Source organism: Halorubrum lacusprofundi ATCC 49239 (assembly GCF_000022205.1).
In the GTDB taxonomy this organism is placed as follows: Archaea; Halobacteriota; Halobacteria; order Halobacteriales; family Haloferacaceae; genus Halorubrum; species Halorubrum lacusprofundi.
The window spans coordinates 346029-403699 of the sequence record NC_012030.1 but is presented as its reverse complement, the minus strand read 5'-3'; the positions used below and the strand labels follow the sequence as shown (position 1 = coordinate 403699).

At 51.0% G+C, this 57671-nt stretch carries 48 protein-coding genes and 3 pseudogenes (1 of these 51 only partly in view); 24 read left to right on the top strand and 27 right to left on the bottom strand.

Annotated elements, in window-relative coordinates; genetic code table 11:
• Nucleotides 1–2: 2 nt before the first annotated feature.
• The 3 genes from orc4 to HLAC_RS17520 all read right to left on the bottom strand — a co-directional run bounded on the left by orc4 (nucleotide 3) and on the right by HLAC_RS17520 (nucleotide 3185).
• Nucleotides 3–1235, bottom strand: a complete 1233-nt coding sequence (orc4, locus tag HLAC_RS17530; protein ID WP_012660328.1) for a DNA replication protein Orc4 — start codon at nucleotides 1233–1235, stop codon at nucleotides 3–5.
• Between the two features lie 628 nt (nucleotides 1236–1863).
• Nucleotides 1864–2187 (bottom strand): DUF6788 family protein, encoded by a 324-nt coding sequence (locus HLAC_RS17525; protein WP_012660327.1) that lies wholly within the window; start codon nucleotides 2185–2187, stop codon nucleotides 1864–1866.
• A gap of 20 nt (nucleotides 2188–2207) precedes the next feature.
• Complete coding sequence (locus tag HLAC_RS17520) at nucleotides 2208–3185, bottom strand: IS1595-like element ISHla12 family transposase (protein ID WP_012660326.1); 978 nt, start codon at nucleotides 3183–3185, stop codon at nucleotides 2208–2210.
• Nucleotides 3186–3379: 194 nt separating this feature from the next.
• Between HLAC_RS17520 and HLAC_RS17515 the strand changes: the two genes are divergently transcribed.
• The 4 genes from HLAC_RS17515 to HLAC_RS19845 all read left to right on the top strand — a co-directional run bounded on the left by HLAC_RS17515 (nucleotide 3380) and on the right by HLAC_RS19845 (nucleotide 5745).
• A complete protein-coding gene (locus HLAC_RS17515) occupies nucleotides 3380–4306 on the top strand; it encodes a MarR family transcriptional regulator (RefSeq protein WP_012660325.1) in 927 nt (308 codons plus the stop codon).
• A 30-nt stretch (nucleotides 4307–4336) separates the two neighbouring features.
• Nucleotides 4337–4462, top strand: coding sequence for a hypothetical protein (locus tag HLAC_RS19915; RefSeq protein WP_012660324.1), 126 nt, complete (start codon nucleotides 4337–4339; stop codon nucleotides 4460–4462).
• Nucleotides 4463–4732: 270 nt separating this feature from the next.
• The gene (locus HLAC_RS19850; RefSeq protein ID WP_169304943.1) at nucleotides 4733–5188 is read left to right on the top strand and encodes an IS630 family transposase; all 456 of its coding nucleotides are present in this window, start codon (nucleotides 4733–4735) and stop codon (nucleotides 5186–5188) included.
• Entirely contained in the window at nucleotides 5185–5745 is a 561-nt protein-coding gene (locus tag HLAC_RS19845) for an IS630 family transposase (RefSeq protein ID WP_012660322.1), read from the top strand. Before HLAC_RS19850 ends, HLAC_RS19845 begins: the two co-directional genes overlap by 4 nt.
• A gap of 159 nt (nucleotides 5746–5904) precedes the next feature.
• On the opposite strand, the pseudogene HLAC_RS17505 reads toward HLAC_RS19845, so the two are convergent.
• The 4 genes and pseudogenes from HLAC_RS17505 to HLAC_RS17495 form a co-directional block, all read right to left on the bottom strand.
• Nucleotides 5905–6516 (bottom strand): annotated as a pseudogene (locus tag HLAC_RS17505) (transposase); the annotation flags it as partial.
• Between the two features lie 10 nt (nucleotides 6517–6526).
• Nucleotides 6527–7078, bottom strand: coding sequence for an IS630 family transposase (locus HLAC_RS17500; protein ID WP_169304942.1), 552 nt, complete (start codon nucleotides 7076–7078; stop codon nucleotides 6527–6529).
• Nucleotides 7029–7439 (bottom strand): helix-turn-helix domain-containing protein, encoded by a 411-nt coding sequence (locus HLAC_RS20060; RefSeq protein ID WP_394296239.1) that lies wholly within the window; start codon nucleotides 7437–7439, stop codon nucleotides 7029–7031. Before HLAC_RS20060 ends, HLAC_RS17500 begins: the two co-directional genes overlap by 50 nt.
• A gap of 184 nt (nucleotides 7440–7623) precedes the next feature.
• Nucleotides 7624–8292 (bottom strand): annotated as a pseudogene (locus tag HLAC_RS17495) (IS4 family transposase); the annotation flags it as partial.
• A 724-nt stretch (nucleotides 8293–9016) separates the two neighbouring features.
• Between HLAC_RS17495 and HLAC_RS17490 the strand changes: the two are divergent.
• The 3 genes from HLAC_RS17490 to HLAC_RS17480 all read left to right on the top strand — a co-directional run bounded on the left by HLAC_RS17490 (nucleotide 9017) and on the right by HLAC_RS17480 (nucleotide 15510).
• Nucleotides 9017–10411, top strand: coding sequence for a protein adenylyltransferase SelO (locus HLAC_RS17490; protein ID WP_012660321.1), 1395 nt, complete (start codon nucleotides 9017–9019; stop codon nucleotides 10409–10411).
• Between the two features lie 180 nt (nucleotides 10412–10591).
• Nucleotides 10592–11014, top strand: a complete 423-nt coding sequence (locus tag HLAC_RS17485; protein WP_049934002.1) for a DUF5518 domain-containing protein — start codon at nucleotides 10592–10594, stop codon at nucleotides 11012–11014.
• Between the two features lie 665 nt (nucleotides 11015–11679).
• A complete protein-coding gene (locus tag HLAC_RS17480; protein ID WP_012660318.1) occupies nucleotides 11680–15510 on the top strand; it encodes a type IV secretory system conjugative DNA transfer family protein in 3831 nt (1276 codons plus the stop codon).
• A gap of 114 nt (nucleotides 15511–15624) precedes the next feature.
• Here the strand turns inward: HLAC_RS17480 and HLAC_RS17475 are convergent, their stop codons facing one another.
• Nucleotides 15625–16791, bottom strand: a complete 1167-nt coding sequence (locus HLAC_RS17475; protein WP_009486633.1) for an ISH3-like element ISHla1 family transposase — start codon at nucleotides 16789–16791, stop codon at nucleotides 15625–15627.
• A 20-nt stretch (nucleotides 16792–16811) separates the two neighbouring features.
• Nucleotides 16812–20108 (bottom strand): Eco57I restriction-modification methylase domain-containing protein, encoded by a 3297-nt coding sequence (locus HLAC_RS18605; RefSeq protein ID WP_012660317.1) that lies wholly within the window; start codon nucleotides 20106–20108, stop codon nucleotides 16812–16814.
• Nucleotides 20109–20263: 155 nt separating this feature from the next.
• Here HLAC_RS18605 and HLAC_RS17455 point away from each other — a divergent pair, with 155 nt between their 5' ends.
• On the top strand, nucleotides 20264–21223 hold the full coding sequence (locus tag HLAC_RS17455; protein ID WP_012660316.1) for a DUF8159 domain-containing protein: 960 nt from the start codon (nucleotides 20264–20266) through the stop codon (nucleotides 21221–21223).
• 228 nt (nucleotides 21224–21451) lie between these two features.
• On the opposite strand, the gene HLAC_RS19760 is transcribed toward HLAC_RS17455, so the two are convergent.
• Both HLAC_RS19760 and HLAC_RS17445 read right to left on the bottom strand, forming a co-directional pair.
• Nucleotides 21452–22948 carry a restriction endonuclease gene (locus HLAC_RS19760; RefSeq protein ID WP_012660315.1) on the bottom strand — a complete coding sequence of 499 codons (1497 nt, stop codon included), beginning with the start codon at nucleotides 22946–22948 and terminating at the stop codon, nucleotides 21452–21454.
• Nucleotides 22941–23453 (bottom strand): hypothetical protein, encoded by a 513-nt coding sequence (locus tag HLAC_RS17445; protein ID WP_012660314.1) that lies wholly within the window; start codon nucleotides 23451–23453, stop codon nucleotides 22941–22943. Before HLAC_RS17445 ends, HLAC_RS19760 begins: the two co-directional genes overlap by 8 nt.
• Before the next feature lie 187 nt (nucleotides 23454–23640).
• On the opposite strand from HLAC_RS17445, the gene HLAC_RS18595 reads away from it, so the two are divergent.
• Nucleotides 23641–23853, top strand: a complete 213-nt coding sequence (locus HLAC_RS18595; protein ID WP_079892149.1) for a winged helix-turn-helix domain-containing protein — start codon at nucleotides 23641–23643, stop codon at nucleotides 23851–23853.
• A 110-nt stretch (nucleotides 23854–23963) separates the two neighbouring features.
• On the opposite strand, the gene HLAC_RS20055 is transcribed toward HLAC_RS18595, so the two are convergent.
• Complete coding sequence (locus HLAC_RS20055; protein ID WP_394296238.1) at nucleotides 23964–24170, bottom strand: hypothetical protein; 207 nt, start codon at nucleotides 24168–24170, stop codon at nucleotides 23964–23966.
• Nucleotides 24171–24589: 419 nt separating this feature from the next.
• On the opposite strand from HLAC_RS20055, the gene HLAC_RS18585 reads away from it, so the two are divergent.
• From HLAC_RS18585 to HLAC_RS19090, 3 genes are all read left to right on the top strand, one after another.
• On the top strand, nucleotides 24590–25219 hold the full coding sequence (locus HLAC_RS18585) for a DUF7437 domain-containing protein (RefSeq protein ID WP_012660313.1): 630 nt from the start codon (nucleotides 24590–24592) through the stop codon (nucleotides 25217–25219).
• Entirely contained in the window at nucleotides 25212–25760 is a 549-nt protein-coding gene (locus HLAC_RS17435; protein ID WP_012660312.1) for a PIN domain-containing protein, read from the top strand. Before HLAC_RS18585 ends, HLAC_RS17435 begins: the two co-directional genes overlap by 8 nt.
• A 130-nt stretch (nucleotides 25761–25890) precedes the next feature.
• Nucleotides 25891–26115 carry a hypothetical protein gene (locus HLAC_RS19090; protein ID WP_089673636.1) on the top strand — a complete coding sequence of 75 codons (225 nt, stop codon included), beginning with the start codon at nucleotides 25891–25893 and terminating at the stop codon, nucleotides 26113–26115.
• Nucleotides 26116–26565: 450 nt separating this feature from the next.
• Here the strand turns inward: HLAC_RS19090 and HLAC_RS17430 are convergent, their stop codons facing one another.
• Together HLAC_RS17430 and HLAC_RS20095 are read right to left on the bottom strand one after the other, a co-directional pair.
• Nucleotides 26566–27111, bottom strand: a complete 546-nt coding sequence (locus HLAC_RS17430) for a hypothetical protein (RefSeq protein ID WP_012660311.1) — start codon at nucleotides 27109–27111, stop codon at nucleotides 26566–26568.
• Nucleotides 27112–27954: 843 nt separating this feature from the next.
• Nucleotides 27955–28149 carry a DUF7563 family protein gene (locus HLAC_RS20095; RefSeq protein WP_079892148.1) on the bottom strand — a complete coding sequence of 65 codons (195 nt, stop codon included), beginning with the start codon at nucleotides 28147–28149 and terminating at the stop codon, nucleotides 27955–27957.
• Between the two features lie 157 nt (nucleotides 28150–28306).
• On the opposite strand from HLAC_RS20095, the gene HLAC_RS18575 reads away from it, so the two are divergent.
• The 6 genes from HLAC_RS18575 to HLAC_RS17405 all read left to right on the top strand — a co-directional run bounded on the left by HLAC_RS18575 (nucleotide 28307) and on the right by HLAC_RS17405 (nucleotide 34048).
• Nucleotides 28307–28639, top strand: a complete 333-nt coding sequence (locus HLAC_RS18575) for a PadR family transcriptional regulator (protein WP_012660309.1) — start codon at nucleotides 28307–28309, stop codon at nucleotides 28637–28639.
• A 358-nt stretch (nucleotides 28640–28997) separates the two neighbouring features.
• Nucleotides 28998–29267, top strand: coding sequence for a hypothetical protein (locus HLAC_RS17420; RefSeq protein WP_012660308.1), 270 nt, complete (start codon nucleotides 28998–29000; stop codon nucleotides 29265–29267).
• A gap of 270 nt (nucleotides 29268–29537) precedes the next feature.
• The gene (locus tag HLAC_RS19910; RefSeq protein ID WP_012660307.1) at nucleotides 29538–29822 is read left to right on the top strand and encodes a winged helix-turn-helix transcriptional regulator; all 285 of its coding nucleotides are present in this window, start codon (nucleotides 29538–29540) and stop codon (nucleotides 29820–29822) included.
• A gap of 219 nt (nucleotides 29823–30041) precedes the next feature.
• Nucleotides 30042–31445 (top strand): IS701 family transposase, encoded by a 1404-nt coding sequence (locus HLAC_RS18565; protein WP_012660306.1) that lies wholly within the window; start codon nucleotides 30042–30044, stop codon nucleotides 31443–31445.
• A gap of 352 nt (nucleotides 31446–31797) precedes the next feature.
• Nucleotides 31798–32829, top strand: a complete 1032-nt coding sequence (locus HLAC_RS18560; RefSeq protein WP_169304940.1) for a methyl-accepting chemotaxis protein — start codon at nucleotides 31798–31800, stop codon at nucleotides 32827–32829.
• Between the two features lie 196 nt (nucleotides 32830–33025).
• Entirely contained in the window at nucleotides 33026–34048 is a 1023-nt protein-coding gene (locus HLAC_RS17405) for a sensor histidine kinase (protein ID WP_049933988.1), read from the top strand.
• Between the two features lie 914 nt (nucleotides 34049–34962).
• Here the strand turns inward: HLAC_RS17405 and HLAC_RS18550 are convergent.
• Entirely contained in the window at nucleotides 34963–35400 is a 438-nt protein-coding gene (locus HLAC_RS18550) for a TRAM domain-containing protein (RefSeq protein WP_079892146.1), read from the bottom strand.
• A gap of 519 nt (nucleotides 35401–35919) precedes the next feature.
• Here HLAC_RS18550 and HLAC_RS18545 point away from each other — a divergent pair.
• On the top strand, nucleotides 35920–36897 hold the full coding sequence (locus HLAC_RS18545) for a DUF7983 family protein (RefSeq protein WP_012660303.1): 978 nt from the start codon (nucleotides 35920–35922) through the stop codon (nucleotides 36895–36897).
• Between the two features lie 724 nt (nucleotides 36898–37621).
• On the opposite strand, the gene HLAC_RS17385 is transcribed toward HLAC_RS18545, so the two are convergent.
• The 8 genes and pseudogenes from HLAC_RS17385 to HLAC_RS18535 form a co-directional block, all read right to left on the bottom strand.
• Nucleotides 37622–40630: a hypothetical protein gene (locus HLAC_RS17385; RefSeq protein WP_012660301.1), complete on the bottom strand. Its 3009-nt coding sequence runs from the start codon at nucleotides 40628–40630 to the stop codon at nucleotides 37622–37624.
• 567 nt (nucleotides 40631–41197) lie between these two features.
• Nucleotides 41198–41614: a PIN domain-containing protein gene (locus HLAC_RS17380; RefSeq protein WP_012660044.1), complete on the bottom strand. Its 417-nt coding sequence runs from the start codon at nucleotides 41612–41614 to the stop codon at nucleotides 41198–41200.
• A gap of 8 nt (nucleotides 41615–41622) precedes the next feature.
• Complete coding sequence (locus HLAC_RS17375) at nucleotides 41623–41853, bottom strand: hypothetical protein (protein WP_012660043.1); 231 nt, start codon at nucleotides 41851–41853, stop codon at nucleotides 41623–41625.
• A gap of 304 nt (nucleotides 41854–42157) precedes the next feature.
• Nucleotides 42158–43879, bottom strand: a complete 1722-nt coding sequence (locus HLAC_RS17370; RefSeq protein WP_012660300.1) for a sensor histidine kinase — start codon at nucleotides 43877–43879, stop codon at nucleotides 42158–42160.
• Nucleotides 43880–43899: 20 nt separating this feature from the next.
• Nucleotides 43900–45153 (bottom strand): sensor histidine kinase, encoded by a 1254-nt coding sequence (locus tag HLAC_RS17365; protein WP_154018601.1) that lies wholly within the window; start codon nucleotides 45151–45153, stop codon nucleotides 43900–43902.
• Nucleotides 45154–45630: 477 nt separating this feature from the next.
• Nucleotides 45631–45807, bottom strand: a pseudogene (locus tag HLAC_RS19085) (ISH3 family transposase); the annotation flags it as partial.
• A gap of 290 nt (nucleotides 45808–46097) precedes the next feature.
• A complete protein-coding gene (locus HLAC_RS20140) occupies nucleotides 46098–46286 on the bottom strand; it encodes a DUF8139 family protein (protein ID WP_479686830.1) in 189 nt (62 codons plus the stop codon).
• 39 nt (nucleotides 46287–46325) lie between these two features.
• Nucleotides 46326–46541: a winged helix-turn-helix transcriptional regulator gene (locus HLAC_RS18535; RefSeq protein ID WP_079892144.1), complete on the bottom strand. Its 216-nt coding sequence runs from the start codon at nucleotides 46539–46541 to the stop codon at nucleotides 46326–46328.
• A 157-nt stretch (nucleotides 46542–46698) separates the two neighbouring features.
• Here HLAC_RS18535 and HLAC_RS17360 point away from each other — a divergent pair, with 157 nt between their 5' ends.
• A complete protein-coding gene (locus tag HLAC_RS17360) occupies nucleotides 46699–48060 on the top strand; it encodes a DNA methyltransferase (protein ID WP_012660298.1) in 1362 nt (453 codons plus the stop codon).
• On the opposite strand, the gene HLAC_RS17355 is transcribed toward HLAC_RS17360, so the two are convergent.
• Nucleotides 48057–48773 (bottom strand): MvaI/BcnI family restriction endonuclease, encoded by a 717-nt coding sequence (locus HLAC_RS17355; protein WP_012660297.1) that lies wholly within the window; start codon nucleotides 48771–48773, stop codon nucleotides 48057–48059. The genes HLAC_RS17360 and HLAC_RS17355 overlap by 4 nt on opposite strands.
• Nucleotides 48774–49554: 781 nt before the next feature.
• Between HLAC_RS17355 and HLAC_RS17350 the strand changes: the two genes are divergently transcribed.
• Nucleotides 49555–50160, top strand: coding sequence for a site-specific integrase (locus tag HLAC_RS17350; RefSeq protein ID WP_012660295.1), 606 nt, complete (start codon nucleotides 49555–49557; stop codon nucleotides 50158–50160).
• 114 nt (nucleotides 50161–50274) lie between these two features.
• Here the strand turns inward: HLAC_RS17350 and HLAC_RS17345 are convergent, their stop codons facing one another.
• Nucleotides 50275–51441, bottom strand: coding sequence for an ISH3-like element ISHla1 family transposase (locus HLAC_RS17345; protein WP_009486633.1), 1167 nt, complete (start codon nucleotides 51439–51441; stop codon nucleotides 50275–50277).
• A 1154-nt stretch (nucleotides 51442–52595) separates the two neighbouring features.
• On the opposite strand from HLAC_RS17345, the gene HLAC_RS17340 reads away from it, so the two are divergent.
• Both HLAC_RS17340 and HLAC_RS18530 read left to right on the top strand, forming a co-directional pair.
• Nucleotides 52596–54359 (top strand): PAS domain-containing protein, encoded by a 1764-nt coding sequence (locus tag HLAC_RS17340; protein WP_012660293.1) that lies wholly within the window; start codon nucleotides 52596–52598, stop codon nucleotides 54357–54359.
• A 234-nt stretch (nucleotides 54360–54593) separates the two neighbouring features.
• On the top strand, nucleotides 54594–54830 hold the full coding sequence (locus tag HLAC_RS18530) for a HalOD1 output domain-containing protein (RefSeq protein ID WP_012660292.1): 237 nt from the start codon (nucleotides 54594–54596) through the stop codon (nucleotides 54828–54830).
• Between the two features lie 241 nt (nucleotides 54831–55071).
• Here the strand turns inward: HLAC_RS18530 and HLAC_RS17335 are convergent, their stop codons facing one another.
• Both HLAC_RS17335 and HLAC_RS18525 read right to left on the bottom strand, forming a co-directional pair.
• Nucleotides 55072–56238, bottom strand: coding sequence for an ISH3-like element ISHla1 family transposase (locus HLAC_RS17335; protein ID WP_009486633.1), 1167 nt, complete (start codon nucleotides 56236–56238; stop codon nucleotides 55072–55074).
• A gap of 20 nt (nucleotides 56239–56258) precedes the next feature.
• The gene (locus tag HLAC_RS18525; protein ID WP_012660291.1) at nucleotides 56259–56789 is read right to left on the bottom strand and encodes a hypothetical protein; all 531 of its coding nucleotides are present in this window, start codon (nucleotides 56787–56789) and stop codon (nucleotides 56259–56261) included.
• Nucleotides 56790–56864: 75 nt separating this feature from the next.
• Between HLAC_RS18525 and HLAC_RS17330 the strand changes: the two genes are divergently transcribed.
• Nucleotides 56865–57671 carry the 5' portion of a glycosyltransferase gene (locus HLAC_RS17330; protein WP_012660290.1) on the top strand. Its footprint extends 192 nt past the window's final position, so the window shows 807 of its 999 coding nt (coding positions 1–807); the start codon lies at nucleotides 56865–56867; its stop codon lies beyond the right edge, outside the window.

Here is a 57671-nt window from a genome sequence, read left to right as displayed (position 1 = left end):
CACTACTCGCGAGTCCAGTCCTGCATCCGGCTGTCCTCGAGGATCGTTTCGCGGACGACCTGGGGATCTTCGATGAGTCGGTTCTGGAGGTGGATGCCGCCCGCACTCCCCTTGTTGATCTTCTCGATTTCGACAACTCCGAGGAAGCCTTGCTCTTTCAGAATGTCGCGGAACCGACGAACGGAGAGGATATCCATATCGAGATGGTTGCAGATGCGTTCGTACTGGTCGTACACCCGGCTCGTGAGGAACGCATCGTCGTTGCTGTTAACACTCAGCTCCGTGAGCGCCAGCAACGCCGCCTTCGCCTGCGTGGGTGCCCCGTTCACGAGTTCTCTGAACCGGTCCTTTTCGGCGTGCTGCTGTGCCTGGCGGACGTGTTCCTCCATCACTTGCTCTGCCCCGGCCTCGTAGGCAACCTCCCCGGCGTGACGAAGAATGTCAATCGCTTTCCGAGCATCGCCGTGTTCCTGCGCGGCGAAGGCCGCCGAGAGCGGAATCACGTCCTCGGAAAGGACGCCATCCTGAAAGCCATCCTCGCGATTGAACATGATCTCCCGGAGCTGGTTGGCGTCGTATGGCTTGAAGAACAGCTCCTTGTGCTGGAAGCTGCTTTTCACACGCTCGTTCACGTTGTCGACGTACTGGATCTTGTTGCTGATCGCGATGACACCGACGCTACAGTCGATTTTCCCCGCCTCCTCAGCGCGAGAGAGTTTCATCAGTACGCTGTCGTCGTTCATCAGATCTATCTCGTCGAGGATAATGATCACAGAATCAAATTGAGCGTCGAGCGTCTTCCAGAGGAGTTTGTAGTATTTCGACGTGCTGAGGCCGGTATAGGGGACGGAGATTCCAGTCGAAGATTCATCGTTCAGCTTCGCGGCAAGTGAGGAGATCGCCTGAGTCTCCGTGTTGTCTTCAGCACAGTCGATATACGCGGTTCCAATCTCGACGCCATCCTGAGCAGCATTTTGAGCTCGTTGACAGACGTGTTTTGAAACGAGAGATTTACCGGTCCCCGTTTTCCCGTAGATCATCACGTTTTCCGGGGAGTACCCGTGGACAGCACCGTTGAGACGTTTCGCGAGCTTCGAGATTTCCTCGTCGCGACCGACGATCCGGTCAGCCTCCGGAACGTGGCCGATTTTCAGGAGATCCTTGTTCGCGAAGATGCGATGCCCGGATTCAAAGAGTGGATCGTCGACAGAACCGTGTGAGGTGTCGGGCGTCATTGAATATCACACGGTGTGTGCGGGGGAATATAAATCTAGTGGAGAACGCCACCCCACGTTTCCGACGTTCCTCGTCCGATATCAGCGGTTAAATGCCGTAATTTGGTGGAATTGGATTGCTGACAATATAGCCACGTTTCCGACGTGAGGTAGGAAACCCGTAGACGGAAGCGTCGCCTCATTGTTGAATCCCAAACCCACACACCCCACGTTTCCGTCGTAATCACTGAACAGGTGGGGAGGGGACTCGAAGAAGACGTCCACGACGAGTTACCAGAGACGAGAGCGGCCCAGACGTCCAAAGCTGGCCGTCTATAGAAGCAGCTGGAAAGGATTGTTTCATCTGAGGGGGCGAAGTACTTCGCCTCTACTTTGGTTGAAGTACACTTAATGGTCGTTTCTTAGTTATACTACTTTAATCTATGTGTTCCAGAAGTTAGTTCATCTCAAGATTGGTTCTAGGTCAACATAATTAGTAGCTACATAGGATTATCGTAGCCTTTCCCTATGCCGTCGTGGAGAAACGACGGAAACGCGGGGGGTGTGGTCCCTTGGAAATCAGCGCCACCCCTCCACCCACATCCAGTTACGACGGAAACGTGGGGTGGGTGTCCTCTCTAATTGAGGTTCACTCGTTTGGGTTGACCGGACCCTTGTACTGAGAACGAATCTTCTCTCCCTCCCGCCACTGCCAGTAGTAGTAGCGATTATCGTTGATCTCCTTGATCGTGATCGTTGCTTTGGTCGGGACGTCATCCGGAAGATCGTCTGGTCGCTCTTCGACCTCTTCTTGATTTGCCGACTCCTCGAGACGGGCCTCTCGTTCCTTGTGCTCGGCGAGCGCTTCAGCGTACGTCGCAACGTTTTGGAGCTGCTCCGAAGACGACTCGTTGAGCGTGTTGACAATCTCTGTCGGGAGGTTCGCCGGTGGGGTCGGGGGTTCGTAGGACATCGGCTACTCTCGTGTCGCTCTTATGTAGAGCTGTGGAGTCCCCCTACAGCAAGGCAGTCGACGAGGAATTCGAACGATGCGCCGACGAGATTCACTGAGCGGACGATGCCGAAAGTATGAGCGGCCTGCTCCAAGCCGTGCTTGGAGAGGCCGCGGAACTTCCGCAGCCACGGCTTGACAAGTGAAAAGAGGCACTCAACCTGGTTGATGTGGATTCCTTCTGACGAGACGTACGTCTCGTCGTGAATCACGATCTTGTGGTCGTGTTCCATCCGGCGATAGGCTTGGAGACCGTCTGTCCAGACCTCTCCCAGCGGCTGGGAGAGGTCGGCAGTTTCCTCCATCACCGGCTCTAAATCAGTGTCGTAGGCGATTCCGAGCCTCCCACGAATTACTCTGAGCGCGTCGCGGCAGGCCGCGACGAGCGTTAATTGATCGCCGTGACGCCCCTTCCAGCGTGTCCGACCAGATCGGGACGACCCGCCGCGATGACGGCTGTCTCGCGGCGGGTCTTGGCCTTTGAACCCCGAACAGACCTTCCCAGATTCGTCGATCTGCGTTGGCCCAGAGATTGTGTGCTGGAATTGACTCCAGACGAGGGGGAAGCCACGGTGAACCGCGGCTTCCACCTCTTTGATCGCGTAGAAGACCGTCTTGTACGCTCGATCCAGCACAACGGCGATCTGTGAGATACTGAGCAAGGTATCTGCGTAGAGCATGAACGAGAGAAGCACCTCTCCTGTGGAGAGGTGTTTCTCGTGAAACGGTGTTCCGTAGGTATAGACGGGCTTAAACTGGCAACTGCGGCAGTGTATTCGGTCGGATGATTTCCAGGTGCGGATGGTTGGATTGCCGCACTGTGGACACGTCGTACTCTTCCAGAACTGCTTGAGTCGCCGCTCGATGGCCGCATCGAGCGGTTCCGTCTCTAGTTTGAGTACACCAAGATCGACGAGCTGGCGAAGCATCCGGCCGAAGGCTGGATCTGAGGAGGGCATATCACCTCATTTGCGGCCGTAGACCGTAGCTATAGGGGCTTTCCACGTTTCGACATAAGAGCGTCTCGTGTTAACCAACACAGCCCACAAATCCATAGGCTTGTTGGTTAAGAAGATGGAGACGGCTCTCGCGCCTGCTAACTGTAACATTACTCGAAACTTCTTTATATATAAGTTTCGTACTATGTTACACCATGCTCCGGCGCATCGAACTCGAGGTCCTCGCCACGGTCGACCGCGGCGACACGATCTCCGAACTCGCGACGAAGCTCGATCACAGCGAGAGCTACCTTTCCCGTGCCGTCGGTGACCTCGCCGAAAAGGGACTCATCTACACGGAACGCGACGGCCGGCGAAAAAGAGTCGTCCCGTCGGATGCTCGCGCCGTCGAACTCTACCAGGACCTCGTCCGCCAGCACTCCCATATCGACTTCCCCGACCTGCTGACCGGCAAGGCACTTGAGGTGCTGTACTACCTTGACCAGCCGCGAACTGTCTCCGAGATCGCCAACCGGAGCAACAACTACCGCAACACGGTTAACCGCGTCCTCAAGCGGTTTCGCAACCGTGGTCTCGTCGGGACAGCCCACGGCCACTACGAGTTTAACGCCGATTTCGACCGCCTCCACGAGTTCTCTCGGGAACTCGCACACCATCTGCATCGCCAGCGACTCGAAGCCGTCGCCCCGAAAGGCACGATTCTCTGGGAGGACTGCGACGAATTCCTCGCCCAGACCGAGACGGAGATCGACGCAGAAGCGTTCCACGAAACCGGCCTCGCTCGATTCGCAGCCTTCGACATCCAGTTCTTACTCACCAGCCACCGCTACTACGTCTACTCCGAAGGACTCGATGCCGTCTCACCGGCGGACCTGTGTTGTCACACCCTCTTGATCGACGATGGCAGCCGCCACCGCTCGTACTGTCTCCTCCTGCTCAGCTACGTCGACGTCGACGAGGAGAATCTCCGAGAGCAGGCGGCGAAGTATGGCTTCGAAGACGAAATCGACGCCTTGCTGCGCTACCTCGAGACGCACGGCGAGGTTGATGACGAGCGGCTCCCGGAGTGGGACAAGTTCCAGGAGTTGGCGGCTGACTACGAGGTACCACTACCACCATGAGATGAAGTCCTCCAAGCACTCGACAAACCGATGACCGTCGACGAGTTGGTTGCCAATCTCGGATTGGAGCTTGAGGCGGTTCGAGACAGGCTCACGTATCTTGAGAAATTCGACCGAGTGCGCCAAAATGGCGATACATTCTGTCCGGTGGAGTAGTTCGTCTTCCTTCTACTGTAAACGTTCGTTATTAGCACGGTTTCATAGATGTACAGCCCGACAGTGACACTTGGTTCATATGTCTTCTGTGTCGGCACCGATCGTTAACGTCTCCAGCACTGGAGGAATTTCAAGGGTTCTACGCGAGAGCAGAACATGTTAACCAACGCTAGTCATTCCTAGGTCAATTGGTCTTTCTGGGCGAGAAAGAGAGATATCCTCTGAGAGCCTACATCTAGCGTTATGACACGGCCAGTTGGAACGCAACGAGTGTTGGAAGCGCGGCGACGGCTTGCCGTCGCCTTGCTTCGGCTAGGTCACAGCGTCTCCGAGGTTGCACAAGTCGTTGATGTCTGGCCAAGCTCAGTTTATCGTTGGAAGGACGCCTATGAAGCTGATGGCGACGCTGGTCTCACCTCAAAACCAGTCAAAGGTGGACCCTCGACCAAGTTATCCGACGAACAGCTAGCAGCACTTGCGGCCCTTCTGGAAGACGGGCCACAAGCCCATGGGTTCGATACTGATCTCTGGACGCTCAAACGCATCGCAGCGGTGATTGAACAAGAATTCGGTGTTTCTGTCGCCCAAACAACCGTCTGGCGGTATCTTCAGAAAATGGGCTGGAGTTGCCAGAAGCCTGAGCGTCGCGCTCTCAAGCGCGACGCGAATGCGGTTCGTCGTTGGAAACAAGAGACGATCCCGGCAATTGAAAAAAAGCGCGAGTGAACGACCTTGCGCTCGTGTTTCTCGACGAGAGTACCGTCCGAATGCAGTCCACGGTTCGACGGACGTGGGCACCGCGTGGAAATACCCCAATCCATCGGAATTCAGGTAGTTGGCAAAGTATACGGGCGATTGCAGCCCTGACGGTCGCGCCGAAAACTGGCGCGACCGTCTTGGATTTCTGGCTCTCTGAGAAAAGCGTCGACAGCGAACAAATGGCGTTCTTGTTACGCGATTTATTCAATCAACGAGGACAAGATTGCATCCTTATCTGGGACAATCTGCCGGCACACAAACCGACAGCACGGATGATGACAACACCTGGATGGCCGATGGCTCCCGAGGTCGCCATCGACATCCAGTACCTCCCGACATACGCACCAGATTTCAACCCGGTTGAACAGGTCTGGAAGTCGGTGAAATACGACGATCTTGCGAACTACGTACCCACCGATCTCACCGCGCTGAAAGCGCGGCTCGATCAGTCGCTCCGAGCAGTGCAAGATCGACCGGAACTACTCAGGTCCTTTATCAGATGGGCTGGGTTCGAACTTGGTTAGTCATATTAGAACTGAAAAGACTAAGAGCTTCACAATCTCGGTGGCACAAATATGTTTACCAATCACTATTTTCTAATTCCCACGGGCGGATCCTCCAGTAATAGATAGCCTGCATACCTGCTGTAAGGCCAATTACAATGCAGGATCATTCGTCTTTAGTTAAGACTCACATCTCGGTTGCGTAGCGGTAGCGAGCGTCTCTTGAAGGATTGGCCGTTGCTGGTGTATCTTCTGGGCGTCTTCGATCAACCGCTCCAACAGTGGCTGTGGCGAGTATCCCAAGAACTCACCGAGTTTCGAGAGGATGAGCTGGGCGTGCGACCGGAAGGTCGCCGCCCAGCGTTCTGGTGGGAAGACGATCTCATCATCTGCTACCTCGGTGACTAACCCTAGCAGATCACGGCTCACGAGCAGTGAGAGCAACGCTGCGTACACTAGAATTTCAACAACCGCTGGGTCAGCTGTGTCGAACTCATCTAACTCGTATTGCGTCTTGAGTTCACGGAACAGCAACTCCACCTCCCATCTGCACCGATACAGCGTTGCTAGATCTGACGGGAGAAACTCTTCTCGTGGGAGATTCGTGATGTAGAGATGGTAGTCGTCGGCGTCCTCGTTGCGGACACCGACGACGCGGAATCGCTTCGTATCTAACGACCGAGTGCCGTTGTACGGTCCTCGCTTGAACTCTGCTTCGACCTCTACGTCGATGTACGTGCGGTAAAGGTCATCTACAACGTCATGAATCTGCTTTCCCTCCAAGCGAATGGCGTCGGAGTGGTCAGCGCAACTTCTGAACATCTGGCAGAAATGTCTCTATCCAGTCACTGGCAAAGCTCAACCGACGACTCAACTTGAGAAATGTCTCTGTAAGGAACGTTCTGAAGTGGTCTTTGTCCTCGAAAATCTCTGGCGAGATCTCTCGTTTGGTACTCTTCCAGAGCGGTTCAATTGCGTTGAGAGTCGGTGAGTATGGTGGGATGAAGACGAACTCGATGCCGAGTTCGTCAGCCCGTTTTTGTGTGAGTTTCGCATGATGGGATCCGTAATTATCGGCCACGAGCAGAATCCTCCCGACAGGATTCTGCTCGCGGATCTCTTCGAGTGCCTCGACGATTGTCTCCTTGACCAACCGCTTTTTGAACGAAATCACGCTCTGTCCGGTTAGTGCATAGAAGCCGATCGACCGCCACGGGAAGGTCACTAACGGCTTTTCGATTTGGACTGTTCTGTCGAACGACCACATTCGCTGAGAATTTTCGAACGGCTGCGCCCACGCCTCATCAAAAGAACCCGAAGACGAGGGGTTCATCACCACCCGTTTCGTGGCCACCTCCGCCGAGCGCCTCATTCAGGCGCTCGGCAAAGATTTCCTTCGCGTCAACTGGACGGCGAGGGTCCATTGGACGTGGTTTCGCGTATCTCATTCCTGCAGCACGTAGCTTTCGGCTCAAATGTGACGGATGATACGAGACATTGTAGCGGTCTTCGATAAGTAAGTGAATTTGCTGTGGTGTCCACGGTTGGTCAGCTTCAAGAGTATCACATAGTTCATCAAACTGTACAGAAGTGAGCTTCGGCGGCCGACCGCCGCCGAAGCGTGGTCGGAGCCCTTCAACACCTCCATCGTTCCATGCGCTAGCCCACCGACCCGTCGTTGATTTGGAGATCCCGACGCGATCGCCTGCTTCCATGCGCGTATCACCATGGTAGAGGTTCTTCACAAAACACAACCGACGGACGAGACGGGTCTCGTCCGCCTTCTGTGCGTCCTCGACTGCCTGGTCAAGTTCGGTTTCCGTCAAGTGCCTCAGCAAAAGGCCTCAAGAACTACTGTTCATCACAGTTAGTACGCTTCCAGAGGAGTCAACACTTTCGCAGACCACTCCCACGCCATTCGCGGAGTTCCTTCGTTATCACCGGATTAGCGTTCTGTTTGAGTCGGCTCACGAAGTAACCGTCATTCTCGTCGATTAACGCAAACCGGCGGTATTTGAAATACGCCAAATCGAAGAGTATGAGCCGTCCTTGCAGCCACGACCCGGTCTTGAACATAGTACTGTCGTGGGTTTTCTCGTGCGTGATCTCGAACCGTTCAATCGTCTTCTCGGTGGCATTCTGGAGCAGGTGGAGCTTCGCTCCAGCCTGCTCCTCGTACCGAGATTTGTACTTCTCAGACAGCAGTTCGTGCAGCCGTAGAATGGTTCCATCAGCGATCATCACATCTCTAAACCGCTCAACATCCACATCAACCGAGTCGGGAACAGCGACCTCGTCGAGAGCAGCCTCGACGAGATCGCTGAAGTACTCCGCGAGGGTTGGCGTCAACCGCTGATAGAATCCGCCTGGAGAGAGCATCTTGTCCGCCGTTGAGTTGTAACAGCGTCGAAAATCGGCAAGTGTTCGGCCTTCGCCAGCGGCGAAGCCGAACACGAATGCCCAGACGAAGGCGGGAATCTGGAGCTTCCGATCACGTTCGACCACGCCGAGTTTCTCGGCGTGCTCTTCGAGGAACTCGGATGGAAAGAGGCTAGTGAGACGACGCATAAGACGGGTTGAGGAGGTATCTTTGTGCACACTAGCTGCCTCCTCATTCCCCTCGAAAAGGAAGTTCGATAAGCTACCGCTGTACCGCGGTTCTGTGACTAACTAAAGACGGATGCAATGCAGGATAGACTCCATACTAATGTTCGATCAGTAACCTGAGCATAGACACCTCCAACCACTCCACTCAGTGCTACCACTGCAAACATTATTGAAATATTGGTCGCGGTGTATCCGCGACTGAGTGTATATATTGGTCCTAGAATAGCACCGATACCGATTACAAGAAGAGGAGACGGGTCATGATAACTGTACCATACGAGTATGATCCCCATAATCATAATTCCATAGATGCCATATTTGAGGCGTGCCTTACGGAATCCCATACAGCATTTGAACAGTCAGTAGACAATAAATTTGTCAGTTTGACTAACACCCAATCAGAGAGCTTCTAATAAAGAGTCGATTATTGCATTACAAGCGGAAAGACCAAAAAATGTTGGTTAATATTGTTGTACTATCGGGCCAGTCGATAGGATAGCCTCAATTATCGGTTGAAGTCGACGCACAGAACATCACCAACAGAAGGAGAACGGGATCAGCAGGACAGATTGCTCTACTTAGAGCGTGTATGCAGTACACGCCAATTTGAACCTCTCTAATCGATCGTTAATATTTTCAAAAACAAGATTATTAAAGCGAGAGACATAATACCATATGAAACTAAATGGCCTTTTCATTTGATACCACTTACAAAAATTTAGACTCGAATCTCTATTCGAAAGTAACGCCGAAAAGTATCGATACTCCCGACGTTTTGCTTCTTGATGACGAGCTATGTGCTGATCTAGGATTGGATACAGCGAAGCTCACTACTGAAGTGCTGGCAGGCCAGGACCTATTGGAAGAACCAATCGCTCAAATATATGCAGGCCACCAGTATGGAAGTTTTACCCTACTTGGTGACGGAAGAGCGATGATACTCGGTGAACATGTTCACGATGGCAAGAGATACGATATTCAACTGAAAGGGGCTGGTCGAACTCCCTACTCCAGAAGAGGTGATGGCAACGCAACTGTCAGCTCAATGCTCAGAGAGTATGTATATTCGTATGCGATGCAGAATCTAAACATCAAAACGTCGAGAAGTCTGGCAGTCGTCGAAACCGACGAAGCAGTCAAACGACGACGGACAGAACCTGGTGCCATCCTCGTTCGAGTGATGAACAGCCACATTCGATACGGGACCTTCCAGTATGTTGCAGGCCGAGCATCCGACGAACTACAGCGATTCACTGACTATGTTATCGACAGGCACTACCCGAAGCTGAATGGGACGGATCGGAAATACCTAGAGTTCTTCGATTCGGTTATGCAGTCGTCGATTGAGATGGTTGTTGACTGGTTGCGTGTCGGATTCATCCATGGCGTCATGAATACGGATAACATGAGTATCGATGGCGAAACATTTGATTACGGACCCTGTGCCTTCATGAATTACTACGACGAGGAGACGGTCTTCAGCTCAATCGATAAGCACGGGCGATATGCATTCGGGAACCAGCGACCCATCTTGCGGTGGAATCTCGAGCGGTTCGCAGAAACACTCCAACCTCTGTGTGCACAATCAGCACTCACGTATGATGAACTCGAAGTCAAACTAAACGAATTTGGGGATCGATTTGATGAGCAATACTACACCATGATGCGGAAGAAGCTGGGAATCAACTCAGATGACGAGCAAGAGCTCGTCGATGAAGTCCTGGAGTGGCTTCGAAAATCGAACGCAGACTATACCAATACGTTCCTTGAATTAGAGACGCCTGGTACGTTTGATAATCCAGTGTTTGCAACTACAGAATTCGAACAGCTTCGGAATAAATTGGCTGCTGTCGGCCTAGATGAGGAGTTGATGCAGGAAGCCAATCCGCGGTATATCCCCCGCAATTACTTGATTGAAACGGCACTGGATGAGTATCTCGAAACTGGTAACCTATCCAAATTTAACGGGTTGTTGACCGTGTTGGAAGACCCCTATACATCAAAAGATATGGGTTCACAATTCCAGCAACCACCACCACGAGAATTCGATGCAGAGTATACAACGTACTGCAATACTTGAACGAGTATCATCGACTTTAGCTGTCGGAGCGGTACCATTTCTCCCATACCATCGCTAACCGTCAGTAAGGTCGGTCGACTCGTAGCTTCGCGAAGAGTATGAGTTTTCTGATCAGGCTGTAGATCTCTTTCCAGCCCCAGCAGGCGACAGGCTCTTGATAGCATGGCGACAGAATCCGGTATGGATCGGGTGGTATCGAAACTCAGCGATGGTGTGTGGCCACCCGCGGTTCTCGCTGCGGTCGCCTCGATGCCGTTTTCGTTCGTGGTTCGGTGGTATGTGCCGTTTCTGAGTTCGTTGCCGGTGTTCTTCGCTGGGATCGTCGTCGGCTACGCCTACCGCCAGAACTCGAAGCGAGCCATTCGTGTGGGCACCCGTATGGGACTGGTCGGTGCGCTCCCCTCCGTCTGGGTGTATGTGAGCAGATTCGATCCGGTTGAGAAGATCGGTCCCGGCGGACCACTGTGGACAGTAGTAGTCGAGGTCAGCCCGCTGCTGGGACTACTCGTGCTGGTAACTGTGTTGTCGGGGCTGATGGGGTTCATGGGGACGCTCACCGGAGTGAGAACGAAACACAACCGCCCATCGACCGAGGCTACCTGATCAGAACCGCGTCCGGGGATCGCTCGCTGCGGCTCATACTGTTTATTGTAGACGGTTACCGTCTTAACTGCCCACTGGGCGGCGGTTAAGCGGTAACCTCCACAACAAACCGTATCACTGGCTCAGGAACTAGCCAACTACTCATTGACGCTTTGTACAACAAACCGTTACTAAACAGATGATCAGTTTTGCGTATCGATCGATATTGGTCGTCTCATTGGTTCGGGTACTATCAGATCTCGAATAAGATCTACTACTTTTTCATAACAAAGCGTATTTCAAAAGTGGACCAAAGGACACTATCCCACTGATGAGGACTCAACTGCCGCGTCAGCGAGATAGGTGAAATTGTCGGTACTCATGAGAGCTCATCGAACAGCCCATTTATTGTGCTATTTTGAAATAGTTTGCCAAATAAGAGCTCGCCCAATATCATTACTACATATTTTATTCCATTCTCCAAGATATTCAGACAATTCATTGTCGACACAATTGAATCCACATTGTTAGAGCAAATAATAACTGCAGATTAAGTTGACAGTCTTTTATGTAATTATTTTAAAATTTACCAATAAGTATATCTCAACATATGTAGTACTAAAACCGACATATTGTGGTTTTGTCCTCCTCTCTATGTCCTCACAAAAACACAAACCTCCGCAAAGATGAACGTGATTAAGAAGTTCCTTCAGAGCAGATACGACGACGAGCAATACGAAGCTCTGCGATTCCATGCAGGCAACGAAAATACTCTGAGTCAGTGCGTCAGGGAGTACGACGGGCGTCTACTCAAAGTCCAACCGTACAGTAAGTCGGTCGGGATCGAGAATGCAGAGCAACTCATTTCCGTGTTCCATAGTGCAGTCACCAAGCCGAGTTGGTTGAAAAAGAAGCTCGGGAAGACAGAACAACCACCACGATACTCGTTTGAAATGTGGTTCTCCGAAGGGAAGCTCCGGTTCATATTCTCGACCCCGAATCGCGATGAAGAGGAGGAAATCCAAAAGCAGATCGGCGGGTTGTATCCAAACGCCAACATCTCGTCTTCGAACCGACTCATGCCGAAGATCCCCCGAGAAAGCTATATCACAGGCGGGGAATTCACGCTCTACCACACAAAGTACGCTCCGATTCGGTCGTTCAGTGGAGAAGGACCGTTTGAGAGAGACCCGTATGAGGCGATCACGAGCGAGCTGGTTGGTCACAAAAATCAAGCAGTCTTCTTCCAGGTAGTGTTCGAACCCGCCCACGAAAATTGGACCGACGGAGAGGGCCGAACCGATCCATCGGCCCAATCCAAAGCCCGCGAACTCGAAGAAGGTCGGCTCATCGACTCTCGGATCGATCCAAAGATTCTCGACCCCACTGACAAAGATCGACGGACAGGAAAGTACATCGGCAATCTAGAAGGTACGCCAGCCTTTGAGTGTAATATTCGGTTCTTCGTTTTCGACCAGCGTGCAAAAACCACTGTCCGACATGCGAAGGGTATCGAGAACGTATTCACTTCGATTTACCAGAATGCACGACTCAACCAACAGTTTACTGCCACTCGGTTCAATGGTGAAGAAGCGAAAGAACACTTCTTCGATGCAGCACTCCGAGAACTCAACCCCAACGGTACGATCCTAACTAGAGAGGAGTTGGCTGCGCTCGCACATCTCCCGAATGAGAGTATCCATACCCAAAATGTCGACTTCATCAAGACGGCATTTGGCAAGTCTGTCCCCGGTGGCGCATCCGTAGAAGCCAAAGACGGTAATCTATCTGAGGCAACCCACGATGATGCGGGAGCCAATGAATTTGCAGAGTTGGATGAAAACCCACCAGTCGATCTAGGTGATGATGCCGACGATTTGACCACGTACGAGAAGGCAAAACGGATCGTCTCGTCATCGTCGAAGTCTTATTACCGACGCTCGGTGTCGCCATCTGACTACCCAGAGACTGTAACTACCAAGACGATAAGACAAGAAGCAGAAACTGAGGAAGAAGCAGAGCAGACCATCAATGTGGTTCTCGAGTACGCAGCAGCGTACGAACAAGGGGCCATCAATCACGATGAAATGCGTGCCCAAATGCCCACTGAAGAAACCTACGAGCAGCTGCTCAACGTCATTGAAAATCACATCGAAGAATCCTACCTGATCCGTGCAAAGCAGGCTGATGCTGCACAAGGCCGCTCCGAAGCAGACCAAGGAGAGCCACAGCCACAGCCACAGTCCCGATCGTCACCAGCATCTGCAGGTTCGCCGGCAACAACCAGTGAACCAGAAAGCGACGAAACGCCCGCCCTAACAGACGGATTGGGAACACAAGACAGCCTCCCGGTGAGTGCTGAGGGTGGTGGACAAGCGCAGAATGGAGCAGGAGGGACGGCGGCTTCGAGCGCGTCGACTACTGGACAAGACAACCTCCCTGCCAAGCGCGGTAAATTCGCCGTCAATTTCGTCGATACGGAATACTGCCAAACCCGATCGGAGAGCGGTCGGTACTTGAATATGAATTTCAAGCAGACTGGTCACGACGGTAACCTCTACATGGGTGAAGACGTTCGGAAACTTTTCGTCGACAAACACCGCGAAGACCCGAGTGCGAATATCTGGTTGGGGTATCAATCGCGGGGGAACAACCCGATGCGGGAAGTCGGCATGGAAGAGTTCTCGTGGTTCCGTCATCTCTCGATGTTCGGGACGACAGGCATGGGCAAGACGACTTCTCAGAAGAACCTCATCAACCAGATCGTTCGGAAGGGCTACGGCTGTGTCGTCATTGATCCGAAGGGCGATATGGCGGTCGAGCTCATGCAGGAAATCCCCGAAGACAGATTAGACGACGTAATCTGGATCGAACCGGGTAGTATCAAACACCCTGACAAGGTGGCCGCGATCAATTTCCTCGACCCATCGGTTCCAAAAGACCACCCACGGTACGACCGAGAGGTCGAATCCATCGTCGACGACCTTCAAGCAATTCTGAAAGCCGAGGGCTACTGGGGGGCGAAGATGGCCGGGATTACGAAGAACATCACGCGGGCGATGATCCGCTCGAACAATCCATATACACTTTATGACATGTACAACGTCCTCGGCCGCGAGGAAAAACGCTGGAACTTCGCCCGCTCGCTCGAACGCGAAGGCGTCGAGCTGGACGATACACAAACGGGGAGTATCATAACCGACATCAAGCAGTACTCCCGCCGTATTGCGGAAATGGACCCAGACGAGGTTGACCCCGTCGTCAGACGCCTTCAAGACTGGGCAGAGAGCCCAATCAGCAAGGAGATCGTTTCTCATCGCAATAGCTCGGTCTCGATCAACGATGCTGTCGAGGAAGGCAAGATCATTCTTGTTCGAAACACCGTCTCGAACGAAGAAGTCAAACGGGTAGTGTCGACAGCAATTATCCGGCGTGTCTGGGCGACGATCCAATCCCGTGCCGAGGAAGAAGAAGAAGAGGACCGTGAACCGTTCTTCACGCTGATCGACGAGTTCGACGACGTCGTCAGTGAGGATATGAACATCAAAAAGATGTTGACCAAGGCACGCTCCGGAAAAATGTCGGTGTGTCTGGCTTGTCAGAACCCCGCCCAGATCGAAGAAGACCACGAGGGGATTCTCAGACAGATCTTTTCGAATACGGACACGATGGTCTCGTTCGGTGTTCGAGGACCTGACGACGGTGAGTTAATTGCCAAGCGGATGGGCGAAGACATCGATAAATACGACATCATGGGGATGCCGGAGTTCCGAGTGCTGACTCGCGTGACCTACATGGGCGAGCAAGGTCGAGAGGTAAGTCCTGCATTGGGGCTTCATACCTTCCCCGACTACCCGCCGCTGCGAACGAAAGAAGAGGCCCACGAAGCTATCGACCGGAGCCTTGATCGATACGGCGTCGAGCCGATGGCAAACTCTCCGGCTGAGACTGATCTGCTCATCTCGGGTGGCGGGATGCAACAACAGACCGTCGTCGACTTCCTGGAGCTCGTCTGGGGCGAACAACTCAAACGCGGGGCCGAAACAATCACTGTCGAATCGTTCGCCGACCGCTTCGAGGAGGCATTGGGCCACCCAATCGAGGAATTCCCCAGTGGGATCGGCGTACCTCCTGAAATGATCAACGTCCACAACGTCTATCTGGAAGACGACGACGAGGAAGACGACCCCTTCTCGATGGGCGATGATTTCGCTTCTGAAGAAGATAACCGGGATCTGATCGCCTACCAGACAGCAAAGCGAATCCACATCCAAAAGCCCGAGGCGGAGGTCTCAATCACTGCTGAAGGTATCGATGCGATTCTCCAGCAAGACAGCGGTCGAGTCCAACCAACCGAGTCACACCGCAAAACGATCCACGACGGGTTCCGCTGGTTCAGTCGACTCGGCCTCAACCTCAGTGTTCCAATTCAAGTCAATTCAGAATCAGTACCTCACAAAGCATCCTCGGCTAGCTGTTTCTGCGGCCTGAGTTCTGTGTCGAAGCGGTTGTACTGACGGTCTCGACGAGAGAATTACGGACGGATCGACGGAGAGCTGTCGCTGTCGGCGGCGGTCAGCCGCCGACGCGACAGCGTCGCCACTCACTCCGCTGGCTTGCTCGGTCGGTGGTTAGCGGTGGAATCGGTCGTCAGGTGGCCGATTCGCGGGGACGGCCCGACGCACCGCGAGGGCCGTCCACGCAGCTCGTCGAATCATATTGACGAACTCCTTGTACGGCCACCACCAGAGGCGACGCCCGCCTCGGCGGGGCGTCGCCACATACTCGTAGTGAAGGTACCGCCAGACGTTCTGTAAGAGGAGACTCACCACCACGTACAGCAGCCGTACCGTTGGATCTCGTGTTGTCGTTGTCGCTATCGCTTGCTCAAACAAGCGATAGCTTGACTCGATACCGAAGCGTTTCGAGTAGTGGTATCGAGCGTCCCGTGGTGAGTCGATGAACGGCGCGTCAGCGGCGTAGCCGTGACGCGCCACACCGTTCTCGTCATACTTCCCATTTAGGTACGTACAGTCGATGTAGACGGGAAAATCGACGGTCCAGCTGTGACCGTCGAGTTTCCCCGTCAGATCATGCTGAATGACGCGACTCCATCCTTCCGAGAGCTCTTGCTGAATCGCCTCACCCCACCGGATGATCGGGATCACGTACGCGTAATTGTGCGCCTGAAGCAGCGTGAGACACTTACTGTCGTAGAATCCGCGATCAAGGTAGACGGCCTTGACCCCGGCGTCAAGGCCGTCGAGGACACCGAAGAACTCAGCGAGGACACTACTTGCGGTATCGCCGTCTTTGAGACGGCGTACCGCCAGCGTGTAGCGTTTGTTCTTCACACGCGCGTAGAGTGTGGCATAGGCGTGGAACGCAGTGGTTCCACGCTTCGCTACCGAGTGATAGAGGCCGTCTGTGTCGTCTTCGTCACCGTAGTAGGGCCGCAGGTGGAGGTCTGCGCAGACCTCCACCTGTTCGGGGAGCAATTCATCGAGATCCTTTCGCAGGAGCGTGTTAGCGACTCGTTCGAGCCGTTCCGGCTCGAACTTCGTCCGAAGATGGTAGAGGACCGTGTTCCCAGCGGGTGAGTTCTGGCTCGACGCACAGAGCGTAGAGACAGAGGTCCCGTCGGCGCAAGCGCCGACGAGGACCTCATAGATGTCTTCAGCAGTGATTTCAGCGTTATTGGCTAACGAGAGCGAAACTTCCTCGTCAAGGCGGTTGACGAGAAAGTTAAGAAGCTGGTCCTCGTGGATCTCACCGTCTGCTTGTTTGGTTTTAGACACACCTTCAGCAAGCAGACGTTCTAACTAAGCGGCTTTGTGAAGTACTGATCCTTAGTTAGGTGTCCGTGTCGTCCTGAACCACGGAAGTCCCAACGGCTATCGTGTATTCCACTTATCCACCCATTGTCGTCTGACAAACGGGACTCATTTTCCATTTGAGGGAAGATATCCGTAGCCCGTTCATCGTTGAGCCATGGCAAAACAACGTGTGACTCTGTAGTTAGATTCACAACCTCATCATACGATAGATCCAGTCCATTATCAATCGAGATCTTCTCTAATGCCGTTTTGCTTTTAGTAGCTGGCCAAATATGTGCTCCAGAGTTATTTGTCTCTGAGTTCTGTGTCAGGAAAACGACCATGTAGCTGTGATGAACGTCCTCAAAGATCCATCCTCCACGGTTTCTCGCCTGTAAAACAGTTAAGTGAGATTCATCAAGCAGTCGCTGGCGGAGTTTCTTCCATCCACCCAGTACGAGGGATTGACGTGGGAGAACATATCCGAGCTTCCCACTGCTCTTCTGTAAGTTTAGAGCCCGTTCAACAAAGAGTTTTGAATAATCTTTGTGTCCATGACCTTGCTCATCATAGGCAGCGGTCACATAGTCCTGATACAATTCTCGATTTGCCTGTACTTCATCTTCTTCGTCGGCAATCTGTGGATATTTCTCTCGAAGCTCTTCGATTCTATCCTCACGTTTTGATTTACTGAGTGCATTCAGTCCGGGGAATCGGGTGACCCAGAATTGCTGTGGCTCATGTAGAACTTTATCCCATGGCGGGTTACCTACAATTACGTCAAATCCAGGATCTTCACCAGTGAATACCTCTGGGAAGGTTGTTGGGAAATGAAGAACATCAAGATCACCGAGTGCTTCTTGTGCTTTGTCGTAACTGGATACACCTGTGAGGTCACAGTCCATTGTAACAACGCTAGTCTCAACATCATCGTCCAGATATGAACCCACGAGGATATCGAGTGCTGCTTCAGTCTGTTCAAGCCTCTCATCGATTTTATTACGGGTTTGTCGAGCTTGTTGTACCTCTGAGGCATCGGAGTCGGCCATTTGACCAATCATCTCTACCTCTTCCTCAATGTCAGGGAGATTTGCCTCATCATCACCGTCATCGAGAAACATTCCCAAGGAACTCTGTTTGACATCCGCAAGATCTGTGATCTCATTGAGAGAGCCAATACCGACGATTGAATCCCCTGTCTGGAGATTATAGTCCAAGAAAGTGAGAGGGAGGCCAGGTACGAACGTATGAATCCAGAGAGAAAGACGTGCTAACAACGTTGCCTCATCATTGAGGTCAACACCGTAGATACACCGACGTGCCACTTGCCGCCGAAGTAACTGATCCCGTTCGATTTCTGGTGCATTATCCTCGTTTTCGAAGGCATCCATTGCTGCTTGTTCGAGACGGTCCAATTCTTGTTGGACACGTGGTAGCTTGCTATCTCGTTGTTCTAAGAAGCCAGATAAACGACTCTCTATTCGGTCTATGGCACCAACTAGAAAGTGACCAGAACCCATTGCGATATCTGCAACCCGAATGTCGAAGAAGTGCTCCGCTGCCTTATTGTCCGACATCCCTTTGAGTTTATCAATGTGATCGTCGAGAGCAGGCTTCAACGAATAATCTAAGAGATGTTCAACGAATTCACTCCCGGTATAATACGATCCCGTAGATTTTCTCTCTCCTGATTGGCCGTGCAGATATATTTCTCTCTCTTCAACATCCACTGTTTCGTCATCTATTGCAGGCCGGTAATTCCCATCATCAAGAGTTAAATCATCGTCGGCGACAGACAACTCAGATTCTAAGAGACCCTCATAGATGACACCGAACTCACGGACGCCAATATTCCGAAAGTCGATAGGACCTTTGCGCTCGTCAGGTGTCTCGTCGATGAGTAGGCTGCCCAAAGCAGGACCGAACTCCGCATTGGTAAGTTCGATTTTTGCAAGTTCAGCACCAGCTTCAGACATATCCATGTTCGAAGAGAGTAAAGTACCGTCGTACTCTGGTAAGCCCCACTCAGCGTGGCCATTGTGGATATATTTCGTGAGTTGCATCACCTCATCCCAGTAGTCTGTCGCGTCGTCGTCGAACTCCTGTTCATTGTCGGTTAGTGTTCGGTCAATACGCTTAGCGAGGTTCTTCAGCGAGTGCTCACGGTAGTTGCCATTACGTCGTCGTGGGAGGAAGTCCTCGTCCTCAGCGTAGGAGATGAAGAGCAAGCGGTAAAGAAGGACCAATGCCATCCGGTAGGTCTGATCCAGTTCTTCTTTTGTTGGGTCGTCGAGATCACGCGACTCTGCGATAGCCTCGGCCAACTGCGGTACTACGTCATCATAGATGCGTTCTCGAAGTCGCTCACCTAAGTCGGCAGCGTAGTCCTCAGAGCGAGCCATAATTTCTTCTAATGATCCGCCATCACGGAGTGCTTCAGCAGAGAAAAGAAGCCAAAGGTAGCCCGCCATATCGTCGGTGAGAAGATCTGGATTGAGTTCGACGAAGGTATCAGTCCGACCACGCGATCCAAATCCGGCATCAGCGTCTGTCGTATAGAGCCGAAGAGTGGTACCCGAACTGGCAACGACGTACTGTAGGTTCTCGTTATCGGCTTTGTTTAGTGAATAACTGACTGCCGATTTGCCTGAGAAGCGGTCTTTCGTTTGCTCGAAGGCTTCATCATCTTCGAGGAAGACAGCGACTGCTGTCTTTTTTGCACCATCTCGAAGAACGTAGCCACCACCTTGCAGCGGTTCGATCTCGTATCCGAGTTCTTCGACTAACTCTCGACCGTCGTCAGCCCCGAGGGCATTATCTGCTTTGGTCGCAGCATCGTCCCAGTCTTGTCGGTGCGGAACGCCGACACGAAGCTCGTGTGTTGAGAGGAGACCCTGGTTACGTAGACCGACGAGGTCGTCGGTTATTTGATCCAGTACTTCTCCAAGAAAACGATGTGCCGCAAAACGGTCCGGTTTCTCAAGGGCAACATCGACAATTCGCTCAGCAACTCCGACATCAACGTCGTGATAAACTGGTGGAGAATCACCAGATGGTCCGCAGAGCGCAACAGAATCAGTATCGTATGTAGTAACAACAAGAACAGGATTCGGGCGTCCACCCCGGCGATCCTTCCAGATACGACGCATCTCATCTTTTCGAGGACGACCTTCAGAATGAGCAAGGACAATTTCTAGCTGATTGGAACCATTGCCAAGATCAAATCCTTCTATCTCAAAATAATCGTGGTCCGGGGACCAAGGTCGCCACATACGTGTGGCGAGAAAATCGAGAGTCATATACAGGCTACATATTCGGAGTTACAAGAATGTTTCAGTTGAGTTAATGATCAAATCCGTAAGGCGTCGGATTCAATCAAAAGATCTAGTTTATTGTCTTCAATTCGCAGTGGTTATTAATTTATAACTAATCCCACGGTTTCTCACCGTTTTTAATGGGTCAGTCACTCATATCTGCAAGGATGAATCCAATCTCTTTCGTTCCTGATTCAGGTCCTAACTACAAGTTGTACTACCTCATACCGGTATCCTTCGTCTACCTATTTTACCACCTTGGAGGACAAATTCTGCTCGTACTCGCTCTAATTGGATTAATTGGCGTCACCAGTCGCCATTCAATATCAGAGTCAGTGTATGGGCCGGATGGCAGAGAAGAAGCTGAGCTGAGCAGCGAACGGGAGATCCGACGGATCGGAACCCTGCTTTACAGAGATAAAGTACCAGCCAAGTATTCAGCTGATTCGTGGTTGGAGATGTTCAACGAGGGGACTCTGCAGTCCACATTTTGGGGGGTTGCAATAGGAGTACTCTCTGTTTTCCAGTTTGCAGTATCTGTCCTCTATGTTATCGCCGTCTATCTCCTTGTTAGCAATCTCCTTGTAATCGATTTTGTCGGTGGGGTTCTATTATTTGCACTCGTTGGGTTGGTGGTCCATGGAACGATACGACTGATTCTGCCGAATATTAGCCAGATCGACAATATCCCATCAATCGATCAGGAATTACAAACTATTGTCGAGGGATTTTCGCATACGCTGTACGGAGACGACAATGTTGTTACCGGAGCTGCATACGCACCTGATCGAGGAGGCATTTTCGAGATCGATGTTGAGGGAGAGTGTGAATCAGACGAATCGATACACCACGCTATCAATCAAATTGCCACCGCTTTCTGTTCCGTCGTGAACCGTTCATCATACCCTGTCACTCGTAGTGACTTCAGATTAAACGGTAAGAACGGTGGTATCGCCTACTTCTGTATCGACGCCAAGTGGTGTAAAGAGTTTTCAGATGGGCAAATGTCGACTGATGAGTTCCTCCACCGTGTCGGCCAAACAGTATCGGTCAAAAAATCAGACGGCGATATAGTTGTGAACCCAATTAATCAGGAGTAGATTTTGAGCACTTGGCGCAAAAACGCCAATAAAATAGACGGACGGTTCGGCCTCCTGCCTCGTCGTCTGGAAACCGCTTGCACGGATAATCCTAATAAATCCAGACTCAAAATTCCAGATTTTAATACGTTATGCAAAAACGATTCGAACAGGATCTGATCGAATGTTCATAATCGAGTTATACGATAATCCGATTAACCCTATTTATATATTCTATCGATTTGGTGTTCAGTCTTGCCCGTCGACGGGTCGATACTCGTGGGTCAGGCCAACAGGCTCATAGCCCGGCACATAGGTGAAGTGCTTGTCTGGCTCACCGTGGAACAAGAGAGGAAGCGGGTTCCGTTTTTCGCGGGCCGTAGAGGTAGTTGGGAACGAGATGAGATCGTCGCTGAGTGCCAAGGAGGTTGGCGCTGGGAGTGCTCCTCGGTTGAGGTCGTCGAGTTCTAAGACTCGCACTTCCCACGTGTTGGCAATTTCTTTAGCACGGTCTGTCAGCTGAGTTGTATGACACAACACGGGCATTGCTTTGGCGCTGAAGGCAAGCATACACAGCCGGAAGATCACATCTGGGGTGATCGGTCGATTTTCCCAGTCTTTGCACTGGGAGACGATCCAGTCGGTGGGGTCGTTTTGTTTGGGATCGCGGCGCGCGACGACATCGACCTCCAGTCCGTAGATCGGTTCTCGGAGTTGGGTCCGGTAGCCCCACCGCTGCAGTGAGTTACTCAGTTGATATTCGAGCCACCGTCCATCGCCATTTTGGCGGCCGTCCGTGTCGGTCCGTGGTGGGACGTCGGTAGAGGTACACAACACCGAGCGCAGTTTGTCGACTTCATGTTGGGCGCTGCTGAATTTGAGGGCACACTGTTGGCGATCCAAACTCCCGGTCTCGTCGGTGGCCTGTGTTTCCAGTTGTTCGAGGTTGCTTTGTAGGTGGTCGAGTGTTGTGTGGTAGGCCGTGATGGGATCGGCCTCGTCGGCGGTCGGCTGCCAGTCGGGATCTGCTGGAGGATCACACAGCATGTTGTGAGCATCGAGCAGCGTCGTTTGGATGTTTTGGAGACGGCGTCTGGCTTCTGTCTGTGTAGTGTCGGTGAGGTCGTCGTCGGTGGCGACCGTCTCGTTGAGTGCAGCGACCGTATGGATCGCTGTGTCGAGGCCCTCATACTCGGCCAGCGGTTGGTCGGTGGTGGTCGAGTTGGTGTCTGGGCGAGTGTCGACTAGCTCGTATTGTCGGTGTGGGCCTGCCCGTGGGCGCACGAGAAGTTCAGTTGTTGTGGGGTCGTTGCAGGGAGCTAGCAAGCGGTCATCGTAGGCTTCGAGTCCCGGATCAGGAATCCGGAGTTCGTGACTTTCGGTGTCGGTTTCGACGACCAGAAAGCCAGTGTAGCCGACGAGGTAGGCCGGGACGTTGAGACCCTGTTCGGTGATTTCGAGTGGTTCTGTGGCGTGGTCTTTGACCGAGAGTTCACAGAGCTCACCACGGTAGGTCGTTTGACCGTCTGTGAGTTCGGCAACCGAAATTTCGCGTCCGTCTTCGGCCGGGACCAACAGCAGCGTGCTCCCGGTGGCTTCGATGCGTCTGGCCGCCGAGTGAGGATCGTAGGAGACGAGCTGGCCTTTGGTTTGGGCGGTGCCGTTGGGTGTCTGCCAGGTGAGTTCGACCGTCGATTCTGGTGGGATGGTTTCGAGGTGGGCCGTGAGGGCAGCTGTGTCAGTCATCGGTCTCGAATGCCTCCAGGGTGGGCTCTGTCGACGGTGTGGACTCGGTGTGTTGGGGTGTGTTCTCAGTGGGTGTCTGTGGGGTGTTTTCTGGGAGTTCGGCGGCCACTATTTCGGTGGCCGTGGTCTGGAGTGTGTCGGCGACCTGGAGTGCCTGTTGTGGGGTCAGTTCGATTGTGGTCGACTCTCGATTGGTGATTAACCCGAGGGTCAGTGTTGGCTCGGTGGTTGCAGCTCGTGTAATTTCGAGGCTGCCGGTGGTGTAGTCGGCTTCTCGTTGGCGGGCGATGGATGTGTTGAGTTTGAGTGCTGGGCCTTGGGTTGTGGTGGTGTCCGTGTTGGTGTGCTTGTGGGAGGCTGAGTTACGTGCTTGATTCGGACGGTAGTCGTGGGCTGCAATCCGTTCTGGGAGGCCAACCACATCGTAGTTCGGACAGGCTTGGAGTTGCGGTTGGTCGCTGTGCTGTTCGACAGATTCATCTGGCGTAGATTCGGAGTCTTTCATGCTTCGTCCTGCGAAGCACGGGGTCGGTGTTGTCGCACCGGCCTCACTTTCTGAGGCAGTCCGTGCTTCTGATTAGCATTAAATCTTGATAGAACATAAACCTATGGGTAATAGGCTATTGGTATTTGGTTACTGGCTATAGACACAAGCCAATCATCTTAACATGATTGAGTAGACACCTACGTATATGAATGCGGACGATCTACGCGATGCCGACTGGGAAATTATAGAAGTTCTCCGTGAAGGGAGAAATAATGCTCCGAACATCGGTGATCGAACAGGGTATTCAAAACAATACATACGGGAGCGATTTAAGCGACTATCTGATGAAGGAATAATTACAAATATCGGGAGTGGAATTTATGAGCTTATTCCTGAAGAAGTACCCGAAAAAGATTGATATATGCCATGAAGAGAGGCCTATATCAAAGATATTTTGCCCGCAATCGAAAGAAGCCACCTCACATCTTAATATACATTGACCGATACTCTTCGATTACGAAGTGTTCCTCACGATGAAAAGTAGTCAATCTCTGAATCTGCCGCGAGTGTTTGGTTGACGATATCGAGATCTTCGAGAATTCGGTGAGTATTGGTAATTCCTTTGCCTCTTCCTCGACCAATCCGTGCTGAACGGATTACCGAATGGAAATTAAACTGCTTGAGAATTTCAGAGACACGTCGTTCCGAGACAGGGGTTGACTCGGTCGACTTGATGATTTCTGTGTACTGATTGTATACCGCCTAGGTAGGTACAGTGCCATCTTGCTGTTCGACCTGCAGTACAAGTGCAGAAAGAACCAGCTTTGCTAACTGTGTCTCGCCATTGATCAGCTCACGCTCGCAGTCTTGCATGACAGATCGAGTATACAATTTGCTCAGGTCTCTTTCCTCACCGGTGTTCAAAGACAGCCAGAGCGACCGTAACCGAGTTATTCAATAAAGCGATCATAGTCTAAACTGTGCTGTACCGAAATTAAGGGGCTAATTATCGTTGAATGGCAAGCAATGAACTATTCTCAGGGCGGTGAATTCGATAGCGGTTGTGATCCAATCCGGAACGTCTACTGAAGACATCTACTGACTGGCAATCTCTCGTGCAAACCTTTTAGTCTATAGTCCGCGAACTATGCACTATGTCGAAAGCTCCGCCCTCCACACCGTCACCGGATGCTGGACAGACAGCACATCAGTTCTTTGTTGTCCAGGAGCTATTGAGAATTCCCGAACTCGCACGGTTTTACACTGATCTGCTGATCAACTCGCCAACGACCGTCGTTGCAGCTCGTGATCGACAAGGGTTCTCAAAGAGTACAGCCTACAAATACGCCAACACACTAGCAGAGCTAGGCATCGCAACGGAACTAGACACGTACGAAAACGGATCGTCACTGTGGCGTGCTGAACCGGTAAGCGGTAACTGGACGGATCAAACAACCATCGAACTCGGCCCCGTCCTTATCGCCGTCTATGGGGCGACGAGTGTCGACGACGATCTGGAACTCTTTGTCGACCGACACGGCAAGGCGGCCCTCGCTCCTGTGGTTATGTCGACAATCGAGTATCTGAAAGGTGAAACTACCCGTCGTGGTGTTGCAGATGACCTTGATATCCCTGCCGTAGAAGCAATTGCAGTCACCCAGGTGATTGAACGTATCATCACTGTAGTCAAAGACCACGATCCGACACTAACCGGGGTTTCCTTCGACGTCGACGTCCACGACCGGGCACTCGACCAGGGGCCATACCAGCGTGCCGATGAGTGAGGTCCACCCATCGCCGTTTCCGACTGCACTCATCTGTGATACGAGTTTCCTGCGAACAATTGGTGGGACAGATAGCGATCCGTACCAGACGTTTATCGAGTACGTCCAGGCCGAGGACCGTCAGCTCTACCTGAGTCGTGGTGTCGTCGAAGAACTGACCGAACAGCGTGGATACATTAGCATTGATTGGGTCGACCGAGCAGCAACGACAGAGTGGATCACTACCGTCGACGACGTGCAACTGGGGGTGCGAGTTCACGATGGGCCTCGTGCTGGAGAAGTCATGGACCGAGTCCACGAGCGGCTGGCTAAATTCGAACAAACCGACCCAGATGTGTTACGAAAGACAGATTCAGAACTGCCTGCAGTCGCTGTGATGTTGCTCGGGTCGACATCACATGAGTCAGTCGGGATTTTGATGGATGATAGAAACGCCGAAAAAGCGATCTCTGGAGTGATTGAGAACACATACTACGAGGGGAGAGTTCGAATCATAGATATTTGGACCGCGATAGAATTCATGGAGTCACAGCAGAACTGACCACACTCGCAACGCGATATTTTATCAAACGCTGACATACAAGGCTGCAAACGTACGTATCGATATTTTGGTCTATCAGATACTGATATTTGGACCGATACAGATATTTTTACGACTGGCAACTCAAGGTATGGACGATAGCTCACCAGATTTCACAGACGACAGAATCCAACTTCGAGGAGCTATTGTTTCAGCACTCGTGGATCACAGAGCCCTCTCTACAGACGACGTTGCCTCTGTCGTTGAGGCTGATACAGAGATCGTCCAAGAACAACTGCATCTGATGGCCAATACCGGCCAGATCGAGCAACGAAAAACGGATAACCAGGATGTCTGGTTATCGTGGAAATCTTGACCTTCCTGTGTCAGGATCGATAACGGAGTGTGTCTTCACTTTGAACGTGGGGTGTGAGATAACAGCGGAAACCCGGTGTGTATTTCACTCGGCACATGAAGTGCAGTCATGACGGCCATATTATATTTAGAGCTTGAATTTGTCGCCTTATCTCACCCCATCATTCCTTTGTCTGTTGGAGGGTGTCGCGGGGTTTTGCAGCGTGGACAGTGATTATTCACGGTAGTATTGTAGACTCTGTAACATTTAATACACTTGGTTGTATTACCCCCCATTCTTAATGATTGTTTCTATAAGATATAATCTTATTTATTTATAGTGCCAATTTCCCACATTTCTGTCACTAAAAACATAAAGTGTGAGACTCCCACCTATAGTCTTCCACACACATTCTACGTCAACAGACGTGAGTCACGTTCCGCCTACAACCGACTTGGTCTGGGGACGGCATCAGTCCGGTCGTGGATCGCGATAACCGATGACGGCGACATCATCAATGAACAGGACGCTTTTCATGAAGTCGAGTTTGGTCAGGCTATGCTGGTAGAGGTTATCCGATCCCCGGTAGTTCACTGGCACGACCAGGCACCCGAACTCGATCTTCGGTCGACCATCTTTCTGGGTTCTATACCCCTTCTGGAACTTAATCAGATCGTCGCTGACGCTCTTCCGTTCGGTCTTCTCGACTTCGATGGCAATCCGGGCGTCGGCGTCGTAGAGGTCGACACTGTAATTAAATCCTAGGTGCGACCAGAGCTTACAGTTTGGGTTGTAGCCGCCAGCAGCGTCCCCTTCGTATTCGTACTGGGGGATGCCGTTGGCGATTGTGGCATCAAACCCCCCGACTTCCGTGTGTTTCGCCGATCCATCGAATACACTTGATGGGACGGCATCGACCGCTGATCGAATCAATGCAAGTGCTTCGTCCGGAAACGCCTCGGACGAGGTCTGATTGCGGCGCTCGCTTAATCGGGTAACCTTTTCGACAACGACCATATTGGCCCCCGACAGTAAGCGGGATTATAAAACCCGTTACGACGGATTTCGTACTAACTGGCCGCTATGGTACACTCTCTGGGGGTTGACAGAAGTCGTACGTGTTATCGACAGTCAGTACTGGGGTAGCAACACAACAAACTGTATTCAGACCGTTGACTATCATAATGGTTGCCTGTACTCACTGTGGCGAAGAAAATAATATTGAACTCATCCTTATGGCGGACTTCATTATTGACGAAGAAACTGGGCGACCGTATGCGATGTATCGCTACCGATGTGATACTTGTGAGAATGAGTTCGATGAAGAACTGAAATGATGGAAATAGCCACCAGAAACACGATCAATCAGACTGTTTGGATTTTAAACTGGACAGTGTTGATAGATCTATCCACTATGTCTTGCACATTCCCTCAAAGATAGTTGGATACCTAGGCTCAGTCGATCACATAGGGTTAGAGGAAGTGTCTGCTTGGACGTAGTAAGAAACCAAACCAAGTAGACAACCAGATCAAGGAAGAGCATCTGCTCAATTTTGCCGTCAACAGCCTCAATAAGAATCCTCCGATTATAGAGAAGAACAGCGGAAGCAGTGGTGTGTGTTATAACCGAGTTGTTCAACAACGCGATCAGGCTCACCAACGGTCTCAATAACTGACTCACTCTTGTGTAGAACTGCGGAAACAGGTTGATCGCTGACGAGAGATACTGCTTGAGATACCGTGTGAAACCAGATTTGTCTTCTTTCATCTCAGAGATGGCCGTCCTCTAGCCTGATGGGATCAACTCACGTCTCCCTATCGCTTCTGGGCATTTTTGAAAGCTATCAGTTTGGCAGTTAGCTACTGTGACGGTCGCTTGCCGCCACCATTACGAAGCTCACGGCCTGTCGAACAGTTCATACAGCCGTACAGCGAGCCGTCATTTGTACCGAAGACACGAACGAACTGTTTGGTGACGTACTCACCACAGTTCTGACACACACGCTGCCGAGAGTGATGTTTATTACGATTGTTCTCGATTTGGAGAGTATCCATAGAGGCTACGAGATGGATATCGTCTATATTATAAATATCCTACTACCGGTTTAGCGGGTGGTAGGCTCTGCCTACTCGCCTGTGTGTAGTCTGGGGTGTCTTGATAACAATTAATTTGTATCTAACTAATAGGTGGTCAGATATATTTTGAAGTAGAATGTCTCAGACACAGTCATTCGAACTGACTGGCTTCCAGCGTGACCTCCTGTATGTCGTCGCAGGCTCTGACCAGCCCTCGGGTCAGACGGTCCGCCGAGAGATGGAACAGTATGTCGACAACGTCAACCACGGTCGCCTGTATCCAAACCTCGATGTGTTGGTCGAACACTCGCTGGTCGAGAAAGGGAGCCAAGATCAGCGAACCAACTATTATGAAGTTACTGAGAGTGGTGAACAACTTCTCACAGATCGCTTGAAATGGGAAAATCAGTATGTGTCCGATCTACTGGAGGCTGATCAGGTTACTCTCGCCAGTTCATCGTCAGACTGACCAGGGATCCGGTTCGTTCCGGGGACCAACACAGAATACTCGCTACTGTTGTCTCGGTCGGTACAATGGGTACTCCTCTCATCTGATGGTATACCCCGACAGTGGCGCAGTGTACTAATCTGTCGATATTGTCTTTCACGCAGCACTTCAAGCAGTATCTCTCGTCAGCGACCAACCTGTTTCCAGAGCTCTACACAAGAGCGAGCAGTCCCGGCGATACCAGAGGCAGATCCGATGTGAGAACTGAACGGCTCTCTGTGGCTGGTAGTTCTGTCGTGTGTTCAGAAGAGATTGTTCGATAGTTTTCTGATCAGATTTTTAAATAGCCGGAGAAAGTATCTCAAACGAACGCTCACAAATGCCATCCGAAGGAGACCCAGCACTCCCGGACTGGATCGAAAATGCGTATCTCCCTCTTGAGCGGTATCTCTGTGAACAGTCAGATCAAGACGCATTTACACACCACCAAGCAACAGAACTCATCGCTGAAGCCAATCCAGACTTTCGGGATACCGATATCGACCACGCCCTCAATTACCTACACAACCACGGTTGGCTCTACAAAGTCGACGATCTGTTATTCATCACCGAGTTACAGTGTGCGAAATTCGAGGAATCGACCGAGTGACTATCTCTCGACTATCGTGCCCTCAGCTGGAATCTGAGGATTCGACTTAGTCGTCTCTCGTTGGGTGGCGACTGTCGACCCATCACCCGCTGACCGACGAGCTGTCGACTCCGTGTCAAGGTCCCAAAACTGTTGAACACCTTTCGGAGGCTCCGATAAAGTTCGCAATAGGCGAGGTACCGAGTGACCTGTTTCATACTGTTTGAACAGTCGCACACGCGAGTGCTGTAAGTCAGTAATATTATACAATCAAGCCGACAACCTCACCTAATGACCACACAGGGGGAACTCCAGATAGCATCGTTTACAGAGTTACGAGATGCGATTCAAGATCTCCCACCAAGTGCCAAGTTAGTTGCTCTTATTCTCAAACATGAAGGAACACTCTCCCAACGAGAAATCGCCACAAAGTCACACCTCTCAGAACGAACCGTACGGTACGGTCTCAATGAGTTACAACAAGTCGACGTCGTCGAATCGAGAACATCACTGCAGGACGCCCGCAAACGTCTCTATACACTTACTGTCAGAGATTCCCATCAAGACAGCCGATAGTCATGGCTGATGAGGCGCATCGAGCGACTCCGTGGTGATGGTGATCACGCCGAGATCAATGAGCTGGCGAAGTATCCGGCCGAAGGCTGGATCTGAGGAGGGCGCATCTCCTCATTTGGGATCGTAGACCGTAGCTATAGGAACGTTCCACGTTTCTACATAACACTACTTCTGCGGTTCAACGGCGGCGCTATCTCTGCTCATCTCCTGTGGCTCTGTATGAACAGTGTTTCGTTTGGTATGCGAACTCCGAAAACCGCCATCCGACGGTTTCTTGCCTCTCTTCGGGGCGCGTTTACGACGCGCCCCGATGGATCAACGTGGTCACGTGCAGCCAACACGTGGAATGTTGCTCCTGCCTACGTTGAAGGGCTGATTCGACCTGGTAGTCACAAAACTTTTCGAGGAATTGGCAAACGGCTTGCAATCAACGAACACCGCATTAGACGCTTCATTAGCGAAAGTCCATGGGAATATGAGGCTGTCCAGAATCATCTCAATCAACAAATCCCAGAGACGATCGCATCGCCAGCGGCGATGCTGATCGTCGATGATGTTGATATGCTCAAACAAGGTCATCATAGTGTGGGTGTCAAGCGTCAGTACGCCGGATCAATCGGGAAGATTGCTTCCTGTCAGGTTGGCGTTGACCTTGTGGCAGCGGTTCCGGGCGAGGCCCGGAACGCCGACCAAATCACGTGGCCACTTGGCTTGGAGTTGTATCTTCCCCGTAAGTGGGTTGAAGATGACGAATTTGAAGACCGGCGACAGCAGTGCGATATTCCTGAAGACATTCGTTTCCGGACGAAGCCAGAGATCGCGATTGGTCTTGTTTCGCGTGCACGGAAAGCGTCGGTCCCCCACGCCTGCGTGGGGGCCGACTCGGGGTATGGGAAATATCTCTCATTCCGAACTCAACTCAGAGAATGGAATGAACCCTATATACTCGGTGTCAGACCAAAAGCTCTGCCTGTTATTCCAGAATCAACTCCGATTGAGGAACTTGGACGGGGGTCGGGACGTGGCCGACCCCCGTCCGAACCACGATATCCTGAGGACGTGATTCCCCAGTCCGCTGTAGAGATCTGTGCTGACCTTGATGATGAAGATTGGAGGGAGATAACGTGGGCAGAAGGAACGAAAGAACCGCTTACTGGGCGGTTCTTTCGTACACGCGTTTGTGTTGTGAAGAGCGTGGCAAAACGCCGAATTTCAGACGAAAGAGGGTGGCTTCTAATAGAGGATGCTGAAGATAAGTTGCGAGCGTGGCTGTGCTGGGGAGTTGACGAGTGGAGCTTAGAAGAGTTAGTGAGATATGCCCATCTTCGATGGGCAATCGAGCGTTTTCACGAAGACGCCAAACAGGTACTCGGATTGGATCAATTCGAAGGCCGTACGTGGAAAGGATGGCATCACCACGTGACGATTGTCTTGCTTACGCATGCGTTTATATCATCCGAGCGGGCCGCGCAAAGCGCGACCGCTCGGCTCCCTCCGTTTCCCAAAGTTGCTCGAGAACTGGTCTACGAAATGGCTACACAGATTGCAGAACACAAGGGGCTGAGACGAGAGAAAGCGAGAGATATCGGCGCGGCTATGGTGAGGGGGTTGACTGATTGGTGATCAACCGCAGAAGTAGTGATAAGAGCGAGCAGTCTTAGCGATACCAAGTGCAGGTGCGATGTGAGAACAGATCGAGTCTCTATGGCTCTTATTTCGACTAGGTGAGTTGTAGAGACCAATGTACAAACTGAGATACATAGGATTCAATATGACTATTGTAATGAATAATTTGCCAATAGGTAATCTTATTATCATTTGCTGTCTTGGCATAGATATGCTCAAAAGCATAATTCGAACATTTGTCCCGAATAGTAGCAAAAGTAGTGTCGAAGACCAACCTGAAGACAGTTCTAGATCGACAAACACGGGTAAAATAGGCTGTGTGGGTCAAAAGATGAATTGCAGATCAGGTGTGACAGATCCCCCTTCACAGCAGATGAGATCAGATGGAGGAGTTCAATCCGAAACCGCACCACAGGTCGCCAATCAACAGTCCCCTGTCGGAACCCAACAATCTTCGCAGCCTCAAAGTGCTCGTGCCGATAGTGATAAGGTTGTAATCGAGCGTGATCGGCTCGAAGAACTTCAAACGTCCACCCACGAACTTACTGCGGCTGCCGAACAGATTGCCGAAAGCACCGATGAGATAAGCGGTGTTGCTAGCGAACAGGCGAATAATATGACAGAGGTTGCGGATGAGGCCTCTGATCTGAGTGCCACTATCGAGGAAATTGCATCCAGCTCCGAAGAGGTACGGAGCGAAAGCAGTAATGCTCGTCAAATGGCCGAACAAAGCCAAGAGGCTGCCAGTGACGCTATCGATGCCATGGGTGAGGTCGACACAGCTGCAGCCAATGTTGAGGACGATATTCAGACACTCCAAGAACGGATGGAAGAGATCGATGAAGTCGTCACCGTCATCCAAGATATAGCTGAACAGACGAACCTGCTCGCGCTCAACGCCTCAATCGAAGCCGCTCGTGCTGGCGAAGCTGGCGAAGGCTTTGCTGTCGTCGCCGACGAAATCAAAACCCTAGCCGAGGAAACCCAAGAGCAGGCTGTCGACATTGAGGAAATGGCCAGCCGTGTTAAATCTGATACAAAACAGACTGTCGAGAGTATCGACCAGGCCAACGATAGCATCGACAACGGGATCGAAGAGGTCGACAATGCCATTGACAATCTCGATCGGATTGTCGAAGCTGTCGGTGAGATCGACGACGGGATTGCCGAGATTGCCGATGCAACCGACCAACAGGCAGCCAGTACCGAGGAGATCGCCTCCATGACCAACGACGCCAGCAATAAGGCACGTATGTTCGCAAGCGAGATTGACGAACTCGCCGCCGCCAATGAAGAACAGACTGCCGAAGTAACCGAGATTGCCCAGCTTGTCGATACATTCAGCGACGACTGGGACACCGAGTTCGAAGCTAGTCAATAAGACACAATGTGTGACATCAAGACGGTTAAGACACTAACCAGCCGTTTTGACGTCACTATCGAAGACCACCGATCAAGTAGGAAGGCAGTCAGTATTGTCATGATCTGTTCAACAAGTACGACAACTCCGTCTTCGAAACACGAGGCGGATACCCTCAGCACCCAAAAAGATACGATCGAGTGTTGATCCCATTCCTATGACAGCCCAGCAATTGACAACGACCACGAATCACTTCGAATCGCTATTCAATCAATTAAATGACCCCACTGTGGAGTTCAAATTAGAAGATGACGAGCCGATCATCGTCCAGGCGAACGCGGCGTTCCGTGAGGTGTTCTGTGCGGATGAGTCGGTCACAGGTCTGCCGCTCAACGAACTGATAGTACCGGACGACCAGCGTGATGAGGCCAAAACCTTTGATCAGCGAACAGCCGATGGGAAGCCGAACCGAGCGGTTATTGAACGGATGACTTCCAATGGTCCCCGAAAGTTCCTGTACCGAGGCGTCCCAACAGGGGAGGAGCATGGATTTGCAATCTACAGTGATATTACTGATAAGCTCCGTCGGGAACGATACCTCGATGTCCTTCAGCGTGTCCTCCGTCACAACTTACGCAACGACGTGAACATCATCACTGCCTACAGTAAGCATGCCGTCGAGTCTGCAGAAAACGAACAGACTCGTGAAGCCCTCGAATCAGTTATTGAAACCGCCGACAGTCTTACCCAGCTGTGTTCAGAGGCAAATACGATCCGAAAAGTCCTCGACGAGCCCACATCAGTAGAGCCAACCGATCTTCATGCGGTCATCAAAACAGTTGAGGAAGATTGCCGAGAACGGTTCTCAGAGGCCGATATTACCGTCGACTGTCCTCGTGATCTTACCGTAGTAGCCGACAAGCGACTACAGATCGTTGTCGACAGTCTACTAGATAATGCAATTCGACACAACACGTCGTCGATACCAAAAGCAATCATCTCTGCAAATGTCGACGACGATATGGTTGAATTGATCGTCGCTGACAACGGTCCCGGAATTCCGCAGACCGAACGTCAAATCGTCACAGAAAGCATGGACGTCTCGCCATTAAAACATGGTAGCGGACTAGGGTTATGGCTCGTCAAATGGCTCACTGAACGCTACGGTGGCAGCCTTGAGATCGAAATTCCTGAAGACTTCGGGACTGCCGTTCGGCTTCGGCTTCCTCGAAGTAGCTAGGTGAGTACAATTGAGTATAGGCTAGACGACCATGTCGACGGCGACAGATCAGTCATATAGAAAACACTTCTGAACGGCGGTAACCAATGATTAGAGGGAGAATGCGAGTCGTTGGTTGCCAAGCCGTCCTCGGGGTGAGATTGTGTGGACAACTTTCTTTACGTCGACTCTCGGGGGCAACTGTTCAACCGGTGTGATTATCCGGGCTCGACAGCCTGGTTCGACCTCTACCTGTCTGGAGAAACAGCCAGCACCCAACCGCGATGGATCGAGTGAGAGATTGGCCTGTCTGTATGTGTAGCCATCGCTACCGATGAATTTGGTCTGTCTGCTCATCCAGTGAATGGGAGCATTACTCGTGTTTTCAACATCGAACAACGCACAAGTGCGTGTAGAACTGACAATCCCGTTGCGTTGGTGTGCGTAGACAAGGTCGTCAATCCGCACTTGGGCAACTCCAACAAGTGTTGCTGTTATGTCCCCAGTCTCGATGGTGAGTGGTTCGCCCGTAAGCACCTGAATCCGATCAGCCACAGAACTGCTTTGTGTAGCAGTTTCGGTGGCTCTATCCGTATCTACGGAGATATCTCGCCACTCAACCGATTCGGACGTCCCTGTTTCAACTGTCGGTTCAGCAGTCTGTTTCCTGTCCACAGTATCTAATCGGTTGATTTCACGAGACATATATAATGGTCAATATACAATATAATAAATATTAGGATCAAGTGGAACCGCGCTGTTTAATTCAGAAAATGTGAGAAACATGCACATTATAAGTACTTTTGAACAGACTACATACAGGATTCTCAGATGATACTAAACATTTGTTATCGAAGAAACTAATTTTCCAAACAGCCACTTAGCTACTGATGTAGTCTTTTAGTTTTAGCAGAATTCAGTCGACGTGATATAGTCTAATTTGAAGCCATGGAGTCGGCACTACCGAGATGTTCGAGCACGTGTGCAAACGCAACTGTCTCTCGCACCGTTTCGATTTTAATCCGAACCCGCTGTCCTTTCTTGGTCTCAGGAACGATTACGACGAAACCACGCTCTACGCGGGCAAGACCATCTCCTTGATCTCCTAACTCCGAGACCTCGACAACCCGATTTTCGCCTTTGCTTACGGGTGGCTGATCAGTCTCCGGTTGCTGATCGTGGGTATCGCTTGATTGTGAAGGAGCCGACTGTGAGGGGTTCTCAGCGGTCCCGACAAGTGCAACTTGGTAATCTTCAGCAGAGTCGACGTAGCCGACATCAACTTCCTGTTTAGGTACTTCAAGAACGTACGATTGGTCGTGTTCTTCGACTTCAGCAGTAAACAGACAGGTGAGTTCTTCGGAGATATCCATTGAGAGTTCGTAATAAGCACTGCGATAACAAGGAACTTGAGACTGTCGAGAGAATCGATCCCTAACTCACAACATATTCAGCAACCGACTGCTGTTCACACACTGGACAGACTGTCGTTCCCGACTCCACCGTCGACCCACATCTCCGACACTCAGAGTAGGTCTGATCTCGTCGACCACCAAACAAAGTGCTGAGCTGTGGTACCCTCATATCACACTGTGAGACAGCAACACAACATAAAGATACATGACTGTTCACGCTACTGTCATCCGCCACGTCGTCCAAGCAGTGAGTGAACCACACAAAATACACCGCAAAATCCGTGAGACCTACACAATGACGGAGTGTAGGTCACGGCTTGATCGTTGGGTGGGTCCCCGCTGACGCTCCGGCCCTCCAAGACGGAGCGCAACTTGGAATATTCACTCCAGAAACAATAATGGTTGGCAACATTACACAAGAATACAACAGGATACAGTCGACACTAGCATTTTGTCTCCCGAAGCTAACGTATTCATATGCCATTCTCCGTCACCTGGCACACGATTCTCGACGAACTAGACGAGGTGCCACCCGATACGTCCTTCCATACCCCACTGTCTGAAAAGCCATTCCGCCTCCAAGACGTCCAAGAACATCGACTCCTCATCTCCTACCGTGAGCAAGACACTACTATTCCACTCAAACGGGACCAATTCGAGACTCTCTATCAACGGATCTCTGAGTCCCCACAGCCCTTTGATCTTGATCGTCTCCCAGCTGATGCCGAACCCTACGCTACCATCATCTCTGTACATCCACGCTTCGAGATCGACCAACGCGAGGGTGTGCTGAAAAACACCGATTCACCTACCCCCTCCTCGCTCGTCGACGCCTCACTTACTGTCGAAAACCAAGACCACAAAACCGTCCGTGAGGAACCCGACCTCCCACTCTACTCGGATTCGTTGCTCTTGATCGATGCCCTCGAACGCTATGAGCCGACCGACCTCGAAACGATGGAAACCTCTGAGCTGGTCAATCTCTATACGCTCTGCTCGGATGTTCAGCGCAATGCTGACGATCTCCGCCAGAACGTTCGCTCGCTTCTCCTCGACCGCCTCCACCACGATCAACCCGTCCATGGTCAGTATGGCTCTGTTCAGCGCACCAGTCGACGCAATCGAACCCTCAAAGACGACCAGACCGTCATCGAACTACTCGAAGACCAAGGTATTGATCGCGAACGTGTTACCACCGTCGACAGCTCCAAAGTCGACGAGGCACTCGAAGTCACCGACCTCTCTGAATCGGATCTCTACGAGATCAACGAAAGCCAGTACGTCCGCAAAGCCGATGTCGACGAAGAGCGTAAAGAATCCCGCCTCCAGGGCCTCAAAGATCAACTCGCTGCTGCTGACAACCCAGAGACTGACCAACTCCAAGACGAAATTGAAGAGCTCGAAGCCCGTATCGACGAACTCACCAGTTTTAGCTCTGCAAGCGAAGTCGACTGAAAACCCTCTCAGCAAGGAGTGGTGAACATGAGAAAGCAGACCACAAGCCGGTGATGGGAACGGCTTGGGTCAATCAGGGCCGATCTGGAGCCGGGTACTGTGGTAAGGCGTGATGAGAAGTTGTACTACCCTATGCAATTACTGCCAAAGGGTCGACAATGGCTCCAAACGCCAGCGTCGACCCTCACTATAGCCGTAATTCAGACCGACACCCCCTTGACACTCATTACCATAACCATGAGGACACTGGCATATAAATCTTTCAGTGAATCTCATAAAGCCAGTGGATATACGCTTATCACAAATAGAATGACGGATTATGTAGCGCAGTACAGTACATTCGAGAGTCAAAGAACACAAATAGCAAACAAATAGCCTAAATTAGGATCAGATATTGGTAGGATCTCTACGAGGTCGAAAGCCCGGAGGTGGTGAAAGGGTCCGAGACGGCGGGATACCCCAGAGGTGGTCGATCCATCAGGGCCGGTGGATCAACCACTTGCTACTAGTCTATTTTCTAACTAAAAATCATTGGTCAAAGGCAATTACAACAAAATTTACAGAGAGAAACTGCTGCTCGTGAGTCTTATTCGGCGCTCTCAATCTCCGTCGTGCCAGATTTTCGGATGTAGAGCGTAGCCATAATTGCCGCCATTGTCACAACCATCAGGAGTTTCTTTCGTCCCATACCTCAATGTCCGTCTGTATTCACTAATCACTATTGCTAGGTCGACACAGATTTACACTCACCGAGGCTCTGTTGTGAATCCTCCACCGAGCCCGGCAACTGTCCAATCCGAACTGCAGTCTCCGATCCTGTCACAGCTTCAGCGTTCGCGATCTCGTCTTCATCTGCATACGCCCCCCACAGGAACGCCCACCACCGTGATAACCGACGATGCCGTCCGAACAACGCCTCGATATCATCGTCTGGAGCTATCGGACAGAGTCCACTCATATACACCTCTTCTAACTCGGGGAGATCATAGTGCGTTATGTAGTGGCACAGTACTCGGCTCCCTACATCACGGGCGAACTCTGCGTCGATGATTGCCGTATCTGGCTCTGGTTCTCCAAACGGTTCTTCGCGATGACTCTGGGGACTCCACCATGTCTCTAAGTGCCCTTCCCACCGCCGTCGACCCTCAGATTCGGTCGGCTCAATGATGTCCCACGCTGCGAGCTCGTTGATATACCGGTCGTAGCTACTCCCAGAGATCCCAGCGGCCTCAATAATTTTGGAGCGTCGCATCGGCTCGTCTGCATCCAGCAGTGTTTTCAGCAGTTTCGTCGCTGTCGGCGGCAGATCGGGCAGTAACCGCTCTGCTGGCAGTTGTGACAGCCCGTAGGCGATGTCCCGAATACTGATGAAATCGAAGCTCTGAGTCGACCGAGCGATATGCAACATGGCTTCGGCGACATCCGATGGACAAGCCCGGTGTGGCCGATCAGCAGTCCCTAACACCCGGAGGAACAGCCGAACCAGACGCTCTAAGTCGTCGTTTCGCTCATGGATATCACCCCGATGGGAGACCTCGTAGCCTTTCGCCGTCGCAAATTCTTCGACGAGCTCTCGGGTAGCAGTATAGGTGTTCGAGATCTGGACGGGGATCTCCATCACCGGTGCCGCCTCCGTTCCATCGGCAATAGCCTCTCGGATCTCGCTTGCTTCCTGTTCGATTGCCTTCTCAATTTGTGGTTTGAGATCCGTCATTGTTGGTCCCGAAAACACCCATGAGGCGGTCAGATGCATCGCTGGGTCGGAACTATCGACATCGTACGACAGTCGCTTTTTCAGCTTCTCTTCGCGATCTTCCAGGAGCATTCGGTATCCCGAGTGGATCCCGTAGACAGACTGTTTGGGGACGGTGTACCGAGTGAAATTCAGAAAGTCATTCAGGCGTTTCTCATCCCGAATCAGCATCCCTGTGTCCGGCATTCGGATGTTGATCGTTACGTCGACGCCGATAGCGTAGTAGAGCTGTGTTGCCGAAGCAATCAACCCCTGGAGATCTCGAAACAGTTCTTTCCGAGCTTCGATATCGTCGCTGTTGGTGAGCTCACCGACTTTTTCGAGACAAAGGCTTCGAACGGTGCCGATACGTTCTCTCCAATCATCGTATTGTTCCTCGTCTTCGCTAAACCAGCCGATCTGGTGACCCCAACGGATGATATCGCCTACCTTTTGATCGAGTTTGTCGACGACACCATCGTCGATTGCCTCGAACTCGCTGCCAAGGGCAGATGGAGTCAGTATCTTACTCAGTGCTTTATCGCTCAGTAAGGCTCCCGCAATACGTCCCAGTGTTGGGAGAGGGCCACCCCACTGAGACATAACGAGCAGATCGTCGTCGAAACAACTGAGATAGGAGATGCGACCGTCGTCAAACTTCGCGAGCCGGTCGTCAACGAGGTTTACTCCGCGATTTCGGCGGCCAGCGGCGTATCGGTGGTGCATTCCCCATGCGTCGAGGATCTCAGAGGGGCCGTTGAGCCACTGGACGTAGCTGTCGCCGTTGGTGGGGGAGCCCGTTGCGGCCATCCACTCCTCGGCGGTTGCTGTCGGAGGTGTCCCCTCCCCTCCTTCCGTGCTTGCTTGCGCTCTATACACTGTACCTGCATCGGACTGAGGGGTCGGCGTAAGAGCCGTCTGCAATCTCGACTGGGAGGGGTGGACCGTCCGGTAATCAGCGGTCAGAAACTCCTCGACAGCAAGCTGGCCAAGCGACGTGAGAGAGGCACTGTTGTACTGTCCAGAGCGGTCAATAGAGGCGAGACCCAACTCTTCGAGGTCAAGGACGTAGCGGCCAACAGTCCCCGGTGTGACGCCGATTTCGTCGTCTTGTTTGAGGTCCCGATAGTCGCGTGAGCCGTCGACTGGGAGATTCCCAAGCAACCGGAGACGTCCAGAGTCTTCTGGGAGCTCCTGCAGTACTTCCCACGCGCGTCGACGGGTCGTCGCTGATGAGCGACCAGCCGTAGCCACTGTTTCTTGTGTGGACCTATCAGCACTCTCAGTAAGACCCAGATGTGTATCGTACCACGTAGAATACCGTCGACGGAGATGCTGGTCTAGCCCAGGCGAAATAACGAGACGAACATCGAAGGCTGACCCGAGGACTGCAATTGCAGCGAGAGCCCGTACACCAGTTGACCGGTCGTCGAGGTCCGTCCAGGACTGCCCATCGAGGATGAGCGTAATGGGCTGTGGAGCCTCGTCGAACTCACTGTGAAGTGCAACGGGGCCTTTAGCGAGTGCTTCGAGGCCACCGTTGAGTGGACCTTTGCCAGTCCCGATCTTGGTCAGTGCAGTGTCGATATTTTTCTCACGCTGCTGGTGGTAGTTCGATAGTTCGTCGGTCGACTGATCGTGGTACTTGACAGCGCGATTAAATAGCGAATGGAGGTATTCGACGGCTTCAGCCTCATCATCACTCCACGTGTCGGTCGTCGACCCCCATTCTCGATGCGTGACCCCCAAGGTATCGGCCTGCATTTTGCCCACCAGCGAACCGTATCGCCCGTCCGAGAGGATTCCTGGATCAGTGTGAGCAATGTATTCTCGAAGAGTTCGAACACTGCTTGGGAGGAGTTCGTCGAGCAGCCCTGGAACCCACTCAGTAATTCTTGGAGAGACATCACTGACAAGGATGCCAGCTGTCGAAAGTGATCCATCAGGCGCAACCTGCCGAATATCGGGGTGTCGATCTTGATTATTGGGTTCTGAGTGCATGGAGCCCGCCGTATGGTGAAGCGGACTCTGTGGAGATCGACCTACAACCAGTAAGGGCCGAAAGGAATTTGAACCCGAACGTCGACCTTACTGGTAGGAGCATACCGTCACACGCTCCTCGTAGGATCATATCCACTGATCCGCTTCGGGATACTACGAAACGAAATCCGGGATCGAGCGTAGGAACTTTGGCCCCGGATTTTCGTTTGGAACAATTCTGGTGAGTCATAACTATCGGCTTGTGGTGAGATTAACGTCGGTTTCTACCGTTGATCTTGTGTATTTTGACATATCTGTTGCAGTTGCACTATGTTCCTCACACAACACGTAGTGAGAGATACAGCAGTGGCTCACTGAAGGCAAACGCTTATATTCATCCGAGAAGAAGCAGTAGGTGTCCAACCAGCTGCCTTCTCGGTTATTTATTTTCCTTAGCTGTTGGCTTAGCTTGTGAGATGGAGTGACTTAAAGTATTGCCTAGTAGTTCGAAACTCCGGTCGACAGCACCCACCTGTGACTGATATTAGTTCAGGCTCAGAGAAATCGCTCTACATACGAACTCTCTACTCAGACAGTGTCAAACGACCCAATAACCTCACCGGTGGTAAACACCGAGACGAGGTCCTGTTCGTTGAAATCTGAATCATCACTCCAAATTGCTGCTTCACAGCCAAGAGCACAAGCAACATACAGAACATCATCTGGATCAGCCTCACCAATTGCACTATCGGCCTGATCGATATGCTGATAGAATTCGCTTGCGGGCACTGTCTCAATATGATCAAACAGTAGATCGATAAACTGTCGTACCCGGTCTAGGTCCATTCCTGACTTCTCGACGATGAGATCCTCGTAGCGTTCTATCTCATCGTGAACAACTTCTGGCGTCAGAAGATCAGGCTCTAGCGTAACGATGAGTTCCCGTGTTTTTGAATCTGAGATGAGAGCTGAGATAACGACATTCGCATCTACAACCAGTTTCATTCGGTAGTCTACTCCGACTCTTCTTCAAGGCGCTGGCGTGCGCTGCCGTTGATTTTCGCAGCTATTTCATCCACATCCTCATCTCCTAGTTCACTATCTACTGTGAGCTCATCCATCAATTCAAGCTTCTTGATTTTCTCAGAGATTGCTTGTCGAGTTACCTCACTCCAATTGATCTCAGGGTGGTTCTCCATCCGCTCTTTGAGTTCATCATCGACGTTGACAGTGATAGTCGGCATACAGAATACTATGTGAGCACAGAATACTGTGTCTTTCGGTGGCGATAGCTACGGGACAGTTTCGTCGATTGTGATATCTGCTTATGCATATGGTCGACAGCCAATCAGAGCCAATCTGGCTGACGAACAACTCTCGTTAGTAGATAGTACTAACGTTGGAAACAAAGCCACTTGACAAGCGAGGTGATCGGTTGAGGTCGACACACACATCACCAACAGAAAGAGAACGAGACCAGCAGAACAGATTGCTCTACTTAGAGACTAAGTATAGCAATCCAGGTTAGTCGGTAGATGAGTGAGTCCATTATTCGTCTGAGTGCTTGGTCTCGATGTCCGTTACCTCAAAGCGTGCACCCCCTTCGTCGCTGTCAGCCACCGAGACAGTCCAGCCGTGGGCCTCAACAATTTCCTTGACGATTGCGAGCCCGAAGCCGGTTCCGTCGCGGTTCGTTGTAAACCCAGAATCGAAGACGGCTTCGCGTTTTTCCTCGGGGATGCCCGGGCCGTCGTCTTCGACGTAGAAACCATTATTTTCGAGAGCACCGACCCGGATCGTCACGTCGTCACCCCCGTGTTCGATGGCGTTGCGAAACAGGTTCTCAAAGAGTTGTTGGAGACGGTCAGGATCGACTGCGAAAGTAAGGTCATCGTCAACGACCAGCGCCGCGTTCTTGTGGTCGACCATCTCCCAACAGTTCTCAACGATGGCTGCCAGTGACACCACCTCACGGCTATCGATTGCTTGGCCCTGTCGGGCCAATACGAGCAAGTCATCGATCAAGCGTTCCATTCGATCAAGAGTGTTGGATAGGGTCTTCGCCGAGGTAACGACTGTATCAAGGGTCTCATCAGACAACGGTTCGTACCCGTCGTCAGTTTTCGTGGCGTCAAGGAGTTCATAGATGATCTCACTATTACCTTGGGCGACGTTGAGCGGGTTCCGGAGGTCGTGGGAAACCATACCAGTGAACTGTTCAAGACGGTCGTTTTGGGCTTCGAGCCGCCGTCTGTAGCGTTCTTCATCGGTCACGTCACTCAACACAAGCAGCAACCCGAGCTGGACGTTGTTTGCACTAAAGGAGTTTCTCGTTGGTCGGAAGTACTGTGTCTCGTCGCAGTTGGTATATTGATAGACTTCTCTATTCCGTGTCGTGGCTGCGAGCTCCGGGCAGACTTCGGCAAGCGGTTCATCAAGACGGCCTTCGAGTGCTGGAAATAGTCTTGCCGCGCTCCGATTGAAATCACGGATCTCATCATCATCGTCAAGGACGATCACGGGATCATCGTACTGACCAGCCAACTGAATAGTCCCGAAGCGGTCCGTATAGATGAACAGCACACCGACCGCAAAGACGGCGACACCAAGAGCAGAGTAGCCGATGTTGACAAACGAGTTGCTAATAGCTCCTAAAATATCGAGGATGACTGGCAGGGCCGTTAACCCAATGAGTGCGACGAACGGTCGGGTATCGTAGTCGACCTGGGTGAAGAGTTCGAACAACATGAAAATGCCGACGACCGCCAGCCCGTAGGCTACCCCCATCGCCAGCCAGTGGAGGATGCCGTGATTGATCATGAGGTGGGTAAACGGCTGGTCGACCATCATCGACGTGAAGTACAGCCCGTGGATCGGGTTCGTGAGCTTGACGGCAACGATGCCGAGATAGACTCCAACAGCGACTTGCTGATAGGTAGTGTTGTGATGGAGCGACCGTCCCGTGTAGGCTGAACAAAAGTAGAGCCACGGGCCGACAGTGGCAAGGCCAACAACAAGACCGACCAAGTAGAAGACATATTTGAGATCCGGTGTTGGAGCGATGAGATAGGCGACTTGAAGAAGAGCCCAGGCTCCACTTGTTGCAAGGAGTGCGATCAACCCGTTCCGCGTATCGTGTTGGTTGATCTGCTTGGTGCGGAAGATGCTAGCAAAGCAGATTACTGCGGCAGCTACGAAAACGACAATGTACAACTCAAACACCGGGAGTGACGCTTGCAATTGACTGGTGGCTGTCTGAAGTGTAGTCATTGCGTTATCAACTCCAGACCCTATTCACCAGAGGATTCTGAAGGCACTTCACCAGCATGGAGTCGGAGCTCAATACACGTTCTAGGATCGTCATTGTGTAGCTGCAGATCGCCGTTCAGGCCCTCAATAATCCAGTAGACGAGCCACAATCCCAGTCCTTGGCCATGAACGAGCGGCGTCTCTTCACCAGTTGTCAGTACCGACCGCTCGCTGGGCGGCAACCCGGGGCCGTCGTCAAAAATCCGTATTGCAACCCGATCTTCTATCGTCGTTACTTCGACTGACACCTCTGGATAGTCTCCCGCGTGCTTAGCGGCATTATCGAGTAATTCCCAGACAGCCGTTTCCAAACTGAGGGTACTCTGCGCCACTATCTTGCTGGGCATTTTCACCGTGATATCTGCGTCGGGATATCGCTCGGTGATTTGGCTGGCCGCACGCTCCACCATGGGTGTGATATCCATGGGCTCCAGCTCAGGAGCGAGGTCCATATTCTCACTTAGCTTGCGAGTCGACTCAGAGAGCTGTGACAGTCGGTCGCTTGTCCTGTTAATTCGCTCGGCCAGCTCCGCGTTCTCGCCAGACAACCGTTTTTCGAGGACCTCTGAAAATCCGCCGATGACGTTCATATCGTTCCGGAGGTTATGTCTGAGGACACGATTCAGAACGTGGTTCAGTCGTTCGCGGTGAAACCGTTCAGTTGCTGCTTTTGCAGCCCCTTGAACACCGACGATATCAGCGGTTGTTCGGTTTTCTTTCGGAACGGTGCTCTCGTAGATTGGGACCTTTCGAACATCTAAGACGACTTGGTCGCCTGTCTTGGATTCAACGACAAGATATTCTTCTTCGACGGACTGACCAGCTAATGCTTGTTCGTAGGTCTCTGTTGCTAGCTCAACGGAGGCGTTATCTGGGAGTAACAAGCTAAACGGGCGATCAACGAGTTCCTCTGGTGTGTAGCCCAAGAGATCTTCTGCAGTATCTGATATAAACGTGAACTGTCCGTCAGTATCGATACGGAACACTAGATCGAAACTGGCATCGATGAGGGCCCGCTGCTCTTCTTCTCGTTCATCAAGACGAGCTTCACGCTCTTCGAGTTCCTGTTCGTAAGTCCGTCGTTCAATCGCGTTTCTGGCCAGATGAGCCAGCAGTTCCACGAAGTGTGTTTCAGCATCACTGAACGTAGTGCCTCGTTCTTCTTTATCGGCGAAGCAAATCGTCCCGTATGGTTCGTTGTTAACGGTCAGTTTAGCACCGATGTACGTTCCCAAATCAAACGTCTCGATGGCTGTCTCAGAAATCGCTGAAGACGCATTCGCGTCTTGAACCGCCAAGGGACTATCTGGCTTTGTTGAAATCCTATTGAACTAACACTTTTAGCAGTGACACAGCTGCTACGTAGATGTGGGAATTGGCTGTTTCTTGAGCGATTACTCACTTACAACCCGTTTTTTATAGACTAGATATGCTAATGGAAGCATTAGAACATAGATGACGGTAGTCATGGCTAAAAATAGCTCACTAGAATCTACTGCTAAACTGTAGAATAGACCGAGTCCAACGAGACCATATGCTACAGCAAGTGTCCAAATTACTTTTGACATACATAATCAGTACCTCACAAAGCATCCTCGGCTAGCTGTTTCTGCGGCCTGAGTTCTGTGTCGAAGCGGTTGTACTGACGGTCTCGACGAGAGAATTACGGACGGATCGACGGAGAGCTGTCGCTGTCGGCGGCTGACCGCCGCCGACGCGACAGAGGTCCCGTCGGCGCAAGCGCCGACGAGGACCTCATAGATGTCTTCAGCAGTGATTTCAGCGTTATTGGCTAACGAGAGCGAAACTTCCTCGTCAAGGCGGTTGACGAGAAAGTTAAGAAGCTGGTCCTCGTGGATCTCACCGTCTGCTTGTTTGGTTTTAGACACACCTTCAGCAAGCAGACGTTCTAACTAAGCGGCTTTGTGAAGTACTGAGAATAGACTTTCTGAAAAGCAAGGACTCAGTTGCCCCCACAACTGAGATTCTTTTGCCCCCGCTAGGCCCTCCAGATTAAGCAATGAATTCTATCTGTATAAGATGCGTGATAGATGGCAATTCAGTAGTAAGTCTCGGCATATATTCAGACGGAGGACGACAGCCAGTCGGACTCATGATGGAGCTTACCCCCTGCTTTTCCACTGCAGAATCTTAACCAACAAAATACAGAGTGTGTTGGTTAATAGAGTGGTGGTCGAACTTCTTCTGCTGTGACCTCCAGCACAATATTCGAATCATCGAGCGCAACTTCGTAGACTCCATCTCGACGGGAGAGCACCATTCCATGTTCTCCATGGTATTCAAAATTCACATCGTTCTCGTCGGGAATATCGATTCGCACTCGGTCGGCCAATCTATACGGATGCATACGCCGACGTGGATTCGGTTTCGTATTTGAATATGTAGATTAGAATTCTGTTTCGTCTACGTCAACTTGTATAGAATACAATCCTGTATCTTCCAAGTTTTCTATAATATTGTGTTCCTCTAAACGCTTCAATCTCTGCGTAATATATGAACGAGACCAATCAATTTGTGTCTCAAGATATACTGCTGTTACACGTCCTTCCTGCAGCTCAGAGAGTATAGATTTATCAGCATCATTGAGTCGTATATCTACCACAGTTGACTGAGGGGATGAATGACGTGTTAATTAATACCAGCACTTTACACTATTAATCCACATCGTAAATATAATGGAATCGTAGAATAACATAGTATGATAAGGTAGCTCGTTTACGAAACAACTACCTCTTACCACCAGTCACATAGGACTATTCATGACTAAGGATTCACGACAAAGCGTTCTAGGCTCTGTATCTGAACCAGATGAAATCACGAGTTTAGATGATATTGATTGGACGTTCAAGGGCGTAAACACGCAGAAATACACTCATGGGTTACACAAATACCCTGCACGTATGGTTCCTCAGATTGTAGATAATTTGCTGTCCTACTATCTCGATGAAGGCGTGATTGAAGAAGGAGATTTGATTTACGACCCATTTTCAGGAAGTGGAACAACATCTGTGGAAGCTCGCCTACATGGACTGAATGCTGAAGCGAATGACATCAACCCGTTTGCTGTAATGTTGAGTGAAGCCAAAGCAACGCCATTAGAACGAAACGATTTATCTGATTCTCGTGACTTCATATTGCAGAATCTAAGTTCAGACCTTCGTGACGTACGCGAAGAATATGAGTCAGAAGGCGAGGTGTCATCGTTGGAATTACCAGAGGTTCGAGACGGGTGGTTTCCACAACCTCAATTGTATGAACTGAGTCTTCTACGAAACCGTATCGATGAAGTTGAAGATGAATACGGAATCGAATATGCTCGATTTTGGCGTATCGTTCTATCTCACACTACACGTAAAGTAAGCTATCAACGTAACGGAGAATTCAAACGGTATCGTTTATCTGAAGAAGATAGGGAAGAACACAACCCAGATTTGGAATCTATATTCACGAAAAAGCTAAAAGAAAATTATAACCTGATGTTGGAATATAGTGATGTTGTAGACCATTCGTTAGAAACTACGATACACTATTCAGATTCCCGGTCAGCCACTGAAGATGTTGGAGAAGATGTTGCAGATATTGTCATTACATCACCACCATACGGCGACCATAAAACAACAGTAGCCTACGGTCAATTCTCACAAGACCCTGCTCTCTTGACTGGTAAAGTCACCTACGACGAGATGCGTAACGTAGACAAAAATGGACTTGGTGGTAAAAACGAGATTGTAGAGCCGCTATCTGATTTAGAAGAATATTCGCCTGCTCTCAAAGAAACGCTGGAGACCTTGAGAGAGAAAGAAGGAAGGTCAGATGATGCACTCAATTTCTTCTCAGATTATTATGCTGTGATGGAAGAAGTAGCGAAGATAGCTAAACCCAGTCAACCAGTTGCGTGGGTAGTAGCCAATCGAACAATGAGCCGAGTGAATATCCCGACTCACCTTATTACGGTAGAACTGTGTGAGCACTTAGGATATGAATTCGACGTGAATCTACCGCGAGAGATTCCGAACAAAACTATGCCACTTTCCAATGCTCCAGAGAACGTTACTGGAGACACTGGTGAGCTAATGTCTAATGAGAATATCGTGATTCTCAGAGCACCAGAAACTAACTAATCGTCGTCGTCGCTTGGAAGTGTTGTTTGACCACTATCTCGATAATCTTCGGGGTCTATATCATCTAGTAGAGGTGTACGTTCTGCGAATGCTCGGTCAAGCTTGCTTTCATCCATAATCCTCCAAGCAGTACCACGGTTTCTATTCGCACCAGATTCTTTCAGGTGCATTCGGAGGTCTAGAGTAATGATTCCTTCACGCATCAATTCAAGGAATTCGTCTCCGTCGAAACCGTCGAGATGGTACGCATCCACATAATGGAAATATTCTCTCCCATCACGTTTTTCTGAATCTGCAAATACCATAACCATCTGAGGGAATTTATCTTCGAATTTTTCTTGTAACCATTCAATTGGATAAATAGCACACGTACCTACATCTTCGTGAACAACTTCTATTGTGTCATCAGTGTAATCTAAGTAGAAACCACGATTATTCGGCTCATCAGGTCTAACGGTGACTTTCAGAGCTTGCCTACCTTTATCATCAACATAACCTAACTCATTGACCATCTTCTGTGACCAGAATGGTCTATACTCATCACCTTTCGGAGGTTCCTTAGTGAACAGAGATGTGAGACTACCTGATGAATTTCTAACAGACTTCAGTTCGACACCAGCCGTATCTGGTCCGGGTACATTGTTTTCCTCAATTCCAAGCAAATCTTCGAGTGTCTTTCCGACACCTGTATCTGCATTTCTATGAGTTTCCACGAAACGGCTCTGTTGAAATCCTATTCTTCAGATATGTTCTCGTCTGAAATAGCCGGTCGCTGAGAGCTGCGTGTTGATTGAGGCGTGAGTTTCCCGTACTGACCGCGACCGGCCCAGAATGAATCACTTGCTGAATATTTCAACAAATCTTCGCATTAAAGTACAAGTGAATAGGATGCTACATCGATAATATGTCCATTAAATCGAAGAAAATAGCAGGCAATATGAGGATCAAACCAGTTCATATTTTGTTAGCTGTCCCCGTTTGGATGGCGATATCGATAGCTGTCCCTTTGGGAACTACCGTGAGTCTTATCATTCTAGCTACATTACTAATATGCTACTTTCTGCTTCGTATTTTAGTTTCGTTAGAACGTTTGCGTTTTGATATGAGAGAGTAGTTGAGCGCGTTGTACGGACCGAGACTGGGTCGGAATATGTCACTTGATGAGGATTTCAACAGAGCCCACGAAACCCATCTTGCTAATCTCTTCTAAGGATTCAACGAAATCTTCGAAATCCTGAATATCTCCCATAGGTCATCAAAATCACCAAAGGTAAATTAATGTATTCTGTATGATATTAATTAGTATTGAGAATGTATTATGGAAATGTACATCGTAAAGTTAGAATCTATTGTCCAACTTCCTACACAGAGTTGGACAAAATAGATTATACAGTGCTGTTCTCGTCGCTCTTACCCTACCCTAAGAGACGTAATTCTACCGTTCAAATTAAATCCATACTATTATGTCCGTAAACATATTGTAATTGGACATAGATGCAACTGGAATCCTACGAGGAGGATGACGGTTTTCGTGTGAGCTTGACCAAGGAAGAACGCGAAGCGTTGTACGATGAAATCGATAACACTACTTCCAGTATCGCATGGGGATTAGCATCTTACTGTGGCCTACGACGGCAAGAGATAGGCGACGTTCAGTTCAAAGACCTACGCCGGAGAGATAACGGAGATTACGTGTTGAGAGTATGGGAAGGGAAAGGAGATAAATACAGAGAGACACCTGTACCATCGAGTCTTGCTATTCGAATTCAAACGGTCGAAGAAACATCTGATGTTGATTCCAGTGATGAAGTAATCGACCACTCCATGCGTACATGTATTAGGCACGTCCAAGCTGCTGCTGATAGGATTCAAGATGAGACTGGAGATGAAGGTTGGCAATATCTCGGATTGCACGACGGTAGGAGGACATTCTGTAACACTCTTTTAGATTCTGACGTTGGTCCACTACAAGTTATGCAGTGGGCGTCGTTTGACGATTGGAAAACTTTCAAAAAACATTACCTAACATCAGTACCTCACAAAGCATCCTCGGCTAGCTGTTTCTGCGGCCTGAGTTCTGTGTCGAAGCGGTTGTACTGACGGTCTCGACGAGAGAATTACGGACGGATCGACGGAGAGCTGTCGCTGTCGGCGGCGGTCAGCCGCCGACGCGACAGCGTCGCCACTCACTCCGCTGGCTTGCTCGGTCGGTGGTTAGCGGTGGAATCGGTCGTCAGGTGGCCGATTCGCGGGGACGGCCCGACGCACCGCGAGGGCCGTCCACGCAGCTCGTCGAATCATATTGACGAACTCCTTGTACGGCCACCACCAGAGGCGACGCCCGCCTCGGCGGGGCGTCGCCACATACTCGTAGTGAAGGTACCGCCAGACGTTCTGTAAGAGGAGACTCACCACCACGTACAGCAGCCGTACCGTTGGATCTCGTGTTGTCGTTGTCGCTATCGCTTGCTCAAACAAGCGATAGCTTGACTCGATACCGAAGCGTTTCGAGTAGTGGTATCGAGCGTCCCGTGGTGAGTCGATGAACGGCGCGTCAGCGGCGTAGCCGTGACGCGCCACACCGTTCTCGTCATACTTCCCATTTAGGTACGTACAGTCGATGTAGACGGGAAAATCGACGGTCCAGCTGTGACCGTCGAGTTTCCCCGTCAGATCATGCTGAATGACGCGACTCCATCCTTCCGAGAGCTCTTGCTGAATCGCCTCACCCCACCGGATGATCGGGATCACGTACGCGTAATTGTGCGCCTGAAGCAGCGTGAGACACTTACTGTCGTAGAATCCGCGATCAAGGTAGACGGCCTTGACCCCGGCGTCAAGGCCGTCGAGGACACCGAAGAACTCAGCGAGGACACTACTTGCGGTATCGCCGTCTTTGAGACGGCGTACCGCCAGCGTGTAGCGTTTGTTCTTCACACGCGCGTAGAGTGTGGCATAGGCGTGGAACGCAGTGGTTCCACGCTTCGCTACCGAGTGATAGAGGCCGTCTGTGTCGTCTTCGTCACCGTAGTAGGGCCGCAGGTGGAGGTCTGCGCAGACCTCCACCTGTTCGGGGAGCAATTCATCGAGATCCTTTCGCAGGAGCGTGTTAGCGACTCGTTCGAGCCGTTCCGGCTCGAACTTCGTCCGAAGATGGTAGAGGACCGTGTTCCCAGCGGGTGAGTTCTGGCTCGACGCACAGAGCGTAGAGACAGAGGTCCCGTCGGCGCAAGCGCCGACGAGGACCTCATAGATGTCTTCAGCAGTGATTTCAGCGTTATTGGCTAACGAGAGCGAAACTTCCTCGTCAAGGCGGTTGACGAGAAAGTTAAGAAGCTGGTCCTCGTGGATCTCACCGTCTGCTTGTTTGGTTTTAGACACACCTTCAGCAAGCAGACGTTCTAACTAAGCGGCTTTGTGAAGTACTGATACTTGCTGAGGTCGATCTGGCTATCGTGATCTCCGGTTCGATTGGTCGAGACCGATCCACCATCTGCCCTCGGTCGCCAGTTGTTGTCACACACGTTGCAGATGCGGATCGTTCCCACTGATCGCATCTCGTCTTCAATCTCGGAGTGAGAGCATTTTGGACAGCCGTTTGTGAATGCCGAACGTTTCTGGATGCAACCACAGTGACAGTGTTCCAGGACCCGCTGTTCGACTGTGTCGCTTGATCCACAGTTCGGACAGCCACCACTGGAAGAGTTCACAATTATAACTGACCAGATAGGTATATTGTAACAATTAGCCTACTTGGCGTAAGTAGATGGTAATAAAAATGTAGATACTATCTCTACCACCTCATATTATAATATTTTTTATATGAATTTAATATATTAAAAGTATAAAAATACGCATATTGCCAAAATAAATGCGATACTACTGGTGGTATGTTATGGATACCATGGTCGAAACGAGAGCCGCTGTACGTGTTTGATCCCGTATCGATGAGTGTTTCAAACACATAGGCGATTCGAAGACGGGTATCAGTGTCAATAGGTAAACTGGACCATGAAACAGTTGAGCATTCTGGACCTCTCGCCGTGGTTAATTGTGTAAACAACTACACTACGCGCAGCCTGTCGATATATACTGAACACAGTTCGATGGGGAACATTCTATGTGTTATAGTGTTAATCCTGTACTACTCGAATCAAACAGGCCGAAAACAGATCGACAGCGATGCCACATTCGCGCCCTGCATCTTGCACGGCAAGTTCTGATAAAACCTCGATAGATCAGCTTGGCAGACCCCGTGATAGTATCATGGTAACTGTTAAGACAAACTTTGTTCTTTATAGAGAGACTCCTAAGTTCACCTGAATGATGGCTGATCCAGTGAACAACAGAAATCTGCTGACATAGCTACCACCTAGCGTGTGAAATATAGTGGATGCATCCAGCAAACAGAATTTGCTTGTTCACATCAAGCATTGCGTGTTATTATATCACACAATAAAAAGAAACAGAATGTTTAATAATATAATTGGTTGGCACCCCGTAGGTACTTCCCTATTCGACAGTATATTTCAATTATGCTTACAAAGACGATGCCGGAGTTGTTCTTTATTCACTCTGATCTAGACATCGTCTACGCGAACCCCATGGCCTGTGCACTTTTAGGGGCAGAATCCCCAGAGGAACTCACTGGCACTCCACTTATCGATCTCGTCACGTCGGACTACCGCTCACCACTCCGGGAGCGCGTGGCCCACATCTACGGTGGCGACGAACGCACCTCTGGACTGAATGTTGAGTTGCAAACGGATACTGATCAGCCACAACGCGCCATCCTCGTGAGTTCGGTGGTCGAATGGGACGACACCGAGCGAGTACAAACGTCGGTGTTCCCGATCAGAGAGACGGATGCAGACAGCGGTCAGCTTCTCTCCGAACAGGCCATGGATCAAGCCCCCATCGGCATCACGGTTTCAGACCCATCTCAGCCCGACAATCCACTCATCCAAGTGAACGATGGGTTCTGTACGCTGACCGGATACGACCGCGAGGAATTCCTCGGTCGGAACTGTCGATTCCTCCAAGGTGAAGCCACACGCGAGGAGACAGTTGCGGAGATGGGAGCAGCGATCGAGGCCCAAGAGCCTGTCACTGTCGATTTGCGAAACTACCGCAAAGACGGCTCGATGTTCTGGAATCGAGTCACGACTATCCCGATCCGGGATGACTCTGGAACGGTCTCGAACTTCCTCGGCTATCAACAGAACATCACCAACGAGAAGCGATACGAACAGGATCTCTCGTTGTTCAAAGTACAGTCTGAGCAGTCCGAAAAAGCAGTCGTGATCACCGATTCGGATGGAACGATTCAGTACGTCAATCCTACCTTTGAGCGAGTGAACGGATATTCCCCTGCTGAGGCTATTGGTCGTACTCCTCGGATTCTTAAATCAAGTCAGCAGGATAAGGAGTTCTATACGGAGTTGTGGGAGACGATTACCGATGGCGATGTCTGGAAATCAGAGCTTGTCAACAAGACAAAATTCGGTGAGCTGTACGAAGCGAAACAGACAATCACCCCAGTTACGGATGAGAAAGGCGACATAACCCATTTCGTCGGAATGACAGAAGACATCACTGAGGACGTGCTCACAAGACAGACGCTTGGTGTCCTGAATCGTGTTATGCGACATAACTTGCGGAACGCGCTCAACGTAATCGATGGTCACGCAGAGTTATTGGAAGACGGAGAGTTGGACCCCAAGTCTCGTCGAGCGTCAGTTATGGCAATTCGAGAGCAAGCTGCATCAATGCAAAATATCGGCGAGAAGACAGCAGAGATTCGCTCAATTTGGGATCGAGCCGAAACTCACGAGAGGTGGGAGCAGCTTGATATAGAGTCGCTTGTCGAAACGTATCAAAGACAGTACCCGGATGTGAACATCACCTGTACAAGTGGAGATACCGGAGACATCCACGTTCGGAACACAGAATTGTTCACGAATGCCATCGATGAGGCTATCACGAACGCAATCAAACACACCGAGCAGCCCATACCTGAAGTAGCGATCACGGTTCAGCGTGACTTAGGTGCAGATCAGTTTCGAATAACTATCGCTGACAATGGACCCGGAGTTCCGGAACTCGAACGGCATGCAATCAACTCTGGTGAGGAAACACCGCTTGGTCACAGTCTTGGGATTGGGTTGTGGGTGATGAAGTGGATTACAACGACGCTCGGTGGAGAGTTGATAATTACGGATAACGACCCTCAAGGAAGTGTGATAACGTTTCAATTGCCGGTCGGGAGCTCGAATGATGAGTTCAAACCTGAAAAGTGACAGAGTAATCGTCAAACCGATTCAGTGTCGGTAGTTGTGGCTGATCAGTTGATGATCCTCTGTTCGCTTGTGTCTCTGATGCCCTCTACAGAGCGCTGATCATCCCACGACGTGCAAGATATCGGGAATAGGTGTAGCGATACTCTACTAATTGATTCTTAAGTCATTTTCACTTTTTGACACACATATAAATAGGGTCTTACATTTATTTGTGCTCAATTTCTAGATTGTCTCATGGAACAGTCTCCGGTTCCGGATATTGTCGAAGCTATTGCAGAGGCAAAAGAGACTGAACCTTCCAAACTCGATCTTACTCTCTACGAGTATATTGACCCCGAGGCAATTCACCGGTTGGCATCACATGGTACTGCATCATGGACCTTGACATTTGAACTCTCTGAGCATGAAGTAACCGTCACAAGTGATGGAGGAATCTTCGTTGACGGGACCCAAGAAGGACTCTGGACGTGACTTCTATAACAAATGTCGACTACGGGTAGCTGAACCCGGGCGTACTAAGCTAACGTCAGTACCTCACAAAGCATCCTCGGCTAGCTGTTTCTGCGGCCTGAGTTCTGTGTCGAAGCGGTTGTACTGACGGTCTCGACGAGAGAATTACGGACGGATCGACGGAGAGCTGTCGCTGTCGGCGGCGGTCAGCCGCCGACGCGACAGCGTCGCCACTCACTCCGCTGGCTTGCTCGGTCGGTGGTTAGCGGTGGAATCGGTCGTCAGGTGGCCGATTCGCGGGGACGGCCCGACGCACCGCGAGGGCCGTCCACGCAGCTCGTCGAATCATATTGACGAACTCCTTGTACGGCCACCACCAGAGGCGACGCCCGCCTCGGCGGGGCGTCGCCACATACTCGTAGTGAAGGTACCGCCAGACGTTCTGTAAGAGGAGACTCACCACCACGTACAGCAGCCGTACCGTTGGATCTCGTGTTGTCGTTGTCGCTATCGCTTGCTCAAACAAGCGATAGCTTGACTCGATACCGAAGCGTTTCGAGTAGTGGTATCGAGCGTCCCGTGGTGAGTCGATGAACGGCGCGTCAGCGGCGTAGCCGTGACGCGCCACACCGTTCTCGTCATACTTCCCATTTAGGTACGTACAGTCGATGTAGACGGGAAAATCGACGGTCCAGCTGTGACCGTCGAGTTTCCCCGTCAGATCATGCTGAATGACGCGACTCCATCCTTCCGAGAGCTCTTGCTGAATCGCCTCACCCCACCGGATGATCGGGATCACGTACGCGTAATTGTGCGCCTGAAGCAGCGTGAGACACTTACTGTCGTAGAATCCGCGATCAAGGTAGACGGCCTTGACCCCGGCGTCAAGGCCGTCGAGGACACCGAAGAACTCAGCGAGGACACTACTTGCGGTATCGCCGTCTTTGAGACGGCGTACCGCCAGCGTGTAGCGTTTGTTCTTCACACGCGCGTAGAGTGTGGCATAGGCGTGGAACGCAGTGGTTCCACGCTTCGCTACCGAGTGATAGAGGCCGTCTGTGTCGTCTTCGTCACCGTAGTAGGGCCGCAGGTGGAGGTCTGCGCAGACCTCCACCTGTTCGGGGAGCAATTCATCGAGATCCTTTCGCAGGAGCGTGTTAGCGACTCGTTCGAGCCGTTCCGGCTCGAACTTCGTCCGAAGATGGTAGAGGACCGTGTTCCCAGCGGGTGAGTTCTGGCTCGACGCACAGAGCGTAGAGACAGAGGTCCCGTCGGCGCAAGCGCCGACGAGGACCTCATAGATGTCTTCAGCAGTGATTTCAGCGTTATTGGCTAACGAGAGCGAAACTTCCTCGTCAAGGCGGTTGACGAGAAAGTTAAGAAGCTGGTCCTCGTGGATCTCACCGTCTGCTTGTTTGGTTTTAGACACACCTTCAGCAAGCAGACGTTCTAACTAAGCGGCTTTGTGAAGTACTGAGTATGTGGCTGGAGAAAATGGATTATGATACGCTTGTTTGGGTAGTCTTCAGCTACTTTCATAGCTCGATTGGCCATCGTAGCTGGATGAATCGTCTGGAGGTCGTTGTCCCAGCCATCTTTCCAGACTGACTCGACAGCGTGGAAGGTTTCATCCGGAAGATTCGTGTTTACATACGGATTTCCAGTGACATAGACAATATCATGAAATTGCTTGTTATCAAAATTTTCTGAGAGAAATCCGGGCGTTCCCGACTGCATACTCTGTCGTTTCTCCAACATTCCTGGAAGCGGGTTCTCCTCAAATAATTCCGCAAATAGGTCGTATCGGCATGCGTCCAAAATGATCAAATTATCCCACTCCTCCTCGGTGACCGGATCTGATTCAGGCCGGGTGATTCCAGTAAAATATCTACTTACGACGTGCGTCAGGAACCGTTTCCGCCACCATGTTCGGTCAAGACCGTGATGTCGTATCTCAGACAGAGCGTAAGGAAGGTTCATATTCGTATATCCGCCGGAAACCATTTAATATGTTATCAACGGAGCGTTCTTATAGGTGGAAGAAGTCATTCGGATGTGACTCAGGTGAACCCCAAAGTTCGGTGGTTTACTCCAGATAAACCGGACAACATCAGTGTTGGGAGAGAACGAATTGCCTCCCATCTCCGACAAAACGAGGGGTTCAACGTTGATGTTGTGGGAACTACACTCACAACTGTCCGAACAGCGATCAGAGAACGTGACCGATACGACGTGATCCTTGGAACCACTCGTGCAGGGGCGATCGCCGGGACACTGATCGGGCGCGTAACCGGAAAGCCCGTGATTGTTGACCACGTAGATCCCATCCGACAGTTTCGTGAAAACAACCCTCCGTTCTTTTCGATCCCAGTTCGAATAGCCGAAAATATCTCATTCGCGCTAGCCGAGTTGGTACTGTACGTGTACGAGGAAGAGTACGATCGGGTTTCTCGTTACGCTAGCCAGCATATGAAGACCGAACTCGGTGTTGATTATCGTCGGTTTGCTAGTCCCAATTCAGAGATCATTGATTCTGTTCAGGATCAGTTATCCGAATACGAGCTTCGCGAAAATGTAGCGATCTACGTCGGCGGGCTTGAACCCATATATCACATCAGAGAGTTACTGATGACGATGTCGAATCTTCCTGACTGGTCGTTGATTGTTCTCGGAGAGGGCAGTCTCAGAGAAATGCTTGAAGAGGTGGATGCCGACCAGGAGAACATTCACTATTTAGGACTCGTTCCACACGAGACCATCCCTGGGTATCTCAATGTGGCTGATGTCGGCGTTTCGTTGGTTGATGATCCTCATACACTCAAGATATTAGAGTACGGTGCTGCGGGACTATCGGTCGTTCAA

Bases quoted from the DNA above. Each gene is read 5' to 3' on its own strand.
- HLAC_RS17340 (WP_012660293.1), top strand. From the start codon at position 52,596: ATGCTTACAAAGACGATGCCGGAGTTGTTCTTTATTCACTCTGATCTA.
- HLAC_RS19090 (WP_089673636.1), top strand. From the start codon at position 25,891: ATGGACGATAGCTCACCAGATTTCACAGACGACAGAATCCAACTTCGA.
- HLAC_RS17375 (WP_012660043.1), bottom strand. From the start codon at position 41,853: ATGCCGACTATCACTGTCAACGTCGATGATGAACTCAAAGAGCGGATG.
- HLAC_RS18605 (WP_012660317.1), bottom strand. From the start codon at position 20,108: ATGACTCTCGATTTTCTCGCCACACGTATGTGGCGACCTTGGTCCCCG.
- HLAC_RS17380 (WP_012660044.1), bottom strand. From the start codon at position 41,614: ATGAAACTGGTTGTAGATGCGAATGTCGTTATCTCAGCTCTCATCTCA.
- HLAC_RS17435 (WP_012660312.1), top strand. From the start codon at position 25,212: ATGAGTGAGGTCCACCCATCGCCGTTTCCGACTGCACTCATCTGTGAT.
- HLAC_RS17420 (WP_012660308.1), top strand. From the start codon at position 28,998: ATGCCATCCGAAGGAGACCCAGCACTCCCGGACTGGATCGAAAATGCG.
- HLAC_RS17405 (WP_049933988.1), top strand. From the start codon at position 33,026: ATGACAGCCCAGCAATTGACAACGACCACGAATCACTTCGAATCGCTA.
- HLAC_RS17455 (WP_012660316.1), top strand. From the start codon at position 20,264: ATGGGTCAGTCACTCATATCTGCAAGGATGAATCCAATCTCTTTCGTT.
- HLAC_RS17520 (WP_012660326.1), bottom strand. From the start codon at position 3,185: ATGCCCTCCTCAGATCCAGCCTTCGGCCGGATGCTTCGCCAGCTCGTC.
- HLAC_RS18545 (WP_012660303.1), top strand. From the start codon at position 35,920: ATGCCATTCTCCGTCACCTGGCACACGATTCTCGACGAACTAGACGAG.
- HLAC_RS18585 (WP_012660313.1), top strand. From the start codon at position 24,590: ATGTCGAAAGCTCCGCCCTCCACACCGTCACCGGATGCTGGACAGACA.
- HLAC_RS20060 (WP_394296239.1), bottom strand. From the start codon at position 7,439: ATGGAAGCAGGCGATCGCGTCGGGATCTCCAAATCAACGACGGGTCGG.
- HLAC_RS17360 (WP_012660298.1), top strand. From the start codon at position 46,699: ATGACTAAGGATTCACGACAAAGCGTTCTAGGCTCTGTATCTGAACCA.
- HLAC_RS19915 (WP_012660324.1), top strand. From the start codon at position 4,337: ATGACCGTCGACGAGTTGGTTGCCAATCTCGGATTGGAGCTTGAGGCG.
- HLAC_RS17370 (WP_012660300.1), bottom strand. From the start codon at position 43,879: ATGACTACACTTCAGACAGCCACCAGTCAATTGCAAGCGTCACTCCCG.
- HLAC_RS17485 (WP_049934002.1), top strand. From the start codon at position 10,592: ATGGATCGGGTGGTATCGAAACTCAGCGATGGTGTGTGGCCACCCGCG.
- HLAC_RS20095 (WP_079892148.1), bottom strand. From the start codon at position 28,149: ATGGATACTCTCCAAATCGAGAACAATCGTAATAAACATCACTCTCGG.
- HLAC_RS18525 (WP_012660291.1), bottom strand. From the start codon at position 56,789: ATGAACCTTCCTTACGCTCTGTCTGAGATACGACATCACGGTCTTGAC.
- HLAC_RS20140 (WP_479686830.1), bottom strand. From the start codon at position 46,286: ATGCATCCGTATAGATTGGCCGACCGAGTGCGAATCGATATTCCCGAC.
- HLAC_RS18530 (WP_012660292.1), top strand. From the start codon at position 54,594: ATGGAACAGTCTCCGGTTCCGGATATTGTCGAAGCTATTGCAGAGGCA.
- HLAC_RS19910 (WP_012660307.1), top strand. From the start codon at position 29,538: ATGACCACACAGGGGGAACTCCAGATAGCATCGTTTACAGAGTTACGA.
- HLAC_RS17525 (WP_012660327.1), bottom strand. From the start codon at position 2,187: ATGTCCTACGAACCCCCGACCCCACCGGCGAACCTCCCGACAGAGATT.
- HLAC_RS17445 (WP_012660314.1), bottom strand. From the start codon at position 23,453: ATGAAAGACTCCGAATCTACGCCAGATGAATCTGTCGAACAGCACAGC.
- HLAC_RS18565 (WP_012660306.1), top strand. From the start codon at position 30,042: ATGAACAGTGTTTCGTTTGGTATGCGAACTCCGAAAACCGCCATCCGA.
- HLAC_RS19760 (WP_012660315.1), bottom strand. From the start codon at position 22,948: ATGACTGACACAGCTGCCCTCACGGCCCACCTCGAAACCATCCCACCA.
- HLAC_RS17385 (WP_012660301.1), bottom strand. From the start codon at position 40,630: ATGCACTCAGAACCCAATAATCAAGATCGACACCCCGATATTCGGCAG.
- HLAC_RS17480 (WP_012660318.1), top strand. From the start codon at position 11,680: ATGAACGTGATTAAGAAGTTCCTTCAGAGCAGATACGACGACGAGCAA.
- HLAC_RS17430 (WP_012660311.1), bottom strand. From the start codon at position 27,111: ATGGTCGTTGTCGAAAAGGTTACCCGATTAAGCGAGCGCCGCAATCAG.
- HLAC_RS18595 (WP_079892149.1), top strand. From the start codon at position 23,641: ATGAATGCGGACGATCTACGCGATGCCGACTGGGAAATTATAGAAGTT.
- HLAC_RS17490 (WP_012660321.1), top strand. From the start codon at position 9,017: ATGGCCTTTTCATTTGATACCACTTACAAAAATTTAGACTCGAATCTC.
- HLAC_RS17515 (WP_012660325.1), top strand. From the start codon at position 3,380: ATGCTCCGGCGCATCGAACTCGAGGTCCTCGCCACGGTCGACCGCGGC.
- HLAC_RS18550 (WP_079892146.1), bottom strand. From the start codon at position 35,400: ATGGATATCTCCGAAGAACTCACCTGTCTGTTTACTGCTGAAGTCGAA.
- orc4 (WP_012660328.1), bottom strand. From the start codon at position 1,235: ATGACGCCCGACACCTCACACGGTTCTGTCGACGATCCACTCTTTGAA.
- HLAC_RS18575 (WP_012660309.1), top strand. From the start codon at position 28,307: ATGTCTCAGACACAGTCATTCGAACTGACTGGCTTCCAGCGTGACCTC.
- HLAC_RS17350 (WP_012660295.1), top strand. From the start codon at position 49,555: ATGCAACTGGAATCCTACGAGGAGGATGACGGTTTTCGTGTGAGCTTG.